The organism is Pantoea sp. RG18 (assembly GCF_025910075.1).
Taxonomy (GTDB): domain Bacteria; phylum Pseudomonadota; class Gammaproteobacteria; order Enterobacterales; family Enterobacteriaceae; genus Pantoea; species Pantoea agglomerans.
Genome location: NZ_JAPCIL010000016.1, coordinates 1 through 55,534 on the forward strand (window position 1 = coordinate 1; position 55,534 = coordinate 55,534).

Below are 55,534 nucleotides of genomic sequence, written 5' to 3' on the forward strand. Positions count from 1 at the left end.
AAAATTTTAAAGGTTATAGTAAATGTTGTGCTGAATTTGAAAGCAAAACTTGTTAGAAAAGAAATCAATGGCGATTTTTGCTATCTGCAGGTGTAAGTTATTTTTAGATTGAGGAGCGAATGAACAGTGAATGATTATGTGGGAAAAGCCATCAACATAGCTAATACCCACAAGTGAAAATTAAGTAATGGTATTTTGGTAAATATCAGGAGGTAATTATTTCCATAGCTTTCTTATTTGTCTCACCCATATCGAGGAAATGTCCCTGCATGTATAGGAAAAATAATGTAGTTATGAATCTTTTTGTATTAGGCTTTGAAAACATAGACGGAACTAAACTAACAAAAAATTTAGCCAGTTTTTCCTCAGCAGAAATCTCTGATGAAGCATATTTATGCTTCATTACTGCTCTACAACATATGTTAAAGACTCTATCAACCTTAGGTCCATATGGATTATTAAAAGCCGTTAAGTGGCTGTTATTATAGCACTCACCCGGTAATGAATTGGTAATTACTGATTTTCTAAGATAACAGTCAAAAACTTGGGCTAAAAAATCGCTTGCTCTGAGTTCATCATTGAAAGAACCCACATAATTACTAAGAAGCTTACAAAGAACATCGCCCTCAGGATCGATAGGTGAACATGCAAGATTTAAAAAGTCAGTGCTCTGGATCGGGAAAGGCAAGCCATTAACTGCATGCAGTATAATTAAATTTTCTCTTTGAGATATTGAAAGTGTTGATGCCGCATCACCGATTAGTTTATACGGGTTAATTGGAGTTATCTTAAAAAGATGTACCATAAACCAACATAATTGCGTATCTATGGAAAAAATAGGTATATCGCTATTTTTTATTGCGTATATTGATTTAACACAGCGATGACCCCAGGTTTTAATATTATCATTAAAAGTCTTATCATAGTTGTCAGGGATAATAGTTAACACATGAAGTAAAGGGAAAATATTTTTTAAGTTAGCTATAACATTGGCATTGAATTTTTTAACGAGTTCAGATGGTACACACAGGATTTTACCATTTTCATCTTTAGAGACAGATAAGGATTTAACGTTTTCAACATAGTTAACCCAGTTCTTGAGCGCATCAATATCATCCTGAGTTAAGTGCAATTTAATTCCATTTTTAACAAAATATTGAGACGTCGATGTTAAGCATAAGTACATAATAGTTATTATGTCAGTGCACGCATCAGTCTCAATATTTTTCCCTCCATTTATTAATGCTTCGAATTTAGTATCTTGATTTTGTAGAAGCATCATAGCCGACTTAACTGGATCATTCTTATTAATTAAATTCATCCTAATAGCTAGAGGAATGGCTTTGTTCGTAAATAATGTGTCATCAATCTTATTTTGAGGTAAGTACCTACTAAATTGCTCAACCATAGTTTCCGGATTTTCAGATAATGTTAAAATCTGAAAGACGTCTGAACCGTCATTTGACTCATCTCGGATTTCTGTTGCTAAATTCTTAATTGCAACAAATGGTGGTAAAAAATTCTCTATTTTTAAATGCTTTATCCCTGATATGACTTCATCTCCTACCTCTTTATCCTTAAAAGCTTTCGCTAGAATGGAACTTGGGGTAAGAGTATGCCGATTAGATAAATTATCATCACTGGATATTATTTTGATAATACTCTTATCACCATCAAAGTATTGGATTGCACGCTCTAAGCCATTGATATTATATGATGGTTTAAAATTTTGAACATGTTTGCTCATTATAATCTGTAAGCACGCTTCAGAGATATAATAGTAGTTATTTTCCAATGACTCTTTGAACCAATCAATAATGATGCTTTCAACTAATTTAAAATTCTTTCTTTCAACTAATATTTTTATTATTTCAAGTGTCACGCTTTTTGGTTTTGCAAATAAAGAGCCATCTAAATTACTAATTATTTCATCAATTTGTGCAAACATACCTAGCTTGTAAAGAGTTTTAAATTTAAGATCGATTCCGTTTAGGCTATTGTTTTCTTTGATTTTTTTTGCTTCAGTTAAAGCTTCTTTGGCTGATCCATAATATAGGTGAGTCCAAACTATCATATTATAAATTTCAATAGGTTTTTCTTTATCATTCACCTTGTCGATTAGTGATATCACATCCTTATGACGGGCGATACTGTGTAGTTTAAAAAGGGTGTAACAAATTAGTGGAGAACACCATATGTCTTTTATTTCTTTTAGGAAATACAAGAGGAGATCGCAAGCTTCGTTTTCTCTTTCGCGCTTATAAAGCAGTTCACTTAGCGCTTGAATAAATTCTGAGTTGATATGCTCATGCTCAGGCTTTGGTGTTTTGAGTAGTGACTCTATGCACGTATCTAACTCAGCATCATTGCTTGATAACAAAAGCACTCTTAATGCATTTAATTTATTTTCAAAATCACTGAATGCACCGGTTATAGTAACGCCATTATCTATCCAAGCCCTAAAGTCATCATCAGGGATTATTTCTTCTGCAATCCAGAATGTGAGGTTATCCACCTCATTAGTTTTTATTATTTCACTAATTTTTTCTTCTTTATCTTTATCGCTGCAGATAATTTTTTCTAAAATTTTAGTTGGGTGGTTATCTGATACATCACCTGCTTTAAGCGACATTCGGATTTCATCTGCATAATCTTTGGCGAAGATTTCGGCTTTATCTATATTTGATGCGCAAACTTCTATAAGTTCATCGTTTGAAAACTTAGTGAAAATTAATGAAGGAAAAAAAATACTGAATAATCTAGAGTCACTGCATTCACTGTCTTTGTAGATTTGCAGAGCTTCATTAAGTAAGTTATCAACTTCATCTTTTTCTAGCTGCGTTAAAATCCAATAATCTCTTTTTTGTATGCTCTCGTTGAACACTAACGCTTTTGTGAATACTGCTGCGTATTGGGAATTATAATTATCAAAATTTAATTTTAGATAATCTGCAACTTGCTGAGCCTCAACAAAACATTTTAGACGTGTTAACCCTTCAATTATACCGTTAAGTTCTACTTCAGATAGGTTGTCCATATCATCACGATATAATTGAATTAGTTCTTCTTTAGTAGAGAAGAAAGCTAAAGCAACTGCTTTACTATATGGCCCAACGTCTTTACTTTGTTCAAATCTTTTCTTTGCTTTTTCAATCTCCTTGGTTGTGGACTCCACAGATAAAATTAATGATAGTGCTAAATCTTTTACGATCTTATTTTCTGAATTTCGTAATGTTGCAGTTATCTCTCTAAGATCTATCTCAAAGCTTGGATTAGATGTGTGTTCACATTTTATTTTTAGGATAGTTAGAAGTTCTGTTACGGCGTTTTCTAGCCCGCCCATACTTTCAATAAGACTTATTTTTTCTCTTGCTGCATCAAAATTTCTATTATTTATTGCATCCAATATTGCTCTGACAGGTGTTTTCAAAGAATCAGGAGTCGTAGAAGTGATTGTTTCAATATAGGTGCCAATGTTAAGGATTTTAGAACCAGCTACGTTATCGCCTGGCCCTGAATGAATTAAGGTTGTATCTGACATGGGGTTACCTATTAACTATTTGTTGTTAACTATCTTGCTGCCGCCAACGTTGTCGCCTGAGCCCGAATGCTGTTGATTTATATTAACTACAGATTGAGCGGGAATTGCGTTTAATAATGCTTTAATTTCCGGGGATTCATCAAATCTTCTTTCAATAGCTTTAGGACTCATTTCATCGTTCAACGGTATTGATTTAATCTTGTCTGAAAGAGATTCAACTGCCTCATCATCCAGAATAAAGCTTTTTAACTTTTCTTTTATAGTGCTTTTTGAGAATGATAAACCAGCCTGTAACAAGTCATAAATTCCGCGTGCTAGGATTGCTGTAGTGATTGCTTCCATGTAGTTTTCCTTTTGGGTTAAACCATGTTCATTTATGTCAGATACACCTTCCCTCATAAACTAAGACTTATCCTACTCATTGGCAATCATCATTGATGCTTATGTGAAATTTTTTTTCATGACATTTGAGTATACCCAAATGTCACCCCCTAAAATCATGCGTTTTTACCTTTAAGTCATGATATAAAAGTCATGCTATCCTTAGTCATAACCTAAAAGTCATTTATGGGTAAAAAATGTACATTTTTGCTTATCTGCGTGCTTCCACGCGAGAGCAGGACGCTGAACGCGCTAAAGATCGTCTTCAGCAGTTTGTTTCAGAACGTGGACATCGGATTGCCAGCTGGTACGTAGAGAATGTATCTGGTGCGTCACTGAGGCGACCTGAGCTGATGCGATTGCTTGAGAACGCGGCTCCGGGTGATGCGATACTGATTGAACAGGTTGATCGCTTATCTCGCCTTGATGATGATGGCTGGAAAACACTTAAAGAGCTTATAAGTAGCAAAAGCCTGTCGATCATCAGCCTGGACCTGCCTACAAGTTATGTCGCGCTCGAGAACCATCGTGGAGACGAATTCACAGCTGCCATGCTGCGGGCTATAAATGCAATGATGCTGGATATGCTTGCAGCCATTGCACGCAAAGACTATCAGGACAGACGTCGCCGGCAGAGCGAAGGGATAGTTAAGGCGGTAGAGAGCGGAAAATTCAAAGGTCGTCAGCCGAATCTGCAGATGCATCAGAATGTCATTAAGCTGCGTCTGCAAAACGGGATGAGTATCAGGGAGACAGCTTCAATATGCGGCATCTCAGAGCGCCAAGTGATTAGGATTACGCAGCGCCATCTCAGTAACAGTGATCCCGAAGGGAAAGGGGTGGATGATGAAGCACACAGCATATGAGCGCGGAGCTCAGGCAGCGGGTCTGTATAAGAAATTAACAAAAACAATGAGGGTATCGAATGATGCCTGCATAAGCTGGGCCCAGAAAAATGGGCTACCAAACATTTTGGGACGATTACCCGTTCCGATAGCAATTTTCTGTTTGCTGATTACAGCTCTGCTTTGTGGGGTAGTAATAGGTAGCTTAATTGTTGTGGCAGCTATGTTCATTTATATGCTTTGCAACATAACTATCAGTAATGAAGACGGTTACAACAGTGAGCATAACCCCTCCTACGGCACGGAGTGGCGTAATGGTAGCGAGGGCACTGGAATCTATACTGGCCCGGAGCATGGCCCCGGACCTTCTTATCGTGTAGATAATGATGACGATGAAGATTAGAAGTCTCATGCATCTAATCTTGGGGGCAGTTTGGATATAGAAAATTATTGTACGGTAAGCCTGTTTTTTGTACATTTTTAGGGCTATTGCCGAAGGTCGTTCACTACTTACTTCATAGGCCGTAACCGTAGCCAGAGGCCTTATCGGCCACTAAGCGGACTAGATCAGCAAGCGATACATGCTTAACTCTTTTACGGTTTGCGCCATGCCTTGCCGTAGTAACGCTTCTAAGTATTCATCAACTGACATTGGCGGCCTCCTCAGATTGCTACGCTGCGTAGTTACTGCCGAGAGTACGAGCGCGCGATTTAAATCGAACAAATCCATCACAAAATCATCAGGATGCAATGCTTCTATACCGAAAGCATTAAGTGCCGGTGCCGGAAAATCTTTAAGATTGAACGTCACTATGATTTCAGAATTGCTACGAACAGAAGCTGCGACGACGTGGCGATCGTCAACGTCAGGTAAATCGACACTATCAATTAGCGGTTCAAAACCTGTAATCATCGCATCGGGAACAGCTTTATTCATCAGTGCGGCGGTGTGTTGAATCTGTTCCGGGGTTAAATCAGTCCTATTTGCCAAAAGATTCCGCTGCCATTCATCTTCAATAGTGGCTGACCATTTCGGCTGATACAGTCCAGTCAGCCCTAAGCGGATCAGTAAATCCCGTAGAAATGACGGGTAAAGTACGCAAGCATCTAAAACTACGGGATAAGGTGTGTGGTTCATTAGTAAAGTCCAAGCTCCTGGCTTAGATCTGCCAACTCCTGCATTGCTTTATTGCTTTCGCTATCTCGCTGATCTTTGTACTTCATCAAATCGGCGAAAAGCACGCGGCGGTGGCGACCTGTTTTATGAAAAGGCAGCTTCCCGTCTTCCAGCAGTTTCACCATGTGAGGGCGTGAAACATTCAGAATATTGGCTGCTTCCTGCGTCGTTAATTCTGCATGTACAGGAACAACTTGAACCGCGTTACCGAGGGCCAGTTCACCTAAAATCGACATAAGCAGCGTCAGTGAAGACGTTGGCAGTTCGATCTGGTGGGTTATGTTATCTGCGTCCTGAATTGCAATTTTTTGTGTTTCCATTTTTGTGGAGAGGTAGGCGGCAAGCTCCCTTTGTCCACGTACAGCTGCCTCAATCTCCCCTTTAGCCGGAAGGCTAAGGCTATCAAGAATTGAGTTTGTCATTTTAGTATTCCAGTTATCTAGTTGATTTGAATGTATAATTTTATGTGTATATGCGTATGTTTGTGATTTCAGTTTATGGCTTTAGTATGTGATTTCAGTTTATGGTCTTAGTGTGCGATTTTAGTTTTAGTGTTACAGCAGCTGTTAATAAATAGATTAGTCGAAATAAACGAAAAACGCAACAAACGAAACAAGCGAAACATACGAAATGCGCACGAAAGGCGATTATTGACGAGTGCGGCACTCTAGCCGTTTCGGTCTGGCGCGGGAGTGCACCCGATTGCTATAGGTAAACCTGTCTAAAAAACAGGCTTACCGTACAATAATTTTCTATATCTAAACTCACCCCATCTACACCGACGTTATAATTTCACGGCTCTTTTAGCGGTATCAACAGCACTACCGCCTGCTTTTTGCACATCAGAACTTCCGTTTTTAAGCGCACCATCAAGTGCTCCACCCACTCTGATACCTGCCCATGAAAGCGCACCCATCCAGAACGCCGGCAGCACCAGAAACATCGATGCCATCACGAAGTTCATGATCAGATCATCCGAGCTGTTCTGAAAGCCGGCCATGTTGAAACTGCTGTGTGTGTCCGAGCTGTAGAGCGCCGTCAGCAGCCAGCTGTCCAGCCAGCGCGCCAGCTCCCACCAAAACGTCAGGAAGTGCAGGGCGAATACAACAAACGTCAGTGTGATAACCGTCTTAATCTCATACGCAGAGAACGCCAGGATAAGCGGCAGAATGACCACTACGGCCATTAGCATCACAGCCTGGACCATTGGTAAGGCCTGTCGCATGGCGTCAAATGCCGGAAACGCCGCGAGGCTTCCAAGGGCCGTTCCTCCGATCGCCGCGACGCGTGATACTGAGTTATCTAGGGTGAAATCCGCATTGCCGCCGTAGCCGGCATAAACATGGCCGCCCTGTGAAACCGTCAGGCTCTCAGGGCTTACCAGACGGCGTACTACGGCCTCCCGGTAGTCGGTCGCATTGCCTCCGATCATGGTCATGGCTGCTGAAAGACGGGTCCATAAGCTAGGGTCAGCCTGGTCCACGACGCGAGCCTGCAGGCCGGTTTCGGCCTTGCTCCACCATTCGCTGCAGGTCGGATAGCCGCCCCGGCCGGTGTCCGGCCGCCCGCTGTCCCGGCTTTCGTTCCATGGAAACGCGGCGCGTGGTGTTTTTGACTGCAGGCTGCCGTAATAGCTGCCTAGGAACGTCTTACTGCCAATCCACTCAATGTCGCGCAGGGTGGCTTTATCCTTCGTCTGCCCCTGGTCCTCGCGCTTCCACATGTACAGCGCCAGGGAATAGCAGTCGTTGGTGAAGTCCTGCAACTCCTCGGCGAGTCCCTTGTTATTGATGCGCGTGTGTTGCACCTCAAAGCGGATCTGGCGCATATCAGGACGGCAGGGGATGGTGGCGACGGACGCCTGGGTGATGCCCTTTGCCAGCTTGTGCATCAGATACCACCACACAGGTGCGGCGGCGGTCTGGTCATTAAGGCTGGAAATCACGGGCGAATAGCCCGTGTCATCCGGTGCCTTCGGTGTCCAGGTCCCGCACGTCTGTGCGCGCGTGGCGTCATATTTGATGGTGCTCATGTCCACGTTCATCAGCGGCATACAGCAGGCAATTATGACCAGAAAGGAGGTGTAAATGGCGTGCTCCATCCGGGGAATGGACAGCGCCCCCTTGTTTCCCTCATCTTCACCTTCCTCCCGGACCTTCAGCCAGATGCCGATAAGGCGAAAGGCCACCGGGGCGGCAAAAAGGCCGGTACTGAGCAGGATATTCCACAAACCGTTATTAACGACCCAGCCGAGCAGGGTCAGGAAATACTCCAGGTAGCTGTTAGTCAGCATTATGATGCTCCCGTGCCGCTGAGCAGCACCAGTTCACACACAACGGCAAAAACCACGCTGACGGCGGCAATCCGCATTAGCGGCTGCCTGTACTGCGACCTGAAGCCGGGCGCGCGCAGGATCTTCACAAACCCCCACGTCAGGCCACCGTATACCGCCAGCCGCCACATCAGCCAGCCGTATTTTGCCTGCTCCATCCATTTGCTGAAGGCGGCCGTCTGGTCAGGATTTTTGATTGCGTTATCCGCAATAACGAGCGCGGCGAGCAACAAAATTAGCAGCGTGCCGGCAATAATCAGCGTGCGCTGCAGAAAAGGATGACGACGGAAAAACGAGGCGCGGCGCGCCTCCCTTACAGGTTTCATGGTGCGGGCCTCGCTCATTTGCTTTCAGTCTCAGGGACCGCCAGCCGGTTCATGCGGCTGTCAGTGTTGTCATCGCTTTGGGTCTGCGGGTTGCTATTTACACGGCCATTTTCGCGCTCGATAATGGTCAGCACGGAGTTACGGGACAGCTCGCGTTTGAGCTCCATTTCGTTACGCAGCGCGGTAATTTCCCTGTCGATGGCAGTTACCCGGCGGTCGCCTTCTTCAATGGCGGCTGTCTGGGAGGCAGCGTTCGGCTCTGACATGCCGGTGACGATCATACGGCGCATAATCAACGCCGTTTCTACCGTATCAGCCATTGCCAGCTCGCCCGCAAGCCGGGCTGTGAGTGCGGCATTGTCAGGATCACGCTGCAGCGCCCTGATAACGCCGGCTGTGATTGGCAGGCTGCCAGTTTTAAGCTTCGCCAAATTGGTGGCGTTGGGCGGCTCGCTGCCGTTAACCAGTTTAACCAACTGGTCCGTGTTCTCTTTTGTCGTTTCCTCAAGAATGGGGGCAAAGCCGGTGCCGGCCTGAGTGGCTCCCGGCTGCTGTTCGTCATCGCCACTGGTACACTGTGATGCATCGGCGCACGTGCGCAGCGAGCTGTCACCAACCACCTGCACCACGGCTTTAGCCGCCTCTTCTGCGCTGCCATATTTTGCGCACGCACCGCCGTTGCAGCTGCTGTTGCTGATTGGCGTGTTGCTTAGCACGGGCTGGCTGTTCATCATGTTGTAGCCGGCGGCGGCCAGATCGTGCGTAGGACGAATGGCAGGCTGATTTTGCCCGCCGCGCTTCTGTCCACCTATCCAGTTCTGTCCGGACTTGCCCTGCAGCTTTTCAGAGGCGTTGTTAACGCGTACCGCGTCGGCATCGCCACTGTTGACAAGCGATTTATACTCATCCATGACTGCGCTCTGGTTCCACTTGTTGTTGCCAGCAAAGTTCATCATGCGTTTAGACATGTTTTGACAGTTAAGTTGGGCCTTATCAAATGCTACGCTTCCCTGTAGCACACCGTTGGTCAGCATGTCGTACAGGCCCGGATTGGCGCGCTGTATCACCATGGCCGGCAGGCTGGCGACCGCGCCGGTGGCCCCCTGAATAACGTCGCTCATCAGGTTTTTATAGCCGCTGGTCACGCCGTTCAGCTGGTTACCCACTGTAGTTTTAAGATCGAAATTGCCGCACATCAGGTCACTGCTCCAGCCTAAATCCATTCCCAGTTTGCGCATGCTGCTGCGCGTGGCTGGCTGGGAAATTACGGAGCCTCCGCCGAGGGTGTAATAGAGCTTGTCAGATACCGCGCCGCTGACGTTTTTGCCGTAGCCGAACGCACTGTCGTTGACCGACGGCAGTGAAATGCCAAATGCGCCGGACCGGTTATCGTCATCAGCCTGTGCCATGCCGATCGATATGCTGACCAGGACCGCAAGAAACGCTGGCCTCAGTGTGGTTGTGTTCATGGTTGCCTCTTAAAAATTGGTTGCATACAGAAAGGTCTGGCCGCGACGTTTGCAGCAGCTGTAGGGCTGCCACAGGGCATAGGCTTCGTTGCCGTCCTGCGCCGTGGGATAGGCGCCGTCGGGGAATACGGCACAGGTAGCCGAGAGCGTGGGCGACAGACGCTGCCATTTATGATTGGCCGTGCCGGTGTTTTCTTTCACCTCGCCCGGCGGCCAGTAGCCCGGCTTACGGGTGCCCTTCAGCTGCTGATAAACGTGGATCTGCCCGGATCGGGTGATGATGTCGGCCACGCGCTGGGCGACGACGGCGGAAGCCTTGTCATCGTCCGTCTGGCTGACGAAGCCCGATCGTGGATAGAGGTTGCCCCACATGTTGGCGGCGGCCTGGCTGCCCAGCTCGCGCTGTCCGGGAATAAGCGCCTCCGGATAAAGCGATTCCGGCAGGCCCGTTCGCCACATAAGCGAATCGAGGGTGCTGAGGAAGTAGGGGTTAAATGCCCGGGCAGCGGTGTCGCAGGAGTAGCCGGCGATGCTGCCGCCAATCAGAGAGGTCGCCGGATGCCCGATGGCGTCTGCGTATTTAAATTTGATGTTTGACTGACGACGCCCTGCGTCCTTGATGTCGGCGGCATTGCCTCCGCCGGCGGCAGCGCCGCTGGTGAGTCCGCCGTCAACGGCTCCCGCAGCTCCGCTCATAAAAGCCGTTTCATGCCAGGGATTGCTGCCCGGTCCTGTGTAAGTTGATACCACCACCTCAGGAATATAATGCGTCACCTTAACCGAGGTTTTAACCGAGCAGCCAAAGGGCGTACACATCAGCCAGTAACAGACGCCACTCACGCGCCAGCTGATACAGTCCTGCGTCACCGCGCTGGCGATAATCGCGGCGGTATTGATGGCGGCAAACGTGGCGGGTGCGGCGGCCACGGCCAGAACCGAGGCCGTACCGGCGGCGGCGAGGTGCTTTTTGTATGACCCTGGCATCAGCCTGCCCCCTGCGTACGGTGCAGGCTGGCCTGCGCCACGTCAGCCGTGCCATATACTACGTCCCGATCATCAAATACTACGGCTGGGTACTTGTGCAGGCCAATTTCCCAGGCGTGGACCACCTGACGATAGGCGCCGGCAATTTGCGCCTGCTTCCGGGGCCAGTCGGGTGACTGAATGACCTGCTGAGCCTGCAGGGCGGCCTGCTGAGGATCTGACGATAGATCACCGAAAATAGCCTGCTGCAGACGATCTGGCCCATCCAGCCAGACAACTTCAGTATCGGCGGTAAGATTCAGGGGAGGGTGCTGAGCGTCGGTAAAAACGACGGTGCCTGCCATTACCTGGATCGGTATCAGCAGGGAAAAAAACAGGAGTGTCCTGATGCGCATTGCAAATCTCCGTCACGGGTATCAGGATGCCAGCGTGACAGCGCGTGCTCAGGGATTCAGCAGTAAACTCTATTTCGGATTTTGAAAATTTTCAGGTCACGCCAGAATTCGGCGTTTGAACAAAAAAGTATGCGACAGAACATTTGTAGTGACAGGTTTAACCAGGATGGAAAATTGCCTCCTGCGCTTTCAGGAGGCATTTGGACAAACAGATAAAAGCTGGACAGTGCAGATTTAATGTTAAATTTTCTTATTAATTTGAGCCATGCCAATGTCGAACTTATGATTTTTTGCTGCGTCCAGCACCTCTCCGAGCCCCTGACGTTCAGGTCCGTCCCGGCCATCAAGACCCTCGCCTTCAGAGCGATTAAATTTAACAAATTTATAAATGGTTTCAACGCAAAACTCAGCCAGTTCGGCTCGCGAGCTGGCACTATCATTTTCACGATTGTTTAAAAAATTCTCCAGTTCCTGAGCAATAGCAGTTGTGTTTTTCACTAAGTAACCCTCTTTGTGATTTATTGAAATAATATGATTGGATCATTGCTGGTTAGTGAAATTAATGTATTCCAGTATTTGGAAGCAAGATGAGACCAAGTATTAATTGAAAGCGGATGTTAATTAACGTGGATTAAAAGATTTGATTTGATGCTAAAAAACCGGCCAGATCGGCCGGCTAATTGATACGTCTGAGACGGGCATTACTCCTGAAAAATACTGCTAACCCAGAGCGTCATATAAACCATATCCGCCGCATCGGGCACGTTGACGTACCAGCGAGGCGAGTCAAATTCATTGTCCAGTGGCAGGCTGGCACGACCTTCCTGAGTCAGAAGAATGTCAGCACGCTTTCCCCGGCCATCTTCCAGATGAATGGCAACACAGCTGTTTTTCCCGATCCGATGCGGGTTACAGGTAATGGCGACCGGCGGCTGCAGGCGCTCCTTCAGCGCGCCTTTCATCGCCTCAAGTCGCTCCTGGGTGCTCTGCGTGGCGACAGGCTCACCCTGCGGATACAGGCCGAAAAGAGTCGGCGTGGGCGTCTCATCGGCCGCAGGTGTGTGTGTTACAGGGCTCGCGTATTTAAGCTTAATCATGCGGTCAGCTTCTCTCTTTTATCGTTGTATTCCGGCATCCCAGCCGACTCAGCCGTCATCAGTCCACGCAGACGATCCAGTTTTCTTGCTACGAGAATAGCAGCATCGAGCTCTGAACAGTTATGTTTACGCATCAGTGCCTTGCGCTCCGCTTTCTCTTCCTTCTCCGTCATGCCCAGCGCCAGAAACAGGCTGGGCGGCACGGCCCGGAACAGTGCCTGCATTTTTTTCGACAGCACCACGCCCTCGGTATAACACCCGGAAAGTTTGCTGGCAGACAGCAGCACGGTCTTTTCCTCCTCGGAAAGCGTGCGGAAGCGGGCGATGTCCTCAACTTCTTTCTTCGGCATGGTCAGGCAGATCCACCATTCGGCCATGTTCAGCATTTTACCTGCAGCCGCCGGGTAATCCTCCAGGTTCTGGGTGGCAAGCCAGAGCCACGCGCCGAGCTTACGCCACATCTTGACCACCTTGGTCATATACGGCGCGAGAAGCGGGTTAACGGTCACAATGTGCGCCTCATCCACGGTAAACACGATGTCGCGCTCACGATACTGGTCGCGTTCGGCAATATTGTTAACAGTATTGGTCAGGGATACCATAGTCAGCGCCATCTGCGCCTCGTAACCCTCGCGTGCAAGGTGGCCCAGGTCAATAAGCGTCACGTCCGCTTCCGGCCACAGCGCGCCCTCCTGATTGAATAGCTCGGCCTCAAAGCTGCCGGGCTGAGTGAACATGCCCAGCGACTCAGCCATTTCAGCTGCCTTTGCCCGACGCGACTCATTACGGATCTGGCCTCCTTCACTGGCCTCATCCACGGATATGCGGTTCAGTGCGTTCTGCAGATCGCCCGGCAGCATCTGGCGATTTTCATTCAGGCTCTGCCTTGCGGCCATCAGCAGCGCTTCGCGGATCATTGCCCGGTCGGCGCGTCTGAGCGCAGCGTCTTCCTTCGGGTCGCCGCCGGTGATCATCATGCGGGCTGAGATTTCCATTTCGCCCAGAATGTCGCGCTTCTCGTTGCCGTCTCCCTCTTCGTCCTCGTTGTCCTCGTCGATCTCAGGCAGGTCGCTTTCATTTACTGCCGGCGCCGGCGCGTCCACCTCAAACAGCTTGTGCGCGTCGGCGAACGGCGGCAGCGATACGCCGCTACCAGGCTTGACGCTGACCTTATTCACCGTGAGGCCAAGGCTTTCAAAGTAGTCCGCCGTCAGACCGAAGCTGTTGCCAGCCTCGGCGATAAACAGACGTGGGCGCTGTACGGCCATTAGCTGGCAGAGCATCGAGCACAGGGTGGCCGATTTACCCGCCCCGGTTGGCCCGAACAGCAGCATGTGCGCGTTCTGCGAGCGGTCGTGTTTGTTGAGCGGATCGAAGTTCAGCACGTCGCCACCCCGGTTAAAAAAACTGAAACCCGGGTTGCCGGTGCCGGTTTCACGTCCGGTGACGGGCAGCAGTCCGGCAAGGTGCTGAACCCACGTCAGGCGGGTGTACCAGTGCTTCTTGTCACTCTGGGGGTTAAAGCACATCGGCAGCGCGCGCAGCCAGGAGTTCAGCGGGCCAACTTCGTGCTCGGAGCGGACGGGCTGCAGCCCCTCGTTGAGCAGCACTGTGGAAAGCTCGATGCGCTTTCGATTCATGTCGGTCATATCCTTTGCACGCAGCAGGAACGTGATGGCGGAGCGGTACAGCTTGTGCCGGCTGCCCAGCAACTCCTTTACGGCGGCCACGTCCTGGCGCACACGTCCGGACTCGGTGTTTTCCCCGATGGCGTTCTTTGCCAGCCGGTTAAATTTCTCTTCCAGCGTGTCCTGTGGCTCCGCAATGATGGTCATACATAGCATCGTGCCTTCGGGAAACATGTCCATCAGAGCATTGACCTTTTTCTCGCCCCGGCTTTTCTCCCCGGTCAGCGTACCCGGCGTCGGCGGCTTACGCAGCCGCTCAACCGACAGCGCTGAATGCGCCAGATCGTCAAACCACCACACGCCGTTCTCTACGTCAGAACGTGGCGGCGTGAACAGCAGCGTCTCGGAGAAATCGTTTTCAACGGGGATCGTGCCGTCCGGAGTGTTGCGGCTATCCTCATAAGCCGCCGCACGGTAAAAGCTTTCCCTGTCCATGCCTTCCGGTGCCGGGTTAAACAGGCGTAGCAGCCAGGCATGGATCTGCAGGCCGTTCTGGCGCGTGCAGCCGATGTTGACGCTGGAGAGGGCGCCGCACAGCCTTTCGCATGCCTGGTTCAGCATGCTGACGGGAGGCATCAGGTCACGGCTGTTTTTATCCACCCAGCGGTATACGACCATGCGGGTCCGTCGTTGCTGGCCGCGCCAAGGCTGCCCGGTGATCAGCTTATCTTCAAAAAGCCCCTGCGGTCTGGCGATGCCGCGCAGGTGACTTTCGGTTTCCTGTAGCCACGCTTCGGTAAATTCGGTGTGCTGCGCGTGCGGCTTGACGTACCCGCGCAGCTTGTCCAGATAGGCGTCCATGTCGTTTTCGTCCTGGCAGAAAAACTGCACGATCCAGGGATTGGCCTCAATGTCATCAAAGCTGTCCTGCAGGGCGTCCTCAATCACATCACGGATTTGCTCAAGGCGTGTGTCGGGACGTCCCTCGGTGGCAACCGGGGTGATGTCGTACACCGCCCCAACCGAGACGCCATCGTCAAGCAGCAGGCACTGTTCTTCGTCCAGGAACTCCGCCCAAGGCAGGTAGTCCACGACGGACGGGTTATGCGCGTAAACACGCTTTTCATCATTCTGCGTCATATTTCCCGGACGCGTCAGCGGCTCCGGGATGCTTTTTTCAGGTGAATCTTGTCGCGTGTGCTGACTTTTTTTAAAGAGTCCGAACATTAGAGCGCCTCCGTGCGTTCGCCTGGCATCGCGTATTGCGTCTGGTCATAGAAAGGGAAAACGGTGCTGTAGCCCGGCACGGGCGTGTTGCCCTGCGCCAGGTGCGGGAAAACGTACATCACCATGTCTGGATTCGGCAGGCGCGGAAACTGCTGATTGATCTCCGACTCCTGCGTGCGGCTGTAACTGCGATCGTCGCCGGCGGCTGCCTGCTGTTCGCCGTCGGTCAGGGCGCGGCGCAGGGCGGCGCGCCCCTCCACGCCGCGCGACGGTCCGCTTTCGCCGTCCGTGCCCTTCCACAGCTCCAGCATGTTGCTGTCGCCCGCCGGAAGCATCTCATCCTTTGACGTGGAGCAGCCCGTCAGGGTGGCGGCCGCGACCAGTACAAAAACGCCAAGCGTTGCTGAAATCTGCATGTTATTTCTCCTCAGTCGAGCCCGCCGGTGCGGCCGTCTTCACCAGGCAGGGTGAAGTCGTAGCGCACCCTGCGGCCCTTGTCTTCATAGTCGATTGCCAGCTCGCGGGTGATGTGCACGGCGAGGTGCGCCCCCGGCTGAACGTAAATGGCGTCAAAGGTCTGGCCGTAGCGCTGCTTCACCCACTCGGTGATCTCGTCGGAGCTGCCGGAAAGCGCCTTGCCGAGCACGGCCTGTCCGGCGTCGCCGGTCAGCGTGGAGGTGACGCCGCCGTAGGCGTTGGTCTGGCTGGTCTGCTGGTTCTGGCCCACCGCATCGCCGGCGGCGCCGGCGGCGCCCAGCAGGCCCAGCGTCGGCAGGTACGTGGACGCGTTGGATTTACGCGTGCCGGAAATGCACGGAATGCCGTTCTCGTCGGAAATCCAGCCGATGCCGCCGTTTGTGCCGGTGTCTTTGTCGCCGTTGCGGGCGTTCTGACCGCTGCCGTTGCCCGCGCGCCCACTGCGGTCGGGCTTCGGCAGGGTGCGCACCGTACCGTCGGTAAACACGAAGGTAATGCTACTCACCTGGCCCCTGACGCAGGACAGGGTCCAGTCGCCCGAGGCCGTGCCGGACACGATCGCGCCCTCTACGTCCGGGAGCTCGATGCCATTGGCGGTCAGGTTGTCTTTACCGATAAGCACCTTGAAGGGATATGGGTCGGTCACGGTGCCGTTAACTGGCACGCGGCCCAGCAGGGCAGTCATGGCGCGGCTACCAATAAGTGTTGAGTTTTCCGGCAGGGTATAGACCGGCTCGGCCTCGTCTTCCTCACCCTTTTCACTGGTCGATCCCTTCACCTGCTGCTCGTAGTGTGCTTTCTGCTTTGTAATCGCATTGTCGCTCATGAATGAGGTCGGGAAGGCCGTTGTGCCGCTGGTGCCGGCACCGGATCCATTGCTGCCCTGGCCGGACGCGGCGCTTTTACCGTCCTGTGGCGTTACCCACATCATGCCGTCATTACCCGCCGCAGCCGGGCTGCCGTTCCCGCTTCCCATTCCGTCCAGCCCGAGGCCCAGCGGTATGTCGCCATCCTGGCCGGCGGTCTTGTCGGCCAGCCCTTTGCCGGTACTCTGCAGCTGGGAGGTCAGGTCGTTAATTTTCGACGTCAGCGTATTCTGTTGCTGACGCAGCTGCTTTTCGCGCTCGCTAAACCCTTTCTGTACGCCCTGTACCGCCTCGTTAACCTGTCCGGACACGTTCTGGTTGCGAGCGCGCAGCTTGCGGTTTTCTTCCAGCAGGTCGGCGTTCTGTTTGTTCAGTGTGGCTTGCTGCTGGCGCACGGCGTTGAGCGAGCCTACGATGGTTCGCAGTGTGTCCTGCGGCGTGTCGCCCTCAACCCCGATGGCCTTGAGCTCCTGCGGCGTCAGGTTCGCAAGCGCTGGCGAGCTCTGCGCTGAGGGCTGCGCCGGTTCGGACGGTTTGCTGTTGTGGCCTTTAACGACCACAAAGACGCCGGCAATCAGCACCGCCGGCACCAGGACCTTGACCAGGCCGTTTGACTTAATCTTCATAGCGGTTCACCTTCTGGGCGGAACGGACGGCCTTGCGGGCAGTAGAGGGCTCACGCACGAATGCCTCATCGGCGCGGCCGGCGGTGACCAGGTAAAGCGTGGTGGTATCTTCTGGCGTGCCGGCGGCTCCCAGCCAGCGATGCTGGAAGGTGGCGGTGACGAACTGGCCCTGTAGCTCCCGCGGATCGAGCACGATCTTTTGCGGGGAGTTGTTACGCACCCGCAGCGCCACCACCGTACGACCGGCCACACCCCAGCCGGCCACGGGTGACACGGTCACAGGCGCCGAGGGGTAAAGCGTGGTGATTCGCGACGGCAGCTGCGGATTAACCGGATGAATACCCGACACCCCTTCAACCGTGCGTACGGGGGCGTAAAGGTTCTGCGCGGCATAGCGCGTCAGTAGGACAGGAATGGGCGCCTTGTAGCTGACTTTTTTACGTTTAGCCTGCGGTTTATCTCCCTCCGCGCCGGACGCCGGGGAGCTGGCTTCAGCGGCGCTGCTGGCCGTGCTGACGTCGCCGCTGTAGATGATTTTGACCGGCTCGGTCGGGCCTTTACCGGTGGCGCGAACGTCCAGCAGGATTACCTCGCCCGATTCCATGTCCTGCAGCTGCAGGCGGGTTGGCGGGAAGTCGCTTTCAGCTCTGAGGTAAACCGCGCCGCCGGTGCTCTGCACACGCAGCTTGCCGTTGAGCGCGGGCGGAAAGCCGACGCGTACGTTTTTGTCAGCAAAAATAACGCGCTCGGTGCCTGTTTTCAGGGGGATCTGCAGGGGAACGCGTTCCCACTTCATCAGCTCGTCGGCGCGGGCAGATGCTGAGCTGAGTATCGCGGCGGGCAGCAGTGTGAGCGACAGCGCCACCAGGCAGGCGCGGGAGCTGAAGGTCATCTTTGAGCAAATCATCACAATGTTCCCTTATTTTCTGCCTTAGAAAGCCGTTGCGGGATACCCTCGTAGCAGTCCAGTGCCAGCCCGAAGGGATTGGTTTCGGAATCGCCGTCCCAGCGAACGACTCTCAGCGGATAGCGTACCGTTGCGCGCTTGACCGGCTCGGTGAGGTAGTATTCATCCGCAATCAGATCGAGGCTTACGACCCAGTTGTCCCGGTCGATAACCTTGACGCTTTTAGTGGTGTAACCCCTACCGGGGATTTCATAAACAACGCGCACGCGGTCAGTCAGCTCGCCTTTGGCATCCCGCTGGTTTGAATCCTCTTTAAGAAACGCCTTGCACTGAGGCGTGAGGTACGGTGAGAGCGACTCAATACGGGCGGGATAGTCCACTTTGCCGTTTTTCGGCCAGGCGTTAAGTTGCTGAAAAATATAATACGTAAAGCTGTAAACGGTCGGCGGTGGCACTTCCCACACGGGACGCGTGCTGCCCTTGCGCAGATCGGGCGGAATATGAATGGTCAGCTTCTCCGGGGCGCGCATCCAGCCACCCAGAGCGGTCATCAGCAGTATCAGCAACACGAAGCAGGCCGCCCTCAGGGTAAAAATATGCTGATCGCGGCCCTTAACCGCGTGGCGAAAACGACTCATTTGGTACTCCTGATTGGTATACTCCGGCGCACAGACCAGCGCCGGGAATCGACGATCAGTTTCGGATCACCGATCCCCATGTGGCGCTTTCTGAGCGCGAACATCTGCCAGATATAGTTCTCGGGCTTGCCGCGCTTTTTGCGGGCAAGCCACTTTCCGCCAAAGCTGATGAACACCAGCGGAAATAGCAGGCTCCCCGTGGGGATAACCAGCCAACTGAGAAAAAGTGCAAAGGGCAGTGAAATGATCAAGCCCAGAACGACTCCGATGCAGGCAGCCAGGCCTAACTCGGGGGTGGTAAACCCCCGGAATACGACTGGCTCTGAATTGAGACGATCCGGCATATCTCGGATGGTCGCCATTCACACCGCTCCTTATCAGGTAACAATTTCGGCGGATTTGCCCAGCAGCCAGATAACCAGAACCAGCAACACTACGCCCACGATCATAATTCCGCCGAATTTACCCCACGTGGCGCGCCCGTCGCGGACCTCGCTGAACGTGGTGATGCCAGCTTCCGCAACCTTCAGGAAGCACACGGCGGCGATGATGAGGCCGATGAGAATGATGCCGTCCTGAAAATAACCTTTGATAGTAGTCATCAGCCCGCCGCCGCCGCCGCCCGAGGTTGGGGCTTCAACAGCCGGCAGATCCGCCATAGCATTACCAACCGACAGAGCACTCAGGGTCACCAGCGTGGTGGCACGGGCCCAGCTTTTACGCACGCCGGAACGCGTAATGGAAACTAAAGACGCAATGTTTGACATGATATTTCCTGTTTAAGTGATTGAAAAAAATTAACTTCCGAACATCCAGATACTGATTACGACTAAAACGATGCCCCGTATAAAAAGGCTTTTTACTGCTGATTCCCTCACCCGCTGGTTGGCCCAGCCCGAGTAAAGGTCAATGGCGGCCCAGGCGACCCAGGTAAACAGCGTGGAGAACAGCAGACCAAGACATAAGAGGTGCATCGCTGCGGGGTCCAGATCGCCCGAAGCTGCCTTAAAGGCCATCACCTGCGCCTGAGTCATTGCCATCAGGGACGCTCCCGACGGTAATTGCCCGAAACGCCCGACAGATCGCGAGGCTGTGCCCGGGACGGCTCAATGTAACGATCGATGCCGGCGCTGATGGTGCGCAGATCTGCCGTGGCGCGCTGGTAGTCAAAGAAGTAGCGGCCACGTTCTGCGGTATCCTCCTGAGCGGCGGCCACCCGGGCACGCTCCAGCGACGCCTGCACCTGAACGATCATGCGCTGGGCGGACGCCAGCTCATCCTTTTCAGATGCCTGAGCTGACAGCGCCGTGAGAGATGAAAGGCCCAGCACGCCGCCATACAGAAAAAGTCGAGCTACCGGGCGATAAGATTTCATATGCACCTCCATTGGTTGTTTGGTGCGGTAAGGATGCGGAATCCGGCTGGACGGGTCAGCCGTTAACTCATTACCCGAAAATGAAAATTAATTGGGAGGGGTTGAAGCGGGGTGAAGTGGTTAGAATGTTTTAGGGTGTTGTAACTATTAACTTCTGCTGTCGCACCGCTTCGCGGCTTGCCTGCTGACGACGTTACCCGAAACGAGTTCAGGTAACGTCGTCCAGCCTGGTAAAAGCAGTGGTTACGCTATTAAGACATTAAAGTCCGCTATGAGCGAAAAGCGGATATTCACATATTAGTTCCGGTGGCCAAATTTAGTGCGCCACTACAGAGTCGATTGACACCTATCCTTTAAATCTGGTCGGCCTATGCATAACAATCTATTTTTGAAGTCAAGGTTAGGACAGCTCTTCCCGCTTAACTAATGGAACGCTGTAATCAGGTCGAATACTCTTTGAACCCGGCATAGCTCGCATCTCTTGTGGAAAATGCCAGATATTAAAATCCTTATTCGGGAATGTATCGTAATGGAATGAATCCCACCCAAGCAGAGCAGCCATACGTTCAAAGGCAAGCTCCTTAGCCACTGATAGTTCCAGCCGAGGATTAAGATACTTCAAGTACCCAGAGTTTACAGCTCCGGTCAGAATGTCGACAACCTGCAATCCAAGATGATGCTTAGAGTCGTGCATCGTGACAGACTTAACCAGCTTCTTCATCCCTGCCCTCGCCAGCATATTGTTAGCAACAATACCTGTCACTTCATCATTCTTTTTGTACTTATCGATCTTCTGGTCGATGATGACCTCAACGTCACTCTTGATCTGTTTAGCAACGTTCTTAACGAGCATTGTGTACGTCTGGTAAAAAGCCAGCTCCCTGTCCGTCTGCCAGTTGTTGTAGATGTTCTTAACTACAACAATCGAGTGGAAGCAGCACGAGTTCTTAAGCACTATAGCAAGCAGCTCAATGCAGATGTTTGCCTGCCCTGCACTATTCTTAATCTTGGACCACTTCAACTCACCGACAATCCCGTACTTATCTTTTAACTTCTGGACGCGCTCATTGAAGATGTGCAACGTATCTTTACGCACACATAGCAAACCAATGCCGTAACAGCGGTCACTTCCTGTCGTACCACTTTCATCGCCAAAAGCCACGTATTCCATACAAATACCCACTCAAAATTGAATGGGTATTTTATGCTCAACCCAAGCGACAGACAATGTTTGTAGGTCTACTCAGGATCACTCAGGTATTTAATGTATCAATACGTTCGCACAATTTACTCATGGTACTTGACGAGCAGGACGAAGGTCTTCTATGAGCGAAAAGCGGACGTCATCATATACCGGAGTTTGCATGTAACTCGCGTAAAACAATCCCCAGTGTTAATTTGTAAGTGAACCTGTTAAGCAAAACCAATGTTTGAATGGTTAGTGGAGAGATCATGGGCGTAGAGTTATATATAACACGGGCTGATTTTTGGGCTGAAAATGAAGAAGCACAAATAACTCCTGAGGAGTGGCTTTCTCTCATTGATAGTGACAACGAATTAACGATAGACCTTAAAAATGGCGATTATCATGCTTTGTGGTTGGGTGCTTCATCGCATGATGAGGCATGGCTTGACTGGAACGATGGCAATATTTACACCAAATGGCCAGACACGCAGCTATATAGAAAAATGTTAGACATTGCCGGGTTCCTCGGCGCTCGGGTAATGGACGACGATGGTAATATTTACAGCGATCCATCTGCCTGGGAATATGACTCTCCTTCTACTCCTTAACGTCCGCTTCTGGCACAAAGCGGACATCTGCGCATGGTAAGGTATGCTATTAGCTAAAAGCGGAGAGTGGCCTTAACTCTGACACAGAGTTGATTTGCTTTTAATGAGTGATAACCCCTCATACAGGCCAGTGTGCTATCAGGCTCTCACTGCCTTCAAAATTCAAGAAATTAATGAATATTATTCATAGCTCTAATCCCTCTGCATACCATTATCCGGCAGGATAAACACGTTAGCATACGTCTGATTATTCATATCAAAGCGGACTGCCATGCTTAACCCTCAGGCTCCAACACAGCCAGCGACAACCAGTAAAATCGGTTTTTCTTTTTTGCTAATTCTCAGTGCCTTAATGGCCGTTACTTCCTTATCAACCGACATTTATCTTCCTGCCATGCCTGTCATGGCCACTGATTTACAGGGCGATGCAGAACTGACGATCACGGGTTTTCTGATTGGGTTTTGCCTTGCCCAGCTCATTTGGGGGCCTCTTAGCGATCGCTTCGGTCGACGCCGGCCGATGTTTTTCGGGATGGGATTATTCGTTATAGGCTCGGTAGGTTGTGCGTTATCAACGGATATTACACAGATTGTCTTCTGGCGCGTTTTTCAGGCATTGGGGGCCTGTACCGGTCCGATGCTGGCGCGAGCAATGATTCGCGACCTGTTCAGTCGTACCCGTGCAGCACACATGCTGTCTACCCTGATGATAATCATGGCAATAGCGCCGATCGCCGGGCCACTGGTTGGCGGGCAAATGATTAAAGTCACCTCGTGGCACACCATTTTCTGGCTGTTGGCGATTATCGGGACATTATTGCTGATATCGTTATTCTGGTTACCGGAAACGCTTCCCGCGGAAAAACGTATACAAGCTTCCGTACCCGGCGCTTTTCGGAACTACAAATCATTACTTACCAACACCAGTTATATGCGTTTTACGTTATGCCTGACGTTCTATTATGTCGCGGCCTATGCATTTATCACCGGCTCGCCGTTTGTGTACATCACCTGGTTCGGTGTTGATCCGCAACATTACGGCTGGTTATTTGCCGTAAACGTTGTTGGATTGATGGCAGTGAGCATGGTTAACCGACGCCTGGTTCACCGCTATCCGCTGGAAACGTTGCTCCGGATTGCTGTATTCATCGCTGCTATTGCAGCATTAGCGCTGGCAGTTACAACTGGCTTGGGAGTTGGCGGTATCAGCGTGATTGTGGCAACTGTCTTCGTGTTCTTCTCCATGAATGGCATTATCGCCGCAACGTCTACGGCCTGTGCACTGGACGCTGTACCTGAAGTTGCAGGCTCAGCATCAGCCTTAATGGGCGCGCTGCAATACGGTAGCGGTATCGTCTCATCGCTGCTTCTGGCACTATTTAGCGATGGCACACCATGGACAATGGGCTGGATTATCGCGTTGTTCACGGCAGCCAGCGCCCTGATGGCACTGACAGTGAAGGTAAAAAATCACGCTTAGTTATCGATGCCAGGTAACACTTTCCTGAACAGGAATTCGTCCTTCCCTGTAATGCAGGGAAGGATGAGTTTTATCTGGCGTACCAAACGAAATGCCGTAAAGCAGCCTGAAATTCTCAGGGACATGTAAGATCCGGCGCACCGTTTGCGCGAAGTAACTCAGTACTGCCTGCGGGACTCCCGCATAACCGCGAGCCGTGAGCGATAGCAGGAACGTCTGAGCGTACATGCCGGCGTCTGAGGCAACGCGAACGTTATCGCCTACAACAGGAATGAACAAAAATGCCACATGGGGTGCCCCGAAAAATCTGACATTGCGTTCGACCACTTCTGAACGACTCAGCGTATCGCCGCGCGCAACACCCAGAGCCTGGTAATAGGAGCGTCCCTGTTCTGAAGCCCTTTCCCTGAATGGCTCAGGATAGGCTTCTTTATCAAAGGTGAAATCGGAACTGTCGTTTCCGGCCCTGAGATCCGCAGTCAATGCCTGGCTTAACTCTTCAAGCTTATCTCCCATGACGATGTGCAGGGACCAGGGTTGCGTGTTGCAGTTGGATGGCGAGCATTGTGCTTCATACAGAATGTCTTCGAGGACATCATCGGGAATAGGAGATGGAAGAAAGGCTCTTGCTGAATGCCTGCTTTTAACAACGTCACTGAATGTTGGCTCTTGCGAACTCATTTGCTCCTCCGCCTGAAAGTGATCTTAAGAGAATGTATCGCTCTCTCCGGGCCCATCCTGTCACAACCGGCTTTTAATGATCATTCCTTGTTTCTGATTAAGCCTATGAATTTTATTCATAGCACCTATTTTCGTAGCGCAATTATCTTTAGCCACAACTTCGTTAGTCTGGATATATCACTTAAATGAAAAGAGTGAAGTGAAGCGGGAAGTAACGGCAGGCAGGCGATATCCCCCAGCCGGACAGACCGGGGTGTCCTCGGAGGCTGACTAAATATTCTTATCGAAGAATACGTCTAATTTTTGCATTGCCTGATCAACATATCCGGGAACCCAGTAAGTCTCTATATGGGTTGCACCGTCGATAAGGAACAGCTCTTTGTTCTTCGTACCGGTCGCTTTAGCAAAGGCAGCTTCGGTCATATACAAGGTATCTGCCTTTGTACCGGCAATCATTAACAGCGGTTTATTGATGAGGTTGATATGGTCTGTCACGTCAAAGTTCATCAAATCCAGCAGGCTACTTGTCGTGTATTTAAAGGTAGAGTTCGGGTGCGCGTGGGTTTTCCAGTAGTACTCATAGCCTTGTCGGTATAAGGCAAAAGGTAATTTAGCGATCTGTTCATCAGTCAGATTTGCATCGCCGGAATAAAGAACCTTCCCTCCGGCAGCTTCCTGAGCCCGCGCGTCAGAAGCCTGCTGCAGCCGCTGCTGGACAGTATCCAGCTGTGAATCCTGTAAACCATTACGGCGTACAAGCCCTGAATTAAACATGCTGACTGTTGCGATCGATTTGAACCGTTTGTCCGTTTCGGCTGCAACAAGTGAATACCCACCGCCGCCACAGATGCCAAGCAGGCCGAGGCGGGACGTATCCACCCCCGGATACTGGCTGATGTAGTCAGCCATACCGTGAACATCCTCAATGCGGTTTGCAGGCTTATCCACACTACGAGGTCTGCCACCGCTGCCGCCCTGCCAGGCTGCATCGGCAGTAATAGTAATGTAACCATGCTCAGCGAGGCGTTGCGCATACAACCCGGCGACCTGTTCTTTCACACCACCATTGGGGTGTGCGACCACCACTGCAGGGTATTTTTTTGCAGGGTCGTAATTGGCCGGGGTGTAAACATTCGCGGCAATCTGGATGCCATGCAGATCGTATTTTACCGGATGGATGTTGACCTTGCCTTTGACGTTCTCAGTGATGGCACCGTCATAAGCGAGCGTAAAGGGGTTTTTTTTGTAGTCAGCCGCATTGACTGAAGTCGCTCCGGCTATTGCCGTGAGCAGTATTGCGCTTATAAGCGTGAATTTCATGATCTCTCCCGATGCGTGTCAGCCCGGCTCTGCAGGCTGCGGTATCAAATATGCAGTCCCAGATTAGGAGCGGGGGGCTGTCAGCATCGTGACAGAGACATAACATTTTTGTCAGGAAGCGTTATCTGGCAGGCAACCTTTTCTGACAGGGCTGTCAGCCAGCCGTCAGCATTATGTTGGCAATCAGGGAGCAGAATGTTCTCTGGTTAAATGGGATTCATATTCAATTTGCTTCGAAAAGGAATGGTCCATGAAAAGTCAAAACAACCCTGCAATGCCCACACGACGTAAGCTGTTATTCGCCGGGGCCGGTATTGCCGCCGCATCAATTGTTCCTCAGGCAACGGCGGCGGGGAAATCCTTTCAGGTCGATTCAACGGGACACAGTAGCCAGCGCGTTGCGGCAATGAGCAGACGCAAACTCGGTAATCTCGACGTTTCTGCCCTTGGCCTGGGCGTGCAGAACATGAGCCGTAAATATGATACCTCTGTCCCGTGGCGTCCTGAGATGGTGAAGGTTATCCGCCGGGCATTTGATGAGGGTGTAACGTTCTTTGACGCAGCAGAAGCGTACGGACCCTTTGAAGTAGAGAAAATCCTCGGGGAAGGCGTTGGCCCTTTCCGGGATAAAATCGTTATCGCCACCAAGTTTGGCTGGAATATTGATCAGCAGACAGGTAAACGCCTGCCTGGCCTCAATAGCCGACCGGAGCATATCAGGCTGGTAGTAGAAAACATGCTTAAGCGCCTGCGTACCGATCGCATCGATTTACTCTATCAGCACCGGGTCGATCCTCAGGTTCCGATCGAAGACGTCGCCGGTGTCATAAAGGATTTAATGGAGCAGGGGAAAGTCCTGCACTGGGGTCTGTCCGAAATGGGCATCAATACGCTGAAGCGGGCGCATGCGGCATTACCTGTCACTGCCGTACAAAGTGAATATTCCATGCTCTGGCGAGGACCAGAAAAACATGTGCTTCCGCTCTGTGAGGAGCTGGGGATTGGATTTGTGCCTTGGAGCCCACTAGGCGTACAGTTTTTAACAGGCTGGATTGATGAAAAAACCCGATTTGCTGCAGGTGATATACGCGCCATAGAAACCCGCTTCTCCCCCGACAACCTCCCGCATAACTTACAGCTGGTTGAGTTACTGAAAACCTGGGCGATAAGAAAAGACGCCGCACCGGGTCAGATTGCGCTGGCATGGCTGATGGCACGTAAACCCTGGATAGTCCCGATCCCGGGAACCACAAATAAAGACCATATGCTGCAGAACACGGCTTCTGCTGCCGTCTCGCTGACACATGCTGAGATGACCGAGCTGACCGGTTCACTGGACGCTATCACCGTCCGGGGGCAACGGCTGCCGGATGCCGTTCAGGTTTATTCAGATGTTGAAGCTCCGCTGAAAAGTTAAGAGGAAGTCCCCGTCATGCGCCTGTTGTTAGTCGAAGATGAAGAAAAAACGTCAACCTATCTCAGTCGTGCGCTGGGTGAATCGGGTTTTACGGTGGATGTTTCTGCAGAGGGTGCAGAAGGTCTTCATTACGCGCTGGAGTTCGACTACGACGCGATAATTCTTGATGTGATGCTGCCGGGGATGGATGGCTACCGGGTACTTGAAGGCATACGCGCCAGTAAACAGACCCCCGTACTGATGTTATCTGCACGGGGCTCGGTCGATGAGCGCGTCAAAGGACTCAGGCTTGGCGCAGATGACTATCTCCCCAAACCGTTCTCGCTTATCGAACTGGTAGCTCGTATTCAGGCTCTGGTACGTCGCCGGTCAACAGATGGTGCCGACATCACGCAATTACAGATTCACGATCTGCAACTCGACCTGCTGGCTCGCAGGGTGTTTCGTGCCGGAACGCGACTTGAACTGACCGCGAAGGAATTTGCTCTGCTGAGCTTTCTGGCCCGTCATCAGGGCGAGATTCTGTCAAAGATGATGATCGCTGAACAGATATGGGACATGAATTTTGACAGTGATGCCAACGTAGTTGAGGTTGCCATTAAACGTCTGAGGGCAAAAATTGATGCCCCGTTCGACATTAAGTTACTCCATACCGTGCGCGGGATGGGGTACGTTCTGGAAGTAAGGCCAGTATAAATGAAGGGGATAAGCATGATAAAGCGCGCCATCTCAGTCCATCTGGCATTGATGTTTGCATTATCGGCACTTCTGATTGTTTCTGTTATCGGCATCCTGCTAAGAAGCTCATTACATGAATCCCTGCAAAAGCAAATGCACAACGAGCTGCTGTTTCGGGAATCATTAATGAGCCCGTGGATCACCGCCCGAACCTCAGCTGACGGCTGGTCAGTGCTTGCCAGTAAGTTCACCGTTCTGACCAATTCCGAAGGTGAGCGCGTTCGCTACTGGATTGTCAGTGATGATCCACGGTTCAGTATCGGTGGTACACCGCCAGTGGGAGTCGGGTGGTCTTCTTTACAGGAAGGCTTCAATAAAATGCCCGGCGCATCCGACGGAGCTTGTTCACTTTTCCTGTTAGTGAAAACTATCCCCCAAAATGGTGAAAGACCTGAGTTGCGCTATGTCGTTGCCATCGACTCCACACCGTATATGGGCACACTCAATGCGTTCACCCGCACTCTGCTGATTATTACCGCACTGGGTGTCTTTGTTGTCGCTTTACTGGGTTATATGGTCTCAAAAATCGGCCTGCGTCCGGTAGGCGCCCTTAGCAAACAGGCGCAACAACTCGCCCCTGGAGACCACGGCCAACGCCTTGATACCACGAGATTACCCGAAGAGTTGCAGCAACTCGCCTCGTCATTTAACGGCGTGCTGGAGCGTCAGGAGATAGCGTGGAGACAACTCGAAAGTTTTAATGCGGATGTGGCCCATGAACTCCGAACGCCGCTGACAAATCTTATTGGCCAGACGCAACTGGGGCTGTCACGCCGGCGGTCGCATGATGAACTGGAAGAGTTACTCGGTTCTAATCTCGAGGAGCTTGAACGTATGACATCGATCGTTAACGACATGCTTTTTCTGTCACATGCTCACGCAGGTGAACATGCTTCTCAGCTTGCCCGGGTCTCCCTGCGGGAAGAAACCCTCAAAACAGCGGAATATGTCGAACCCTCGTTTGCTGAAAAACAGCTTTCACTGGACGTTGAGGGCGATGTCATTGCGCATATTGACCGGCGGTTATTTCACCGCTCCCTGGCTAATTTACTGGAAAACAGTGCAAGGCATTCACCTCCGGCAAGCACGGTGACCGTCAGGCTGAGCGAAAAAAAGAATTACGCCTGTGTTGAGGTATCAAATCCGGGAGAGCCCATTGCAGCAGAGCATTTACGTCGACTTTTCGAACGGTTCTATCGGGTCGACATCTCCAGAGCCAACAGTGATACCCATCATGGGTTGGGTCTTTCTATCGTACGAGCCGTCGCCATTATGCACCGGGGAGATGTCTTTGCGCGCAGTGAAAGTGGCGTCAACACGTTTGGACTGAACTTTGCAATGCAACCCGGAAAAGCGTTCTGTGATGTTCTTCCTGAGGTGGAATCCGGAATACATTTAACTGACACAATTGTCAGGAGATCGTCAGCCTGACGACATGCCACTCTCGCTAGAATCATCGCAGGCTTTCCACCTCATGACTGATAAGGACGCTTTGCATGATCAGACATTTACGCTACATCGGGCTGTTACTGCCTCTTTTTACTGTCCCATCCTGGGCTGCGGAGCAAAATACCTCAGCTCAGATTGCTCCAGCTGGAAGTCAGGCCGCAGTATATGGACCTGCGGAGAATTTTACCGGGCGCGTCCGGGTTGATCCTCTCTTCAGACCTGATAACAACATGAGAGTATCAGGCGCTTACGTCACCTTCGAGCCGGGTGCCCGCTCCGCCTGGCATACGCATCCGGCAGGTCAGCGACTCATTGTCACTGCCGGCGTCGGGCTCACGCAGCAGGAAGGTCAGCCTGTGCAGGTAATCCGCCCTGGTGATGTCGTCTCCTGCCCTCCTGGCGTCAGGCACTGGCATGGTGCTTCGCCTGACAGCGCCATGACGCATCTGGCGATTACGGGGATCGTCGATGGCAAAAGCGCTAACTGGATGGAGACGGTGACAGATGAACAATACCATGCCCATTAAAGCATTGATGGCAGCGGTACTTCTCACCGCTGGTTTTGGTCTCCTGACAAACGTTGCGTCAGCGGCGAAAGGAACCTCAGAAATGAACCAGGAAAAAACCGTTTCAGAAGCGCTGACGACCCGTCAGCAGGCTATCCCTTTGATTGCAGCATCAATGGCCAGCAGTCAGATGGATAAGCTGGACCGTGCACTGAATCAGGGACTGGATGCAGGACTCACAATAAACGAGGCCAAAGAAATTCTCGTGCAGCTCTATGCTTATACGGGTTTTCCTCGCAGCCTTAATGCCCTCAGTGCACTGATGAAGGTTGTTGAAGCGCGAAAGCAACGCGGTATTAAAGATGTTGAGGGTGCAGAACCTGCTTCTCCCATCCCTGTCGGTGATGAACTTCGTCAGATCGGCACCGCTAATCAGACCAGAATCTCAGGGGCACCCGTCCAGGGGCCACTTTTTGATTTTGCCCCGGCCATTAATCAGTTCCTGCAAACCCACCTGTTCGGCGACATTTTTGCCCGCGATAACCTCGACTGGCAAAGCCGCGAGCTGGCAACGGTCGGCGCACTGGCGGCCACACCAGGCGTTGAAGCCCAGCTGTTATCGCATACGCGAGCCAGCATGCGGGTCGGCCTGACGGCAGCGCAGCTGCGCCAGCTGGTACAGGTTCTGCGTGAACATGACGAAAATGATGCCGCCATGCGTGCTGAAAAGGCGCTGCAACAGGCGCTCGCAAACAATTAGGAGTGGGTTATGGAGCATGATCCTAACCGCAGAATGTTAATCACCGCACTTGCCGGGCTCACGCTGGCGAACGTTTCACTGGCATCGGCGGCGCCCGGAACTGCTAATGTTCAGGGCAACAGCCGTATTCTGGTGGCGTATTTTTCCCGTAGCGGCAATACACGGGTCATTGCGGGTGTCATTCACCGAAGCCTGAAAACCGATCTGTTTGAAATCGAACCGGCTGCACCTTATCCGGAAGACTATTTTAAGACCGTTGAGCAGGCGAAAAATGAGCGAGCCCGGGGAATAAAACCGGCTTTAAAGAATAGCGTGCCCGATATGGGACGCTACGAAACTGTCTATTTAGGTTTCCCCGTCTGGGGAACCAGCGTGCCGCCCGCAGTGCAGACCTTTCTGAGCGGCCATAACCTGGCGGAGAAGTTGCTTATACCTTTCATTACCCATGGCGGTTACGGCAAAGGTGACAGCGACGATATTCTTGCAAGCCTTGCCCCGGATGCGCATCGGGAAAAACCTCTGGTCATTGAATGTGATCAGGAACGAAGAACCACGGAAACGGTAACGAGCTGGTTAGAGACGATACGCAGCTGATTATGCGTACTCATAAAACTCTCAGATAAGGGTAATCACAGGGGGCCAAATAATCCTCTCTGACAACTCAGATATGATTGAACGCCAAACGTAACAGAGGACGTAATCTTGAAAACAATCTTAAAAACGCTGGTCATTTGCGTGATGGCAGGTGGTCTGGTGACTCAGTCCATTTATGCCGCGCCTCTGGTCATTAAGGACCAGGGAAGCTTTTCTGCCGGTGGTACTGTCATCACCGCTCCCGGGAAGTTTGACGCAACGAAGCCGCTGGATTCCGCCGGTCAGACTTATCATGGCGATCATGCATCAGTGTTCTACCAGATCCCGGAGAATCCTCATAAATATCCCCTGGTCATGTTGCATGGCGCAGGCCAGTTTTCGCGTACCTGGGAAAGTACGCCGGACGGTCGTGAAGGATTCCAGAACATATTCCTGCGTCGTGGATTCTCAACGTATCTGGTTGACCAACCGCGTCGGGGCAGTGCGGGACGCACAACGGCAGAAGGCACTGTAACGCCGAAGCCGGATGAGCAGATGTGGTTCAATCAGTTCCGTGTAGGTGTCTGGCCAGACTATTTTAAAGGCGTCCAGTTCTCTCACGATAAAGAAGCCCTGAATCAGTATTTCCGCCAGATGACCCCGAATACCGGGCCATTTGATATCAATGTAATATCTGATGCCATGTCCGCCGTAGTGGATAAATCTGGTCCGGCTATTCTCTTCACTCACTCTCAGGGCGGTGGTCCCGGCTGGTACACTGCAATGAAAAACAGCAAGGTCAAAGCCATTGTCGCCTTCGAACCGGGTAGCAGTTTTGTTTTCCCGGAGAAAGAATTACCTGCACCAATGCCAAGCGCATTTGACACGCTGAAAGGTGAACCTGTTCCGATGGAACAGTTTATGGCGCTGACTAAAATCCCCATCCTGATTATTTATGGCGATAACATACCGGATAAGCCTGTAGCTATGCCGGCTCAGGACAGCTGGCGAGTACGTCTGGCTATGGCCCGCGAGTGGCGCGATGTGGTGAACAAACATGGCGGAGATGTGACAGTGACGCATCTGCCTGAAGCGGGAATCAAAGGTAATACCCACTTCCCGTTCTCTGACCTGAATAATGTGCAAATCGCTGATTTAGTCAGCCAGTTTCTGAAAGAAAAAAATTTGCAGTAGGCAGTGAGCGAGCGAAGCCTGAGTTCAGTCACGATTAATGAATTAAATTAATTAACCCTAGCTCATTGCCCTATCTAATCGGATAAATCACTTTGCGTTATGCTTTTCTCATACAACAGCTGAAGGATAACGTCATGCAAACTGTAAAACTGAACAACGGTATGGAAATGCCCCTGCTGGGTTTTGGTGTGTTTCAGATGTCAGATGCCGCTGAATGCGAGAGAGCTGTCATTGATGCTATCGATACGGGGTATCGACTGATAGATACTGCGGCCTCCTACCAGAACGAAACTCAGGTAGGGAACGCACTGAAACAGATCGGCATCGCACGTGAAGAACTCTTTGTGACAACCAAGCTCTGGTTGCAGGATACCAGCTACGAAGGTGCGAAAGCGCAGTTTGAACGTTCACTGAATCGGCTGCAGCTGGACTACGTTGACCTGTATCTGATTCACCAGCCTTACGGCGATGTCCATGGCGCATGGCGTGCCATGGAAGAAATGCAACAGGCCGGCAAAATTCGCGCCATTGGCGTAAGCAACTTTCATCCTGACAGGCTTGCCGACCTTATGGCCTTCAATAAGGTTGCCCCTGCGGTAAACCAGATTGAAGTTAACCCCTTCAATCAGCAACTGCATGCTGTGCCATGGATGCAAAGTCGTGGTGTTCAGCCTGAAGCATGGGCCCCTTTTGCAGAAGGGAGAAATGGCCTGTTTCAGCATCCTGTTCTGACTGCAATTGGTGAAAAGTACGGCAAAAGCGTGGGTCAGGTTGTCCTGCGCTGGATCTTCCAGCGTGGCATTGTTTCACTGGCAAAATCTGTACGAAAAGAACGTATGGAAGAAAATATCAATATCCTTGATTTTGAACTCAGTTCAGAAGATATGCTGCAGATTGCCGCCCTTGATACCGCCACCAGTGCCTTCTTCTCGCATCGTGACCCTGCGATGGTGGAATGGCTGACTGGCCGCAAACTTGACGTTTAAATCACGCAAAAGAGAGATTAATTCAATGCAGAAACGTTACCTGGGTAAATCCGGGCTGGAAGTGTCAGCTCTGGGACTCGGTTGCATGGGGCTCAGCCACGCCTATGGTCCGGCAACAGATACCCGTCAGGCTATCGAACTCATTCGTGCTGCGGTCGAACATGGCGTTACCTTCTTCGATACGGCTGAATTGTATGGCCCGTTTGTAAATGAAGAAGTTGTCGGCGAAGCCTTAAAGCCCTTCCGCGATCGCGTCGTTATTGCGACCAAATTTGGCTTTACCTTCGGCGATGACAATAAGCAGCAAATCTTAAACAGCCGTCCTGAGCATATCCGCGAAGCTGTTGAAGGGTCTTTACGTCGTCTCAAAACAGATGTTATTGATCTGCTGTATCAACACCGTGTCGATCCGGATGTGCCTATTGAAGATGTCGCGGGAACGGTGAAAGACCTGATTGCTGAAGGCAAGGTCAAACATTTCGGCCTTTCCGAAGCTGGCGCTCAAACTATTCGTCGAGCGCATGCGGTACAACCTGTTACTGCCCTGCAAAGTGAATATTCCATGTGGTGGCGTGAGCCTGAACAGGAGATCCTGCCATTGCTTGAGGAGCTGGGCATTGGTTTTGTACCATTCAGCCCACTGGGCAAAGGCTTCCTTACGGGAGCAATTAAGCCTGGTGCGACTTTTGGTCAGGATGATTACCGCAGCACCGTGCCGCGTTTCGCCGCGCAGGCGCTTGAAGCCAATGAAAAACTGGTCGCTTTACTGGGTGAACTGGCTGCAGAAAAAGGGGCAACATCGGCGCAAATCGCACTGGCATGGTTGCTGGCACAAAAACCCTGGATAGTGCCTATCCCGGGCACCACCAAACTGCACCGTCTGGAGGAGAACCTGGGAGCAGCTGAGATTATCCTTTCAAAGGATGATTCGCTTCAGATCACACAGGCGCTTGAAACGATACAAATCGTCGGTGAGCGTTACTCGCCAGAGCATCTGGCTCGTGTAGGTCGTTAAGACTCAAGCGGGTCTGCATCAAACTGCGGACCCGTTACTCTGAGTAACGAAGCGCGTCTATCATCAGCGCAAAAGCGGGCGGATGCTGTCTTCGGCTTGGGTAATAAAGGTAATATCCGGGGAAGGTGGGACACCATTCCTGCAGAATCTGAATAAGTTTCCCTGACTTTACGTGATCCTGAATCATATTCTCAGGCACGCAGGCCAGACCAAAGCCAGATAAAACAGCGTCGATCCTTTCTGCCAGCAGGTTAAACGTGACTTGTCCTTCAACCCTCACACGCAGCGGCTTTCCATCCTTCTCGAACTCCCAGTGATAAAGACCACCGGTCGTCGGTAAGCGCATATTGATGCATCTATGATTCTGGAGTTGATGCGGGGTTTCAGGCACAGGGTTAGCTGCAAAATAGGAGGGTGCACCAACAACTGCCATTCTCATATCCGGACCAATCCTTACGGCAATCATGTCTTTAGCAACGCTTTCACCAAGGCGAACCCCGGCATCAAAACGCCCATCGACAATATCGACAAAACCATTATCAACAACCAGATCGACATGGATTTCGGGATATTTCTGGAGGAAAGGTTTTAACTTTGGCCATACCAGACTGCGTGCAGCATGCTCTCCTGCAGATAAACGGATATTGCCTGAAGCCGTGCCATTCAGCTGAATAAGCGACTCCAACTCCTGCTCAAGATCGGCAATACGGGGTTCAAGGCAGGCGATAATTCTCTCACCAGCTTCTGTAGGGGCAACGCTTCTGGTTGTTCGGGTCAAAAGACGGATGTTTAAGCGCTCTTCCAGTGATTTTATCGCGTGGCTAAGTGCTGACTGGGACACGCCGAGTTTGCCGGCAGCTTTAGTAAAACTTCGCTCCCTTGCCACAACAAGAAAGATCTGGAGTTCATTGAAGTTTTCTTTGAGCATTGGCGATTTCCTTAATCAGGTATTCCCTCCACAGAGCACTCATGAAAGGTGGTCATAGACACAATCATTTTAACCCCATTACTGAAAAATATGATAATTGATATTCTGAGCATGTCGAAATAAGCCTTTAATATATTGAGGTTTATTATGAAAATACTCGTTACTGGAGCGACAGGAAGTATGGGTCTTCATGTCATAAAACAGCCATTGAATTGGGACATCAACCTGTGGCTTTAGTCAGGAAACGGCGCAAAGTGAAATAGCTTCCTCATGGCGCTGATATTTTTTATGGTGATTTTTCTCTGCCTGAAACGTTAACTGATGTGACGAAAAACATTGATGTCGTTATTTTTACACTTGGTTCCGATGGTCAGGAGCGGATTGGCACCAGAGCGTATTGTTTGAGGATTCTCACCTGGCTCCCAGCGGGACAGCCATGTTTGTGGGCTGCAGTGTTCAGGTCTGGCTCACTGGAAAATGTGCAGAAACAGTAAATTCAGGCGGCAACTGAGCACAGTCGTTACCCTTTAGGAGCTACTTTTAATTCAACCAATGTTTGCTTCTGGCACAAAGCAGACATTCAACGCAGGCATAAAATGAACCAAGCTAGTACGCAGCGAGCAGTCAGCCCCTGAATGCCGCTTTAGCGGCATGGAAGCACCAGATTTCACTAAGGATAAAAATTAATGAAAGAAGGTAAGTGACCTGAACAAGTGAAAGGCCCGCTTTTGCGGGCCAGGGGAGATCAGAGGTACTTTTTAAAGGACGCTGTGGTTACCGTAATGGCAAGCCCCAGCATGATGGCCGCGGGTAGCAGCAACAGGTTGGGATAGACCGCCGACGGCCATGACAGGTACGCCATTGCCGGTATGTATACCGCCGGCTTAATCAGCCTTTTTGCGCGGTGGTATAAAAACGACGATTCATACCCCGCCCCGTAGCGACGCAGGTCGCGGCGTCCCAGCCCCTCTACCACGGCCACGGCAATGACCAGCACAAACAGCGGGATGGAGAGCGTCAGTATCGTAACCCGAATGAGCGTCACCACGGCCACCCAGACGCTGGCAAGCAGATACTGCTGCAGGTAGCCAGCGAGCCAGCCGCTGGCCGATTTCAGCTGGCGGGAAATTTCGTTGCCGCTGTTCATTTCCGATTCATACATCGACTGCACCCAGCCAACGAAACCGCTGTCAACAAAGGCCCACTGATAGGCAAAAGTGATCCAGTGCGTGACGGTAACTGAAGGTTCCGAGAGCAGAAGGCTGCGGGTGAAATCCGACGACAGGTAGCCCATTTCCGTGGTCATCACCTGCTGGCTATGTGCGGCGCCCATTTCCGGCCAGAAGAACGCGATACCGATGTATTCCACAATCAGGCTCAGGAACAGAGAAGCCAGGATCATGCCGACCAGCTTCCACGGCCAGCCCCAGACCAGGTTGTAAATCAGCCCGTGCTCGCGCGGCGGAATCGGCTGCTGTTGTGGGTTCTGTGGCGTGACGTTACGACGGGGTTCAGCCATTGTCTTCTCCTTTCAGGGCACCGTGACCGGCCGCGCCGCCGTTCCACCACCCTTCGCTGCTGTGGTAGTTCCGGCGCATCTCTTCGGCCAGGCGGGTAATATCGTCCGGCATGTGCTCGTCGGCGGCGTCACCGGCCGGCAGCGGCATGCGGATTTTCCAGAGCTGCCCACCCTCAAGCAGGGCAAACGCCTGGCCCTTCGGCAGCGATACAATATCCGACGGCTCCAGCAGCGGCACCTTGATCGTGCCGACGCGGTCCTGCGTGCTGGAGGTAAAGTCGTGATTAACGGTGACGTCTGCTGAATCCTGGTGCCCGGAGACCAGCGTTTTGCTGTAGATTTCCACCTGCGGCAGCTGGGTGGTCAGCAGCTCTGCCGTCCGGTTCTCGCGCACGCGCAGCATGATGAGGTTGTTAAAGTTACCCTGCACCTGGGAGGTTTTGGCCGCACTGCCGATACGCGCCTCAATATCAGAGGACGTCTGTGTGTAGGCTGTGACCTGCATCCCTGCGCCGCCGCCCTTGTTAATCAGGGGAATAAACTCATCGCCCATAAGCTCGTTGAACTCATCACAGTGAAGGTTAATCGGATTTTTGCGATCGTCCGCCCCTGGCAGGCCCGCGTTGATACCGTGCTTGTAAATGTGGCCGGCCACACTCACCAGATCGGCAAACATGCTGTTACCCACGGCGCTGCCTATCTCGCTGTCGCTCAGCGCGTCCAGGCCGATGTACACAACGCCTTTTTTACGGATCACCTGCTCCCAGTCAAAGATCGGACGCGGGTCGCCCATGTTGAGGTAGTCGGGCGACAGCAGCTCGGCGGTTTTGCCCGTGGTCAGCTTCTCCAGCAGTGGCAGCAGGGATGCCACTATCTTGTCAAAGTAGGTCCGATCGTAGCGCACGGCAGAGCGCAGGCCGTCCAGTATCGGGTCGTACAGCTGCTGTCCCAGTTCGGAGCTCAACGCCACCTCATACGCCCAGATGCGCACGGCATCCGGCTGTCCCTGCATGTTGCGGGGCACGTCATCATCACCAAAAAGTTTGAGGTTGTTTTCGATCTGCTTGCTCAGGTCGGGAAGCTTGTCTGTAATGACTTTCACCGCGTAGCGCAGGTACAGGTCGGCGATGTTATTCACGTAGCGCGTGATCAGCGTGTAGTCCGGCCGTTCTCCTAGTGCAACGAGCGCCCGCGCCACGATGTTCACGAACCGCCAGGCGAACTCCCGGAATGCGGCGCTGTTGCCTTCGCCGCTTAGCTGACCGGCCACACGCGACGCCACCTCGGAAACGCGCCCGAAGCGCCCCACGGCGTTATAGCGGGCCGATATGTCGGGCCACCCGAGGTGGAAGATGGTCAGCTCGTCGCCACGACCGGCGCGGTGCGCCTCTGCCCACACGCGCTTGAGCAGGTCAGCGTCCCCTTTCGGATCAAACACGATCGTGGTGTCGCCGCGCCGGATGTCCTGAGTGATCAGCAGCTCGGCCAGCCGGGTTTTACCCACGCGTGTCGTGCCGTAGACCACCGTGTGCCCCACGCGCTCGCGTAGATCCAGCGTGACGTCGATTTCGTTAGGTTCGATGCCGTGTATGGCCGGGTTACCGCCGACCGGTGGCAGCGGGCGGACCGGATTCAGAACAGAGTCGGCATTCAGCAATTTGCTCAGCGCGGGCAGCCGCTTTTCCGTGGCCTCCTCGGCGCGGCGTGCCAGCTGGTACAGCCTGGACGGCTGCAGATAGTGGGCGACCTCGGGGCGCAGCGTGTCGCGCAGGCGCTGGGTATGCGTCTGCGTCCACCGAAATCCCCTGCCTATAAAGAGCCGTCGCTTACTCAGTGGGATCTGCCGGGAGGTCATCACGTAACGCGGCAGCCGGCGCAGGTTGCGCCGGTAGCGGATCACCTGCATGCCCTGACGGGCCCGCACGATGGACAGCACGGCAAAGCCGCCTGCCGTAACGTAGCTGACGGAGGGGGCAAGGGCGACCGCCCAGGGCGCGGTGACGCACACCACGGCGGCGGTGCCCGCCACGGCGGCCGTGTTCAGCTCAACGGCCGGGCGCAGCAGCGCTTCTATAACGTAGCGGTTACTCATAGGACCATTCCTTCAGTGAAATGCCGGACAGCAGCCTCAGCAGGTTTTGCCCACTGATGATCTTAAGCCGGGAAGAGGTACGGCAGACGGCTTGGCTCATCTGCCCGGTTCTGCCGGTATGGATAAAAAAGCCGCGCTGGCCGGCGCGGGAGAGCAGCGCATCAAAATCTCGGACATGCCCGGGAGAAATGGCCCGGCTATAGCGTTTGGCCTGTATCAGCCAGCACTCGCCGTTGATAAACACTTTGCCGTCCAGGCCGCCGTCACCGCTGTAGGACGCATTGCGCTCGACCTTGAGCCCCTGCCGCTCAAAGGCAAGCAGCAGCAGCTCCTCAAAAACGTAGGGATTTATTTTGCGCAGATAGCTCATCCGCTGGCCGTCGCCGTTCAGTTCGCGCAGGCGCTGATGCACGCGCGCTGCGGTGGCGCGATAACGACGGTGCCGACGGGCGGTGGCCGTCTCCCGGCGAAACAGCCACGCGACGACGATAAGCAGGACGACAAGCCCGGCGGCCAGCAGAGGATTGACCGACAGCAGCAGGGCAACGGTTTGGGGCGTGCCCATCATGGCGCGGGCTCTTGGGTAAGCCCGCCATCGGTGATAAGCACTGGGTAATGCGTCAGCTGCAGGCGGCGCGCCAGATCCGAACCGGAGGCCGGGGCAAGGGTCATGCCGGGCGCCAGGCCGCGCAGCCCGTCTAGGGCGTCCTGGCTATCCACGTTCACGACAAGCCCCACAGCGCCTCTGGCCGACAGGCGTTGCGCGTTATGCTGCAGCCAGGACCGGGATACGTGATCGTCTCCGATGATGAACAGCGCGCCGATGCCGGGCAGCTGCAGGTCGCGCGGGCTGACCGCGCCCGGCGACATTTCCGGCGTGGTAACAGGCAGCATTGCGGCTTCGCCCTGAACGGGCGGCGCGGAGACGGGTGCCGGCGAGTCCTGCCGGTTAACCGCGTCAAAGATGGCCTGCGTGCTCTGTCCGCCAAGGTCGGCCAGCACGTTCAGCTCCGCTTGGGACGATAGCGACAGCAGGATAAAGGGCATAGCAAGAAAGCGGACGTTTTTCATGGTCTCGGGCTCCTGGGTTCAATCCAGACGAATCCGGTGTTGGAAGTAGATGCTGGCACAGGGGCGTTGTCCGCCAGCTGCACCGGAGCCGGGGCCGGCTGTGAAGGCGGCGACTGCAGCGTGGCAAGCTTTGTTCTGATAAAGGAACGGTAGCGCGCGGCGGCCTGTCCGCCGGCGGGATGGTGATAGCAGCCGGCGGCGTCCAGCCAGCTGCCGGGCTTGCGGTCCCAGCATGCGCGCAGGATAACGGCGGCGGCGTTGAGGTTGGTGTACGGATCCAGCGCTTCCCAGGTGGACGTGAAGTAATCGCCGTTCCAGCCCAGGTTGACCTGCGCAATGCCCACGTCAATGCGCTTCAGGGAATGGGTCTTCATGAACACCTGCAGCGACTGCCAGGCCTCAAGCCGGGTTTTGTAGCGATACCCCTTTCCCGCCACGTTCAGCGTCCAGGGCCAGGGACGTACGCCCTGAGCCAGCGTGCGGGAGGATTCCTGCAGGGCAACCGAATACAGCGCCTCCGGTGGCACGCCGTGCTGGCGCGCCACCTTTGTATAGCCGTCGGGCACGGTCTGCATACCAGATGACCAGCAGTTTGCCGACGCCAGCAGCAGCAGGGCAGCGCCGGTCAGTATGCCGCGAGTTGCCATCCGTTTTCCCCCTGCTGCAGCACCACGGGCATCATGCCGTTGCCGAACCGCATCCAGCGGCCACCGTCGTGATTGAGCGTGATCTCACGGCTGCGTACTCTGTCCAGAGGGATGTGATGCGCTTTGGCCCAGCTGCGCAGCGCGTCGTCGTTGCCCTGACTATCAACCAGATAGATATCGACCGGACGCTTGTCGGCCAGCACGGCGGACAGTCTCGCGTCGCACTGCGCGCATCCGGCAGACTTCACGAACAGCGCCAGTCGCCCGCCGGTGTCGTGAGCAATGCCCGCGGCGTTGCCCATGTTAACGGCCAGCGTGTTGGGGTACAGCCGCTGCCAGGCGCTGTTTACCTCGCGCTGAAATTCCATTTCTTTCTGCGTGCGGGCAAACTCCTGCTTCACCCACTTCTCGGCGTACTGACGGCGCTCTTCGGCGCTGCGCGCCTCGATGCCGAGCGTGGAGAGTGGATCGAGGCCGGGCGACTGCGTGCCCCGGGGGCCGTTCATCAGCTGCTGATAGCGCTGATAGTCCTGCTGGTTCAGCCCCCACTGCCCCGCCTGCTGCTGCAGATTCTGAACCGCGCTTTGCCCGGTGTGCTGCGCGTCCGTAGCCTGGCCCTGGCTGTCAGTGGTCTGGATACTCGCATACGCGGTGCCGCCGCAGGTAAGTAGCAACAGAATCAGTGCTTTTATCTTCATTTCGACTCCGTTAGTGAACGTTAACGGTGGTTGCGTGCCCGTTTACCCGAAACTGCGCCTGTCCGTATCCGGCGCCGATTAGCGTCCAGCCCTGCACGGACTGGCCTTCGCCGATAAGGCGGATCTGCGACAGGTCGCTGAAGCCCTGCGGGGCTACAGCGGCAAAGGACGTGGTGCCCCGCTTTTCCACGCCGGTCAACACAAACGGCGCCCGGCGTGCCACTTTATGGGCGGCACGATGTGGCTTAGCGGGTGCCTGCTTTTTTACGGCGGGCGGGGTATTGGCGTGAGGCGTCTCTTTCGTCTTGTCCTGGAGCGCGTTCAGCTGCGCGTCGAGCCCGGACAGCTGCGCCAGCATGCTCTGCCGGGCGGCGCTGAGATCGCCGACGGCCTGCTGCAGGGCGACAAGCGCCGGGCCGCTCCGGTCCTGCTTCAGCGCGGCCTGCAGGGCGGCGATCTGCTGCTGCTGCCGTTTCAGATCTCCACCGTACGCCTTCAGGCTGTCCTGCAGGGGCGTAAGATCGGACTGGGTCAGCGCCTGCGAATACACCACGTTTTGCTGTTTTTCGACGTGGGCGAGACGCTGATCGAGCGCGCTCACGCTTTTAAGGGAAACAAACGTCAGGCCGGCCACGGCCAGCGCCACCGCGAGGCCGCCATAAAGCGGCAGTCGGCGCAGAATCGCCGCGCCTTTGCGTGGCTTCTGCTGCACTTCACCGGCGAAATCGTCTTCATCAAGGGCGGGATTGCTCATTTTGTCAGAAACCCTCCGCGTACGGGCTGGCCCTGAATCACCGGCGGGGAAATGGTGTTGCCGGACGCCTCAGGCAGTGTGGCGGTGCGCGGCGACAGCTGGGTGGCCGGAAGCTGATAACCGGCGCGAAGGCTGTGGCACACCACGCGCTGCACGTCGTCCACCTCAAGCTGCCAGGCCGCGCCGGCCATTACCTGTAGCGCGGTGCGCAGACGCATCGGGCCGAGCTGAAACTGCACCGCCGGCAGCGGCTGCCGGTATAGCACGCCGTTGGCCGGGCCGGTCTGACAGAGCGAGTAACCGGACTGCTTCAGGGCATAGCGCATGGCGTCGGCGACCGTGGGCTGTACGGACGGGGGAATGCGGATGTCGATAATCTGGGAAAGCGGATCCTGCTGGGCTGCCTGCGGGTCGGTGCTGACCAGAAGGTAACGGTCGTAGCGCACCACCTCCGGCGCGCGCCCGTAGGGATCGTCGGCCGGAGTCTGGACGTTGCGGGAGACGCTGACCGACGGTGTCGGCTGGACGGGCGCCCGCTCCTGCAGCTTCTGGGGCGGCGTGGCGCATCCCGTCAGCAGCACCAAGGGCAGAACGGCGGCGAGGGCGTGTAGTTTCATCTGAAGATTCCTGTAGGTGACAGAACAGGCATCACTGTGCGGAACTCTTCAGCGGGCTTCCACGAACAACTCTTTTTCCGGATCCAAAAAAAAACGCCGACCGGGGTCAGCGTTCAGGCAGGGCGCGTCAGGCGACCTGATGAGGAGGGTGCGTGATGTCACCGCGCCCCTGTATCAGCCCCTCAACGGAGATGTCTTCGTCAAGGGCGTCCCAGTGTATGCCACGGGGAGATAGTTCGTAGTCGTTGCGCTGCTCGGGCGTGGCGTCAAGCAGCCGCGGAAACCAGGACAGCGGTACGCCAAGCGTGCGATCGTCCGTGAGTTCAACCCACATGGTGGAGTCATCGAACCGGACGTCTCTAGCTGAAATAGTCATTCCAGGCCTCCAGTAGTGTCGTTTTGTGTAGCTTCACCAGTACAAACAGCTCTTTAAGGGTCCGTGAGTCAAATCCGTCATTTCTTGCCAGCGCCACCACGGGTTCAAGCCAGAACTTAGCTTCAGCGCCAGATTTGGAAACGTGGATATGCGCGGGTTCACGCGGATTGCCTTCGTTGGAGTAGAAAAAGAACCGAAAACCGTTCAGCCGAAGTATGACAGGCATCGTCAGTAACCTTTAGGGAATTATGGTGGAGATTACAGCGGCAGTCAAAACCCTGCAAACGCCGTAAAACTGCCCGTGAAAGGGCAGATTTGGGAGGGTAAAATCAGAACGAATTGTCAGCGTAGGACGGTGCCTGCTCTGAGCCACTCTGTGCCGGCGGCGCATCGCTGCGTTCCGGTTTGTAGACCATGTCCTGACCGATTTTAATCCAGTCTACCTTGATCAGTCGGGCCTTCAGGCTGACGCGGCTTTCGCCGGCGTGCTCACCGTTTTTCAGCTGAAAAATGTCGGTTGACGGGTTGCTCAGAGAAAACCCGATCAGCACCTTCTTGTCCTCATCAACCGCCTTCTGGCAGCGGTTAATCAGGCTACTGGCTTCTTTGCCAGCAACCGTTACGTCAAAACGAACGTAGGAAGGACTGTCACTCGGGCCGGACAGCGCGTTGATCACGCAGCTGATGAAGGTGCCGGACTGCGCGTTAACCTGCCGGACGTTACTCAGGTAACCCAGGCCTTTTATGGTCAGGTTAAAGTAATCGTTGCGGCTGGCGGCGGAAGTGGTGGTGGCGGACTGCGCGTTGTTTACAGACATGATGTTATCTCCGGGGGTCAAAAAAAATCGACGGAGAAAACTTCGGCCCGGACGGGAGAAGTCTTCCCGTCGGGGAGTCAGATTCAGGTGAGTCTGACTGTCTGGTTAGTTGAATAAACCCTGATCGTCAGGCAGTAGGTGCCATATGTTGACGATATCTGCTTCCAAAGGTGCGCAGATGTACCACACAGTGTGCGCTCTCTTTCAGGCTACAGGAGCTTTCTGTTCAGCCACCCGAAGGCGATTCTCTCAGGCTGATGAATCATTGGTGGTCGTCAGAGACGACGGATAAGCCCTTTTATTTTTAGGCCGCGCGTTCGCAATGTCAACCGTCCACCTGTAAAACGCCCGGGGCTTTTGGCCCGCTGCTCCTGCGCTTCCCGGCGGCCCGGCGTTTTGTTTTGCGGTTGGCCTCACCAACGATCCCCTTGCATTCCGGGTACTGAACGCAGCCCCAGAACGTGCCCTCTTTACCCGTTCGCTGACGCATCGCCTTGCCGCAGAGTGGACAGTCTGGACCGACCGGCACTGTGACGTGAAACGGCTGCGCGCGCCCCTTTTCAATCAGGTGACGCGTCCACTGCGCCTGTTTTTGCATAAAGCCGTGCAGACCCGATTTCCCCTGCGCGATATCGTCCAGCGCCTGCTCCCAGAGAGCTGTCATGCCGGGGCTGGTCAGCGTCTCCGGTAGCGCGGCGATCAGCTCGCGGGCCATCTGAGTGGAGTGAATGTGTTTCCCTTTTTTCTCCAGGTATCGACGCTTGAAAAGCGTTTCCAGCACGCCGCTGCGCGTGGCCTCCGTACCCAGCCCGGCGTTTTCCCGCAGCACCTTTTTGAGCTGGGGATCGCTGACCAGGCTGGCCGCGTTTTTCATGGCCGCAATCAGCGTGCCCTCGGTCATGGGCGCGGGCGCTTTCGTCACGTTGTCTTTTACAGTCCCGCCCTTCACGCGGCATACATCGCCTTTGTCGAGCGGCGGCAGGCTGGCCGGTGCGTCCTCTTCGCCTTCCGCCTCGTCGTCGTCCTGCAGGCCGCTGAACAGCGTTTTCCAGCCGGGCACCACGGTAACGCGTCCGCGCGTCCGGAACAGCTGGTTTCCCAGGTTAAACGTCGCGCCGGTGACGTCAGATTCCTGCAGCGGCATAAACTGCGCCAGATAGTGCTGACGAATAAGCTGATAAACCTTCAGCTCGTCTGAGCTGAGGCGCGCCAGGTCAAATGCCTGGCGCGTGGGAATGATCGCATGGTGAGCGGTGATTTTTTTATCGTTCCATACCCGGGACATAAAGCTTTTGTCCAGGCCCGACAGCGCCGGACCGACCGAAGGGTCGGATGCCAGAACAGCCCGGAGAACGTCCGCCACCTCGTCCCGCATGGACAGCGGCAGGTAGCCGCAGTCGGTACGCGGATAGGTTGTCGCCTTGTGGGTTTCATAAAGCGCCTGTGCGATGGTCAGTACCTGGCTGGCCCCCATACCCCACTTTCGGGAGCACACCTGCTGAAGCGTGCCGAGATCGAAGCACAGCGGGGCGGGCGTTTTTTCCCGCTTCTTCTCCGCGGTCAGAACGATAGCCGATCCGGTTTTCTGGCAGAGCTGCAGAACGGCATTGGCAATCGGCTGATTGATGCAGCGCTTTTCCTCGTCGCAGTATTGTTCTGCGCCGACCCACTCGGCGTGAAAAGTCACGCCGTCTTTTTCCAGCTGTGCCCTGACCTGCCACCAGGGTTTGGGGGTGAAGTTCGCGATCTCATTGTCGCGGTTAACCACTATAGCGAGTGTCGGCGTCTGTACCCGCCCCACAGAAAACATCTCCGCATGGCCGACCTCGCCGGCCTTCAGGGTGTACAGGCGCGTCAGATTCATCCCGATAAGCCAGTCGGCCTGCGAACGGCCGACGCCCGCCTGATAGAGTTTTTCGGTTTTCTCGCCGGGCAGCATGTTCTGTAGCGCCTGCCGAATGCTGCCCTCGTCCAGCGCAGACAGCCACAGGCGGCGAATAGCGCCACGGTAGCCGCAGTACGTCATCAGTTCCCGGGCAATCACTTCGCCTTCGCGATCTGCGTCGGTGGCGATCACTACCTCGCGGGCTTTTTTCAGCAGCTTTTTAATCACGGCAAACTGATCTGCCGTTTCTTTCTTAACCACCATCTGCCAGGTTTCGGGGATCACCGGCAGCACGTTTGCCCGCCATGGCCGCCCGAACTGTTCACCGTAAGCCTCGGGCGTGGCAGTTTCCAGCAGATGCCCCACCGCCCAGGTGACGGTGACGTTCTCGCCTGAGATATATCCCTGCCCGCGCTGGCTGACGCCCAGCACTCTGGCGATATCCTTTGCCTGTGACGGTTTTTCACAAAGATAAAGCTGCACAGCTGACCTCCCGGATTAACGGACCTTGCCTGATGCGACTTGCTTAACTTCCGTCATCAGCTTTTCAAATGCGTTGCCGGTCAGGTGCGATGCCGACGGCGACCGGTATGTGACATAAGCGCGCGTGCCGGCCCCGTTTTTTTCCAGCTCAATCTCCATATGATCGTTGTCACCTACATCACTGCCCATTCGGTAAGAACTGCCCTGTACAGCTTCCCAGACCGGATGGCTGTCTTCTATCGCGGCAGCGGCCCAGCGGCTGTTACGGTCTTTATTGCGAATATGGGCGATCTCATCAGGGGTGACATAGCCGTAGTGTCGCTTGAGACGGGCGGCTGCGGTATCGATGTCAACCGGCAGGCTGAATTCGCGGTTGACACTTTCGGTTACCCCAGTTGACGCTTTTGTCATTACAGGCATGCCATTGCCTGGATCTTCGCCACCGCCACGTAGGGTTTTACTGACGCTGAAAGCGGTATCGCTGATGTTCTTGTTTATGGCGGCCAGGTCGGTGCCGGCACAGCCGGTAAGAAGTGCGCAGACGGCGCCGGTAATTAGTATTTTTTTCATGTCAGACATTCTCAGCAGGGGTTGTCAGAAGCGGGGAAAAAGAGGATCGCTTTTCACCGGAAAGGATGGCCGGATCAATTTTGCCAAGCTTTTCAGCAGCGGCGATGCTCCGGGCGGTGTTATTGCGGATATCGTCATAGGTCACCGGCACGGTTTTGTATCCCTGAATGACGCCATAGACCTGACGCACGGCGTGACCACCAACGTTAAGGTACTGATCACGTTCCGACAGCGAAATCAGACCGTAATGGAATGCCTGGAAAACCTTGAGGGCTAGCTGGTCAAAGTGCACCAGAAGCCACACGCAGCGGTAGCCAAGAGGCGATCGGCTGAAGACATCCAGATTCAGGGGCTCAACGGATGAGACGTCAGACAGATTGATACCTGCCGGGATAGCCGAAAGGACGCGTTCAACCTTTTCAATGGTTTCATGTACCCGGTCGGTAGCGGCTTTCAGCGCATCCTCAAGACGTACGAGAACCTGATCGGCATAAGGGTTGCCGGCGGCAGAATCACGCCCGGCCAACCCTGCACGCGAGATAGCCTGCGGCATACCGATAATTTCTGGTCTTTTTTTACCCTGATTCGGTATTTCATCCCGGCGCCGGCCTTCCCACAGGCGAATGGCGTAGTGTGAATGCAGGTCGATGGAAAGTGATGACTGCAGGGCTCCCGAGCGGCGTGGTGCGGCCTGAGGGGGGGTTTGTTCGGCCATAGCTGTCTCCTGTTAGGCAAAGGCATCGATTATGCTGAAGGGGCATCCTCATTCCTGAGGAGCGAATGAACAATTCAAAATCAGTATTTGGAAACAGAAAATTTCCGCAGAAAAAGGTGTCGCGCAGCGGAGTGCTGCTTACGTTTCGTACTTTGTTGCAGGCTGCAACACTGCTCACTTTTCGTACTTTGTTGCAGACTGCAACACTGCTTACTTTTTGTACTTTGCTGCAGCGTGCAACACTGAGCGCCTCACACTCTCATCCGGAAGCTGACTTAGTCATTGTCAGAGCGGTCAGAATGAATGTGAGATCGCACACGCTGAATGATGTCCCGCACGCGGGCGTCATTAGTGACCTGCCGGCGCAAAGGCCGTTCGGACTGGACTGGCCGGTACTCAGGCCGGGCGGGTACAGGTTTAGCGATGGATTCCCTCTGCGGCTGGTAAAGCTCGCCCTTTCGCGCTTTCTTGAGCACGGTCAGCATCCATCCCACCGGATTTTGCAGAGTGCCTTCTTTCATGGCCCTGGCGAGGTTTTGCAAAACCAGCTGTGCCTGTTCTGGCTGAAGCGCCTGAAGCTGTGCGCTCAGCATTTTACGGTCTTGCTCACTGAGCAGGCTGGCAAATTTCTCCGGCAGAGCAGATGCCTGCTGTACGTATGTATTTTTAGTATTGTTATTAACAATACGTACGTAACTGTTCGGTTCCCGAACTCTGTTGTTTCCAGGGGCTTTTTCACCGGGTTCGGAATCCGAATCCGGTAATATTTTATAGCCTTTGTCACCGGGTTCGGATTCCGAACCGGGATGCATTAGCTGCATACGATTTTTCATGTCAGAGGGGTTTTGCGCTGCCCCCAGCCGCCCTTCTATAACCGCCAGGTGACTTCGGTGATGACGCATGGCGGGATCAAGGCAAACATCGTTGATAATGGTTTTTGCCGTCTGGCTTATTGTCTTATTGCTGCTAAAGCACGCCTCCGCTACCGTCTGAAGCCAGCGAGGATCAAGTAACTCGGCATCTGCAAATGCCAGAGGTTCGTCATGCTGCGCATAAATATTTCCCCTTATTCGTCCTTTATCATCTCGAACACGCTTACACAGGCTCAGCCAGCCGGTAATGCGCAGCATAAGCAATACCCGGCTGATGGTTTCTCTGGAGGCTTTACCTTTGCCCGGCGTTGCCAGCTGAAGCTGCAGATCATCATAAGAAGGAAATACCGCGCCATCGTTATGCTGGGCGTGCAGGCGAATAATTATCCAGGCCATTTTATCGAGAGGAGATAACCGGGTATCCAGCAACAATCGTCGGGGAAGTGCATCATGCACGTTACCCATAAACAGCAGCCCGCCGCGCGCAAAGTTGTTTTGCTCTCCCGACTCACGCGCCTGCAGGCGGTCATTCATTTTTTTGACAGCGTGGCTAATCAGGCTGTCATCCGGAAGCTTCATTACTCTCCCTTATGCGGATCGTGGCTATAAAAAACACTTAGCGCTACGCCTGGAAGCGTACCGCTAAGCAGTCTCTCTCGCGTTCAGTTACGAATCGCAGTGTTGTATCTTTCATGATTCATCATTATCCAGGTCTGGCCTTCATCTCTGCTGAGTAAGCGCCAGAAGGGGCCAATATCTATTTTGTAATAACCAGTCTGATTTTCATGGAGCCGCTTAAAGTTACGCTCCCCCTTATAAAAACCGCGTACCGCTCTGGCGGCCTTGTTGCAAATGGCAGATGGAGCCGTAGCCGGCGCTTTCAGACCCGGGATAATTTCATTTAGCTTCACGATGAGTCCCTTAGCTTACTTATTACAGTGAATGTTCATGCCCGCTCTGTCTCAAGCCGCGGGCAGGCTCTTATGCCATTCTTCGACTCGCAGCGGTCAGCTTTTCACTTTCCCATTTACGGATCGTATTCCAGACGGCGGTAAGCGGAATGTTCATTTCCTCAGCCGCAAGCAACATGATTTCAAGACCTTCTTCCGTGTCGCAGGAGACCGTCTTGCCGCTATTATCCCAAATCGACCAGAGCCGGGCGCTCTCATCGTCAGATATGACCGTTCCACGACCGGCACGAACTTTTATGCCGGCAATGCGGCGGCGGGTAGCAACTTCGCTGCTTGGTAGGCCAAAGAAGTGGGACAGCAGCGCAATTGAGCCACCCAAGGCCAGGGCACGATCGAGCCTTTTAAGCCGTGTCTGCTCTGTCCGCGCCTGATTCAGCAGCCGGCTGAGGTTTTCATGGTTTATCTGGAACGACAGCACAGAAACCTCACTGTTACAGATGTAGTGAATATCCTCGATCGTCATATCCTTGAGTGCGGCGATTTCCTCCCCAGTCAACCCCATTTTGTCACAGCGACGAATGAAACCATTTTTAAGCTCCATAACGAGATCGAGCAGAAAACCGTTAGCAGCGCGGGATAAATTAGTGTTCATTGTGCAACCCTTCAGTTGTTAAGGCATAAGTCGGAGCAGCGGCCTGTCGCTGCAGTTCGCGGAGGCGACGAAGCACCCTGACCAGGCGAAATAACGTCAGGGTCATATCGTCATTGAGTAAAGGAGGATGAGATTCAGATGTACCGATCAGCAGATTTACAACGAGCTCCATATTCACGGTGTCAGCACCGGTGCCAGTGAGCGAAGCCAGAAGTAGTGCAGCCGGATGTGAAGTTTCTGCAGATGCCATACGATAACCTGGGGCGTTTTCGTCTTCGCTCGCCGGCTCGAAACCTTCAGCACAGCCTAACGCTTCGCTGATATCCCAGCACAGTCGATAGGCCATGCTTTGCAGATGTTCGATATCGTCCTGAAGGGCATTTATTTGCCAGAAAGAAACATCTGATTGGTTGTTTGCAGTGAAGTCAGCAGACTGAGGTGATTGTCCATCAGTTGCAGTATGTGTTTCAAACGCTGATGAAGCGACTTCTGCATGTACAACCGGAGATGACTCGCTTTGAATATCATCAAGCAAATCAGAGGTTTTAGAGGGAGTCTTCTCTTCTGTAATGTGGAGTTCGTTATTTCGCGGTATATCAGCAGCGATTGGTTCAATCTCTGTTTCTGCCATATGAGCAACTGCCTCATCATTGGCCCCAACAATTGGCACGACTGACGCTTGAGGTTGATGCAAGACCTCCTGCTCAAGATCCCCAGCGTGCAACATTGGTTTTCTGGCGTCTCGAAGTTCCAGCAGCCAACGGTCATAGTCCATTTCATCATCAGGCAGCGCATCAGTCAGATCACCAATAAGCTCGTCAAGGAACATGTCCTGAGACCAGCTTTCAGGATCGTCGAATTTTTGGCAACACCCGCCGTACACCTCTGCGAAGGTTTTAACAGGCTCAATGCCTTTATTAAGGCAGCAGTTGTCCCATACTTTTTCGGCACTTTGCCTGAGCGACAGAAGCTGGTTGATACTTTCTCGTTTAAAACCGGATGTCAGCAGGGTCGGCATCCAGGGAAAAAGATGCTTTAGAGTGTCTTCCATCCGACTTATTGTGGAATAGTGAACGGGCAGACCTTCCTTCGCCAGAATAGCTGACAGCTCACGTAAGGTTGCCTTTCGACCAACCGTTTCCTCGTGAATTTTTCGGACATTCTGCACGCCAAACGCTTTATCGATAAACGTCAGTGACCCGCGCCCTTCATTTTCGGCCAGATGACCAACCAGGCAATTTAATCTGCCAGGCCAGGGTTTAATGGCGCATAAAATCTCATTGAACCGGCTTTCACCCGTTTCTTCCCAAAGCTCTTTAAGAATTGCATACCGGGTGTTACCCCCGTCACTGAACGTCCATATCCCATCGGGAAGGCGTGGGTCACGAGTAACAATCGGCACGGAGGCAAGTCCGCGAGCCCTGATTGACTCTTTTATATAATCGAAGCGAGGATTACGCGTTTTGCGCGGATCGTCAGGATTAGGACGTAACTGATCAAGCGTAAACACCCGCGTAAGCGTGCTTTCTACTCCAGCAATTGAACCTTCAGGCAGGATTTTTTTCATCGGGACTGCTTCCTGTCATCGTATCCGAGGTCATAACTGCCTTCAGGGTACTCAGAAAACAGCGTATATTTTCCATCAAACTGCACTTTCAGGGTTCCGGTTGGCCCCTGGCGCTGTTTACTGATGATGATCTCTGCCTGCCCTGCACAGTTAGTGTCGGCGTTATAAACCTCATCTCTGTAGATAAAGCTAATCAGGTCAGCATCCTGCTCAAGCGCGCCGGAATCACGAAGATCGCCATTATTAGGGCGTTTATCAGCGCGTTGTTCTACCTGACGATTAAGCTGGGAGAGCGCAAGCACCGGGCAGCCGAGTTCTTTGCCCAATGCCTTAAGAGAACGTGAAATCTCGGCGATTTCCTGCGTGCGGTTCTCCATGCCAGGACAACGTACCAGCTGCAGATAATCGACCATGATGAGTGAAGGCTGCCCGTACTTACGGATATAACGGCGCGCACGGGTACGAAGCGTTGCCGGGGTTTGGGCGCTGTTATCATCGATGATAAGTCGATTGCGCCATTCGGCCAGTTCGTGAGCCCCTTTACTAATGAGATTCCATTCAGTGTCACCAAGATCACCGCTGCGCAGACGACTAAGCTCTACCTTGCTACGCATGGAAAGCAGCCGCATCATCAGCTGTTCGGTAGGCATTTCAATACTGAAAATGAAAACACTTTGTTTCGGTCGTCCCAGCAATGCGCCAATGCACCAGCTCAGCGCCATAGAGGTTTTACCCATTGATGGCCTGGCGGCCAGCAAAATCAGATCCCCTGGCTGAAGTCCGCAGGACATGTAATCCAGCGCTGCCATACCTGTTGGAGTGCCGGTTATAAAATTGTCTGATCCTGTAGCTGATTCAAGTTTGCTAAGCAGTAAGTCCAGCGCTTCCGTTACTTCGAGCTCTTTTGCATTCTGAAAAACGCCCTGCTCACTTAGTTTGAAAAGGGCATTTTCAGCATGCTCAGCAACCTCCGGCGCGCTAAGGCGATGGTGATGCACGTCGGCAAGAATGGCATTGCCAACCACAAGCAGCTCCCGTAAACGACTTTTCTCCACCATGACGGCGGCATAGCCCATAATGTTGGCAGCTGAAGGGGTATTTTTAGAGAGTTCCGCCAGATAAGCGAAACCGCCACAGCGCTCAAGATCATTACTGCGTTCCAGCTTCTCGCTAAGCGTGATCAGATCAAAAGGCTGGGACGCGGCAGACAATGTAGACATAGCCATATAAATGGCGCGATGCCCGGAAATGAAAAAATCTTCCTTCTTCAGCAGTAGATTGACGTCATCCCATCGATCATTTTCCAGCATCAGCGCACCAAGCACGCACTGTTCCGCCTCAGTCGAAAAAGGTATATCAGTAGCTTTTTCAGGCATGAAATTCCCCTCTACCGTCAAGTAGATATAAAGAAGTAAACAATCAGATTATTTAGTTTTGCGGGCCGTTATTTCATTCACGTAAGTATCTAAATAACGGTCGATCAGGCCTTGTACGAGCTTTGATGACGTCATAACTCTTCCGAACGCGGAGCCGACTGACATAGCAGCCTGCTCGGTTTTGACTCGTCTTGCGGGACCTATGTAAACCAGAGGGGCTAATTTTTTATCGTTTTCGAGCGAGGGCATAGCTACTGACTCCTTGTTAAGTTTTGTTGTGGAATTAGCCATAAATAAAATTCCATATGAAAACGAACTGAGCCCCTGAAATTTTAATGCGCTGCCATGTAAACCGCGCTAACCCTCGCTCAAACAGGTTTGTGTTAAGAAAGAGCAATATTATGATAATGTTAAACACTAAATAACTTTAGAGTTTACATATTAACATTACTAATGAAAAAAACGCAATTATTTTGCGTTCGATTGTTTTTTATTTACCTTTAATGCTTATAAATTTCCTTTAAAATCATAAAATTAATTAGCCTCATGGTGTGTGCATGTTAGATACGATTGGGAAGCGGCTTAAATGCTGTAGAGCTGCAACCGGCACTTCTCCTCAAGAGTTAGTTGCCTATGTTCATGAAAAAAAACTGGACCTGTCTTACACTTCTTACACACGCTGGGAAGCCGGCAGTGCTTTTCCTGTCAAAAAAATCCAGGCACTCAATGTGATTGTTGAATTTTTCAACAAGCATGGGCTTCATGTTGAAACGGAATGGATCTTAACTGGCGAAGGATTTCCTCCTCAGTTTGCTGAATACACCACGCTAGACGAAGACACTCTTTTTATTCTTGCAAGCCGGCAGCTGGCTGATGTTGAGCTGATACAAATTGGCGGCGTCTATGGTGAGCCGTATGTAAATTTCGGAGAGTTCTGCATTGTATCTAATGAGATAAATATCGACCCTAATAATGGTAAGTTGTGTTACATCAGGCATGTTGATGGCATAAAGATAGGGGTTATCTTAGTTTTGGATGAAGATACAATTCAGATTCAAGGCAAAGAAATTATAAATGTAAAAAAAGAGAACGTAATAGAGTGTCGGAGAATAAAGTGGATTCAAAAGAAATAAAAATTAACTTCCATCGTTGTAGTAACGAGGTAATTAATTTTTTAGATAAATTTGAGCGAACCACATACGTATCTACCTTACTTGTAGAGAATAATCTGATCTGTGCTCATCAGAGCAATGGTTACGCAGACTGGGATAACAAGTTTTATTATGAAGGTAAATACAAAGACAGTCTTCTGATAAAAATAGGTATCGAATTAACCAAGATTCGGAAGGGTGATGTTAGCACAGTTATATGGGATGAAGCCCTTAAGATTGACAAAGATAACATTATCGACAAACAGCGTCGCGAGCATAATATTTATCATGGCATAAGCTTTATTTACGGCATTGAGGACAATGTAAGTATGGCCCTCAATGTCTGCACTGGAGAAGACACATCGCAAAAGGAGTTCGAAAATTTGATGCTCCCAATGCGCTTTGCGCTTCTGAATTATTTTAAGGATTTATAATGTTTACTAAAGATTTTACTGTTGACGAAAAACATGTTGATTTTCAAGGTGTTGTTGACGGACTTTACTATCCATTCTATATGGAATGGACGCGCCATGCGTTTATGAAAGATGAGCTTGGTCTGGATCTGGAGCAGGAATTCACTGAAGGTAGAATTCACATGATTCTTGAGTACACGATGAAATTCAAGAAAAGCCTGCAAAAAGCTGATGAAATGCAGGTCACATGCTCCGTTGCGGAAAATGAAAAAAAGAACCGTATCAATTTCGTTCAGCAGATATTAGTAAATGGTTCAGTGTATGCAGAGGCTGTATTTGTAGCAACCTGCCTTGTTAAAGGGCGCCCGTCTGTCCCTGATGTCGTAAAAAACGCTCTCGCTAATTGATATTAAGGGAATCCTTTCGGATTCCCTATTAACTAAACATCTATAAATATATATTTTCCATCCCCGCTGGTAAATTCACTCTTCCCTAATACCTTTGAAGACTTCAACATATAACCGCTATTTTTCTTAAACTTCCCCTGAAATTCAACCTCTTCATATATACGAGCCCTAAAAAAACGATTGTCATTTTTAGAATGTAAAATATTCATTTTCTCTATTGCTGATTGTACTTTCCTTTTATCTACTTCAAGAGAGTTAGAATTGATAAATTTGAATATGGTGTCAGGTAACGATACGAATAAGAATCCACTTACTGTATGCACTAAGCTTTCATTCTCATTAATACTCAGGTCTCCCCTTTCAATCCCCTCTGATAGCCATGAAATAAACTGGGGACCTAAATCATTAATGTCAGTTATATTATTTTTTGGTTCTTCAATGACTGATATAAGATTTTCATCATTTAATTTTTCCTTAACGCAAATTTCCAGTTCTTCCCCCTGGGTAACAGTATCTTCCAAGTCTAAATTATTGCTTTTTACTGTAGGATCAACGGCTAGGTATGCCTCCTTTACGAGAGGTACTGGCTCCAGTTTTGACTCCTGCGAATTTTCCGAAAAAGCGGATGCGTGAATAGGCATTTCAGCATGGTGGTCTGTGTCTAATCCTTTGTCATCCTTGTCTTTATCAACAGCAAACATGCTAAGTAAAAGAGCGGTGTCGTCCTCCTGAACCTGAGCAGTGTCCTCCGACACCTTTTGCTCTGGCTCTGTATTTTCTATGCCTTGTTGCAGTTTATCTGGGACCA

At 52.4% G+C, this 55,534-nt stretch carries 61 protein-coding genes and 1 pseudogene (1 of these 62 cut by a window edge); 17 read left to right on the forward strand and 45 right to left on the reverse strand.

What is annotated here, in order from left to right:
* Window positions 1–205: 205 nt before the first annotated feature.
* Entirely contained in the window at window positions 206–3,541 is a 3,336-nt protein-coding gene (locus OK409_RS18480) for a hypothetical protein (protein WP_140034365.1), read from the reverse strand.
* A 15-nt stretch (window positions 3,542–3,556) separates the two neighbouring features.
* Window positions 3,557–3,883, reverse strand: a complete 327-nt coding sequence (locus OK409_RS18485) for a hypothetical protein (RefSeq protein ID WP_140034364.1) — start codon at window positions 3,881–3,883, stop codon at window positions 3,557–3,559.
* A gap of 236 nt (window positions 3,884–4,119) precedes the next feature.
* On the opposite strand from OK409_RS18485, the gene OK409_RS18490 reads away from it, so the two are divergent.
* On the forward strand, window positions 4,120–4,788 hold the full coding sequence (locus OK409_RS18490; RefSeq protein ID WP_140034363.1) for a recombinase family protein: 669 nt from the start codon (window positions 4,120–4,122) through the stop codon (window positions 4,786–4,788).
* Window positions 4,766–5,170, forward strand: a complete 405-nt coding sequence (locus OK409_RS18495) for a hypothetical protein (protein ID WP_140034362.1) — start codon at window positions 4,766–4,768, stop codon at window positions 5,168–5,170. The genes OK409_RS18490 and OK409_RS18495 overlap by 23 nt, the downstream gene beginning before the upstream one ends.
* A 159-nt stretch (window positions 5,171–5,329) precedes the next feature.
* Here the strand turns inward: OK409_RS18495 and OK409_RS18500 are convergent, their stop codons facing one another.
* The 19 genes from OK409_RS18500 to OK409_RS18590 all read right to left on the reverse strand — a co-directional run bounded on the left by OK409_RS18500 (window position 5,330) and on the right by OK409_RS18590 (window position 21,462).
* Window positions 5,330–5,905: a PIN domain-containing protein gene (locus OK409_RS18500; protein ID WP_140034361.1), complete on the reverse strand. Its 576-nt coding sequence runs from the start codon at window positions 5,903–5,905 to the stop codon at window positions 5,330–5,332.
* Window positions 5,905–6,366: a helix-turn-helix domain-containing protein gene (locus OK409_RS18505; protein WP_064691087.1), complete on the reverse strand. Its 462-nt coding sequence runs from the start codon at window positions 6,364–6,366 to the stop codon at window positions 5,905–5,907. The genes OK409_RS18500 and OK409_RS18505 overlap by 1 nt, the downstream gene beginning before the upstream one ends.
* A 362-nt stretch (window positions 6,367–6,728) precedes the next feature.
* Entirely contained in the window at window positions 6,729–8,237 is a 1,509-nt protein-coding gene (locus tag OK409_RS18510) for a conjugal transfer protein TraG N-terminal domain-containing protein (RefSeq protein WP_140034360.1), read from the reverse strand.
* A complete protein-coding gene (locus tag OK409_RS18515) occupies window positions 8,237–8,620 on the reverse strand; it encodes a hypothetical protein (protein ID WP_263055014.1) in 384 nt (127 codons plus the stop codon). Before OK409_RS18515 ends, OK409_RS18510 begins: the two co-directional genes overlap by 1 nt.
* Window positions 8,617–10,071, reverse strand: coding sequence for an integrating conjugative element protein (locus OK409_RS18520; protein WP_140034358.1), 1,455 nt, complete (start codon window positions 10,069–10,071; stop codon window positions 8,617–8,619). The genes OK409_RS18515 and OK409_RS18520 overlap by 4 nt, the downstream gene beginning before the upstream one ends.
* A 9-nt stretch (window positions 10,072–10,080) precedes the next feature.
* Window positions 10,081–11,055: a TIGR03756 family integrating conjugative element protein gene (locus OK409_RS18525; protein WP_140034357.1), complete on the reverse strand. Its 975-nt coding sequence runs from the start codon at window positions 11,053–11,055 to the stop codon at window positions 10,081–10,083.
* Window positions 11,055–11,450 (reverse strand): TIGR03757 family integrating conjugative element protein, encoded by a 396-nt coding sequence (locus OK409_RS18530; protein ID WP_140034356.1) that lies wholly within the window; start codon window positions 11,448–11,450, stop codon window positions 11,055–11,057. Before OK409_RS18530 ends, OK409_RS18525 begins: the two co-directional genes overlap by 1 nt.
* Before the next feature lie 240 nt (window positions 11,451–11,690).
* Window positions 11,691–11,948: a hypothetical protein gene (locus OK409_RS18535; RefSeq protein ID WP_258195921.1), complete on the reverse strand. Its 258-nt coding sequence runs from the start codon at window positions 11,946–11,948 to the stop codon at window positions 11,691–11,693.
* A gap of 203 nt (window positions 11,949–12,151) precedes the next feature.
* Window positions 12,152–12,547, reverse strand: coding sequence for a hypothetical protein (locus OK409_RS18540; protein WP_140034355.1), 396 nt, complete (start codon window positions 12,545–12,547; stop codon window positions 12,152–12,154).
* Window positions 12,544–15,402: a conjugative transfer ATPase gene (locus tag OK409_RS18545; RefSeq protein ID WP_140034354.1), complete on the reverse strand. Its 2,859-nt coding sequence runs from the start codon at window positions 15,400–15,402 to the stop codon at window positions 12,544–12,546. Before OK409_RS18545 ends, OK409_RS18540 begins: the two co-directional genes overlap by 4 nt.
* Complete coding sequence (locus OK409_RS18550; protein WP_140034353.1) at window positions 15,402–15,818, reverse strand: TIGR03751 family conjugal transfer lipoprotein; 417 nt, start codon at window positions 15,816–15,818, stop codon at window positions 15,402–15,404. The genes OK409_RS18545 and OK409_RS18550 overlap by 1 nt, the downstream gene beginning before the upstream one ends.
* 11 nt (window positions 15,819–15,829) lie before the next feature.
* Window positions 15,830–17,371: a TIGR03752 family integrating conjugative element protein gene (locus OK409_RS18555; RefSeq protein ID WP_140034352.1), complete on the reverse strand. Its 1,542-nt coding sequence runs from the start codon at window positions 17,369–17,371 to the stop codon at window positions 15,830–15,832.
* The gene (locus OK409_RS18560; protein ID WP_258195920.1) at window positions 17,361–18,278 is read right to left on the reverse strand and encodes a TIGR03749 family integrating conjugative element protein; all 918 of its coding nucleotides are present in this window, start codon (window positions 18,276–18,278) and stop codon (window positions 17,361–17,363) included. Before OK409_RS18560 ends, OK409_RS18555 begins: the two co-directional genes overlap by 11 nt.
* On the reverse strand, window positions 18,278–18,916 hold the full coding sequence (locus OK409_RS18565; RefSeq protein WP_140034351.1) for a PFL_4703 family integrating conjugative element protein: 639 nt from the start codon (window positions 18,914–18,916) through the stop codon (window positions 18,278–18,280). Before OK409_RS18565 ends, OK409_RS18560 begins: the two co-directional genes overlap by 1 nt.
* The gene (locus tag OK409_RS18570; protein WP_064691080.1) at window positions 18,913–19,278 is read right to left on the reverse strand and encodes a TIGR03750 family conjugal transfer protein; all 366 of its coding nucleotides are present in this window, start codon (window positions 19,276–19,278) and stop codon (window positions 18,913–18,915) included. The genes OK409_RS18565 and OK409_RS18570 overlap by 4 nt, the downstream gene beginning before the upstream one ends.
* A gap of 15 nt (window positions 19,279–19,293) precedes the next feature.
* Window positions 19,294–19,683 carry a TIGR03745 family integrating conjugative element membrane protein gene (locus OK409_RS18575; RefSeq protein ID WP_140034349.1) on the reverse strand — a complete coding sequence of 130 codons (390 nt, stop codon included), beginning with the start codon at window positions 19,681–19,683 and terminating at the stop codon, window positions 19,294–19,296.
* Window positions 19,684–19,713: 30 nt separating this feature from the next.
* Window positions 19,714–19,956: a TIGR03758 family integrating conjugative element protein gene (locus OK409_RS18580; RefSeq protein ID WP_140034348.1), complete on the reverse strand. Its 243-nt coding sequence runs from the start codon at window positions 19,954–19,956 to the stop codon at window positions 19,714–19,716.
* Complete coding sequence (locus OK409_RS18585; RefSeq protein ID WP_140034347.1) at window positions 19,956–20,291, reverse strand: RAQPRD family integrative conjugative element protein; 336 nt, start codon at window positions 20,289–20,291, stop codon at window positions 19,956–19,958. Before OK409_RS18585 ends, OK409_RS18580 begins: the two co-directional genes overlap by 1 nt.
* A 400-nt stretch (window positions 20,292–20,691) precedes the next feature.
* Complete coding sequence (locus OK409_RS18590) at window positions 20,692–21,462, reverse strand: DUF3800 domain-containing protein (protein WP_140034346.1); 771 nt, start codon at window positions 21,460–21,462, stop codon at window positions 20,692–20,694.
* A gap of 281 nt (window positions 21,463–21,743) precedes the next feature.
* Between OK409_RS18590 and OK409_RS18595 the strand changes: the two genes are divergently transcribed.
* Together OK409_RS18595 and OK409_RS18600 are read left to right on the forward strand one after the other, a co-directional pair.
* Window positions 21,744–22,085, forward strand: coding sequence for a hypothetical protein (locus OK409_RS18595; RefSeq protein WP_140034345.1), 342 nt, complete (start codon window positions 21,744–21,746; stop codon window positions 22,083–22,085).
* Window positions 22,086–22,356: 271 nt separating this feature from the next.
* Window positions 22,357–23,565 (forward strand): multidrug effflux MFS transporter, encoded by a 1,209-nt coding sequence (locus OK409_RS18600; protein ID WP_140034344.1) that lies wholly within the window; start codon window positions 22,357–22,359, stop codon window positions 23,563–23,565.
* On the opposite strand, the gene OK409_RS18605 is transcribed toward OK409_RS18600, so the two are convergent.
* Both OK409_RS18605 and OK409_RS18610 read right to left on the reverse strand, forming a co-directional pair.
* A complete protein-coding gene (locus OK409_RS18605) occupies window positions 23,566–24,246 on the reverse strand; it encodes a nitroreductase (RefSeq protein ID WP_031594680.1) in 681 nt (226 codons plus the stop codon).
* Window positions 24,247–24,516: 270 nt separating this feature from the next.
* Window positions 24,517–25,566: an alpha/beta hydrolase gene (locus OK409_RS18610; protein ID WP_140034343.1), complete on the reverse strand. Its 1,050-nt coding sequence runs from the start codon at window positions 25,564–25,566 to the stop codon at window positions 24,517–24,519.
* Between the two features lie 250 nt (window positions 25,567–25,816).
* Between OK409_RS18610 and OK409_RS18615 the strand changes: the two genes are divergently transcribed.
* The 9 genes from OK409_RS18615 to OK409_RS18655 all read left to right on the forward strand — a co-directional run bounded on the left by OK409_RS18615 (window position 25,817) and on the right by OK409_RS18655 (window position 34,204).
* Complete coding sequence (locus OK409_RS18615; RefSeq protein ID WP_031594266.1) at window positions 25,817–26,983, forward strand: aldo/keto reductase; 1,167 nt, start codon at window positions 25,817–25,819, stop codon at window positions 26,981–26,983.
* A gap of 15 nt (window positions 26,984–26,998) precedes the next feature.
* Window positions 26,999–27,679, forward strand: a complete 681-nt coding sequence (locus OK409_RS18620; RefSeq protein WP_031594267.1) for a heavy metal response regulator transcription factor — start codon at window positions 26,999–27,001, stop codon at window positions 27,677–27,679.
* Between the two features lie 15 nt (window positions 27,680–27,694).
* Entirely contained in the window at window positions 27,695–29,152 is a 1,458-nt protein-coding gene (locus tag OK409_RS18625; protein ID WP_140034342.1) for a heavy metal sensor histidine kinase, read from the forward strand.
* Between the two features lie 65 nt (window positions 29,153–29,217).
* On the forward strand, window positions 29,218–29,697 hold the full coding sequence (locus OK409_RS18630) for a cupin domain-containing protein (protein WP_140034341.1): 480 nt from the start codon (window positions 29,218–29,220) through the stop codon (window positions 29,695–29,697).
* Window positions 29,675–30,436, forward strand: a complete 762-nt coding sequence (locus OK409_RS18635) for a carboxymuconolactone decarboxylase family protein (RefSeq protein ID WP_031594270.1) — start codon at window positions 29,675–29,677, stop codon at window positions 30,434–30,436. Before OK409_RS18630 ends, OK409_RS18635 begins: the two co-directional genes overlap by 23 nt.
* A 9-nt stretch (window positions 30,437–30,445) precedes the next feature.
* A complete protein-coding gene (locus OK409_RS18640) occupies window positions 30,446–31,030 on the forward strand; it encodes a flavodoxin (protein WP_140034340.1) in 585 nt (194 codons plus the stop codon).
* Between the two features lie 108 nt (window positions 31,031–31,138).
* Window positions 31,139–32,203 carry an alpha/beta hydrolase gene (locus OK409_RS18645; protein ID WP_140034339.1) on the forward strand — a complete coding sequence of 355 codons (1,065 nt, stop codon included), beginning with the start codon at window positions 31,139–31,141 and terminating at the stop codon, window positions 32,201–32,203.
* Window positions 32,204–32,337: 134 nt separating this feature from the next.
* Window positions 32,338–33,189: an aldo/keto reductase gene (locus OK409_RS18650; protein ID WP_095708126.1), complete on the forward strand. Its 852-nt coding sequence runs from the start codon at window positions 32,338–32,340 to the stop codon at window positions 33,187–33,189.
* Between the two features lie 25 nt (window positions 33,190–33,214).
* Window positions 33,215–34,204, forward strand: a complete 990-nt coding sequence (locus OK409_RS18655; protein ID WP_140034338.1) for an aldo/keto reductase — start codon at window positions 33,215–33,217, stop codon at window positions 34,202–34,204.
* A gap of 34 nt (window positions 34,205–34,238) precedes the next feature.
* Here the strand turns inward: OK409_RS18655 and OK409_RS18660 are convergent, their stop codons facing one another.
* On the reverse strand, window positions 34,239–35,132 hold the full coding sequence (locus OK409_RS18660; RefSeq protein WP_031594275.1) for a LysR family transcriptional regulator: 894 nt from the start codon (window positions 35,130–35,132) through the stop codon (window positions 34,239–34,241).
* Between the two features lie 147 nt (window positions 35,133–35,279).
* Between OK409_RS18660 and OK409_RS18665 the strand changes: the two are divergent.
* Window positions 35,280–35,527: pseudogene (locus OK409_RS18665) on the forward strand (NAD(P)H-binding protein); the annotation flags it as partial.
* A 350-nt stretch (window positions 35,528–35,877) separates the two neighbouring features.
* Here OK409_RS18665 and OK409_RS18670 read toward each other — a convergent pair.
* The 20 genes from OK409_RS18670 to OK409_RS18765 form a co-directional block, all read right to left on the reverse strand.
* Window positions 35,878–36,651: a TIGR03747 family integrating conjugative element membrane protein gene (locus OK409_RS18670; protein WP_140034337.1), complete on the reverse strand. Its 774-nt coding sequence runs from the start codon at window positions 36,649–36,651 to the stop codon at window positions 35,878–35,880.
* Window positions 36,644–38,743: a type IV conjugative transfer system coupling protein TraD gene (traD, locus tag OK409_RS18675; RefSeq protein WP_140034336.1), complete on the reverse strand. Its 2,100-nt coding sequence runs from the start codon at window positions 38,741–38,743 to the stop codon at window positions 36,644–36,646. The genes OK409_RS18670 and traD overlap by 8 nt, the downstream gene beginning before the upstream one ends.
* Complete coding sequence (locus tag OK409_RS18680) at window positions 38,736–39,308, reverse strand: restriction endonuclease (protein ID WP_181162252.1); 573 nt, start codon at window positions 39,306–39,308, stop codon at window positions 38,736–38,738. The genes traD and OK409_RS18680 overlap by 8 nt, the downstream gene beginning before the upstream one ends.
* Entirely contained in the window at window positions 39,308–39,814 is a 507-nt protein-coding gene (locus OK409_RS18685; protein ID WP_140034334.1) for an integrating conjugative element protein, read from the reverse strand. The genes OK409_RS18680 and OK409_RS18685 overlap by 1 nt, the downstream gene beginning before the upstream one ends.
* Window positions 39,811–40,461: a transglycosylase SLT domain-containing protein gene (locus OK409_RS18690; protein ID WP_140034333.1), complete on the reverse strand. Its 651-nt coding sequence runs from the start codon at window positions 40,459–40,461 to the stop codon at window positions 39,811–39,813. The genes OK409_RS18685 and OK409_RS18690 overlap by 4 nt, the downstream gene beginning before the upstream one ends.
* Window positions 40,440–41,159, reverse strand: coding sequence for a TIGR03759 family integrating conjugative element protein (locus tag OK409_RS18695; RefSeq protein ID WP_140034332.1), 720 nt, complete (start codon window positions 41,157–41,159; stop codon window positions 40,440–40,442). Before OK409_RS18695 ends, OK409_RS18690 begins: the two co-directional genes overlap by 22 nt.
* Before the next feature lie 10 nt (window positions 41,160–41,169).
* Window positions 41,170–41,913, reverse strand: coding sequence for a DUF2275 domain-containing protein (locus OK409_RS18700; protein WP_140034331.1), 744 nt, complete (start codon window positions 41,911–41,913; stop codon window positions 41,170–41,172).
* On the reverse strand, window positions 41,910–42,530 hold the full coding sequence (locus OK409_RS18705; protein WP_140034330.1) for a PilL N-terminal domain-containing protein: 621 nt from the start codon (window positions 42,528–42,530) through the stop codon (window positions 41,910–41,912). The genes OK409_RS18700 and OK409_RS18705 overlap by 4 nt, the downstream gene beginning before the upstream one ends.
* A 127-nt stretch (window positions 42,531–42,657) precedes the next feature.
* Window positions 42,658–42,906, reverse strand: a complete 249-nt coding sequence (locus tag OK409_RS18710) for a DUF2442 domain-containing protein (RefSeq protein WP_064703432.1) — start codon at window positions 42,904–42,906, stop codon at window positions 42,658–42,660.
* The gene (locus OK409_RS18715) at window positions 42,890–43,132 is read right to left on the reverse strand and encodes a DUF4160 domain-containing protein (protein WP_064703431.1); all 243 of its coding nucleotides are present in this window, start codon (window positions 43,130–43,132) and stop codon (window positions 42,890–42,892) included. The genes OK409_RS18710 and OK409_RS18715 overlap by 17 nt, the downstream gene beginning before the upstream one ends.
* A 103-nt stretch (window positions 43,133–43,235) precedes the next feature.
* A complete protein-coding gene (locus OK409_RS18720) occupies window positions 43,236–43,724 on the reverse strand; it encodes an STY4534 family ICE replication protein (protein ID WP_110412182.1) in 489 nt (162 codons plus the stop codon).
* A 325-nt stretch (window positions 43,725–44,049) separates the two neighbouring features.
* The gene (locus tag OK409_RS18725; RefSeq protein WP_140034329.1) at window positions 44,050–46,092 is read right to left on the reverse strand and encodes a DNA topoisomerase III; all 2,043 of its coding nucleotides are present in this window, start codon (window positions 46,090–46,092) and stop codon (window positions 44,050–44,052) included.
* Between the two features lie 15 nt (window positions 46,093–46,107).
* Entirely contained in the window at window positions 46,108–46,671 is a 564-nt protein-coding gene (locus OK409_RS18730; RefSeq protein WP_263121622.1) for a hypothetical protein, read from the reverse strand.
* Entirely contained in the window at window positions 46,664–47,377 is a 714-nt protein-coding gene (locus tag OK409_RS18735; protein ID WP_140034327.1) for a PFL_4669 family integrating conjugative element protein, read from the reverse strand. Before OK409_RS18735 ends, OK409_RS18730 begins: the two co-directional genes overlap by 8 nt.
* Before the next feature lie 275 nt (window positions 47,378–47,652).
* Window positions 47,653–48,828, reverse strand: coding sequence for an STY4528 family pathogenicity island replication protein (locus tag OK409_RS18740; protein ID WP_140034326.1), 1,176 nt, complete (start codon window positions 48,826–48,828; stop codon window positions 47,653–47,655).
* 83 nt (window positions 48,829–48,911) lie between these two features.
* Window positions 48,912–49,160 carry a hypothetical protein gene (locus tag OK409_RS18745; protein ID WP_140034325.1) on the reverse strand — a complete coding sequence of 83 codons (249 nt, stop codon included), beginning with the start codon at window positions 49,158–49,160 and terminating at the stop codon, window positions 48,912–48,914.
* 70 nt (window positions 49,161–49,230) lie between these two features.
* Window positions 49,231–49,812, reverse strand: coding sequence for a DUF2857 domain-containing protein (locus OK409_RS18750; protein WP_140034324.1), 582 nt, complete (start codon window positions 49,810–49,812; stop codon window positions 49,231–49,233).
* Window positions 49,802–51,379, reverse strand: a complete 1,578-nt coding sequence (locus tag OK409_RS18755; protein WP_140034323.1) for a ParB family protein — start codon at window positions 51,377–51,379, stop codon at window positions 49,802–49,804. Before OK409_RS18755 ends, OK409_RS18750 begins: the two co-directional genes overlap by 11 nt.
* Window positions 51,376–52,755: an SPI-7-type island replicative DNA helicase gene (gene dnaB-PI, locus OK409_RS18760; protein ID WP_140034322.1), complete on the reverse strand. Its 1,380-nt coding sequence runs from the start codon at window positions 52,753–52,755 to the stop codon at window positions 51,376–51,378. The genes OK409_RS18755 and dnaB-PI overlap by 4 nt, the downstream gene beginning before the upstream one ends.
* 48 nt (window positions 52,756–52,803) lie before the next feature.
* Window positions 52,804–53,046 (reverse strand): hypothetical protein, encoded by a 243-nt coding sequence (locus OK409_RS18765; RefSeq protein ID WP_140034321.1) that lies wholly within the window; start codon window positions 53,044–53,046, stop codon window positions 52,804–52,806.
* 266 nt (window positions 53,047–53,312) lie between these two features.
* On the opposite strand from OK409_RS18765, the gene OK409_RS18770 reads away from it, so the two are divergent.
* The 3 genes from OK409_RS18770 to OK409_RS18780 are packed head-to-tail and all read left to right on the forward strand — an operon-like array spanning window position 53,313 to window position 54,726.
* Window positions 53,313–53,888, forward strand: a complete 576-nt coding sequence (locus OK409_RS18770; protein WP_263055015.1) for a hypothetical protein — start codon at window positions 53,313–53,315, stop codon at window positions 53,886–53,888.
* Window positions 53,870–54,340, forward strand: a complete 471-nt coding sequence (locus OK409_RS18775; protein ID WP_115388365.1) for a hypothetical protein — start codon at window positions 53,870–53,872, stop codon at window positions 54,338–54,340. Before OK409_RS18770 ends, OK409_RS18775 begins: the two co-directional genes overlap by 19 nt.
* Complete coding sequence (locus tag OK409_RS18780) at window positions 54,340–54,726, forward strand: acyl-CoA thioesterase (protein WP_140034319.1); 387 nt, start codon at window positions 54,340–54,342, stop codon at window positions 54,724–54,726. Before OK409_RS18775 ends, OK409_RS18780 begins: the two co-directional genes overlap by 1 nt.
* 32 nt (window positions 54,727–54,758) lie before the next feature.
* Here the strand turns inward: OK409_RS18780 and OK409_RS18785 are convergent, their stop codons facing one another.
* Window positions 54,759–55,534, reverse strand: the 3' portion of a protein-coding gene (locus tag OK409_RS18785) for a helicase/relaxase domain-containing protein (protein WP_264367308.1). It continues 997 nt past the right edge of the window; 776 of the gene's 1,773 nt are visible here — the last part of the coding sequence; the start codon falls outside the window, past its right edge; its stop codon occupies window positions 54,759–54,761.

Excerpts from the sequence above, each read along its gene's own strand:
- OK409_RS18610 (WP_140034343.1), bottom strand. The coding sequence starts at position 25,566 with ATGAAATTCACGCTTATAAGCGCAATACTGCTCACGGCAATAGCCGGA.
- OK409_RS18585 (WP_140034347.1), bottom strand. The coding sequence starts at position 20,291 with ATGAAATCTTATCGCCCGGTAGCTCGACTTTTTCTGTATGGCGGCGTG.
- OK409_RS18690 (WP_140034333.1), bottom strand. The coding sequence starts at position 40,461 with ATGGCAACTCGCGGCATACTGACCGGCGCTGCCCTGCTGCTGCTGGCG.
- OK409_RS18780 (WP_140034319.1), top strand. The coding sequence starts at position 54,340 with ATGTTTACTAAAGATTTTACTGTTGACGAAAAACATGTTGATTTTCAA.
- OK409_RS18600 (WP_140034344.1), top strand. The coding sequence starts at position 22,357 with ATGCTTAACCCTCAGGCTCCAACACAGCCAGCGACAACCAGTAAAATC.
- OK409_RS18525 (WP_140034357.1), bottom strand. The coding sequence starts at position 11,055 with ATGCCAGGGTCATACAAAAAGCACCTCGCCGCCGCCGGTACGGCCTCG.
- OK409_RS18555 (WP_140034352.1), bottom strand. The coding sequence starts at position 17,371 with ATGAAGATTAAGTCAAACGGCCTGGTCAAGGTCCTGGTGCCGGCGGTG.
- OK409_RS18635 (WP_031594270.1), top strand. The coding sequence starts at position 29,675 with ATGAACAATACCATGCCCATTAAAGCATTGATGGCAGCGGTACTTCTC.
- OK409_RS18660 (WP_031594275.1), bottom strand. The coding sequence starts at position 35,132 with ATGCTCAAAGAAAACTTCAATGAACTCCAGATCTTTCTTGTTGTGGCA.
- OK409_RS18695 (WP_140034332.1), bottom strand. The coding sequence starts at position 41,159 with ATGAAGATAAAAGCACTGATTCTGTTGCTACTTACCTGCGGCGGCACC.
- OK409_RS18580 (WP_140034348.1), bottom strand. The coding sequence starts at position 19,956 with ATGGCAATGACTCAGGCGCAGGTGATGGCCTTTAAGGCAGCTTCGGGC.
- OK409_RS18565 (WP_140034351.1), bottom strand. The coding sequence starts at position 18,916 with ATGAGTCGTTTTCGCCACGCGGTTAAGGGCCGCGATCAGCATATTTTT.
- OK409_RS18545 (WP_140034354.1), bottom strand. The coding sequence starts at position 15,402 with ATGTTCGGACTCTTTAAAAAAAGTCAGCACACGCGACAAGATTCACCT.
- OK409_RS18630 (WP_140034341.1), top strand. The coding sequence starts at position 29,218 with ATGATCAGACATTTACGCTACATCGGGCTGTTACTGCCTCTTTTTACT.
- OK409_RS18655 (WP_140034338.1), top strand. The coding sequence starts at position 33,215 with ATGCAGAAACGTTACCTGGGTAAATCCGGGCTGGAAGTGTCAGCTCTG.
- OK409_RS18490 (WP_140034363.1), top strand. The coding sequence starts at position 4,120 with ATGTACATTTTTGCTTATCTGCGTGCTTCCACGCGAGAGCAGGACGCT.
- OK409_RS18605 (WP_031594680.1), bottom strand. The coding sequence starts at position 24,246 with ATGAGTTCGCAAGAGCCAACATTCAGTGACGTTGTTAAAAGCAGGCAT.
- OK409_RS18755 (WP_140034323.1), bottom strand. The coding sequence starts at position 51,379 with ATGAAAAAAATCCTGCCTGAAGGTTCAATTGCTGGAGTAGAAAGCACG.
- OK409_RS18495 (WP_140034362.1), top strand. The coding sequence starts at position 4,766 with ATGATGAAGCACACAGCATATGAGCGCGGAGCTCAGGCAGCGGGTCTG.
- OK409_RS18720 (WP_110412182.1), bottom strand. The coding sequence starts at position 43,724 with ATGTCTGTAAACAACGCGCAGTCCGCCACCACCACTTCCGCCGCCAGC.
- OK409_RS18520 (WP_140034358.1), bottom strand. The coding sequence starts at position 10,071 with ATGAACACAACCACACTGAGGCCAGCGTTTCTTGCGGTCCTGGTCAGC.
- dnaB-PI (WP_140034322.1), bottom strand. The coding sequence starts at position 52,755 with ATGCCTGAAAAAGCTACTGATATACCTTTTTCGACTGAGGCGGAACAG.
- OK409_RS18740 (WP_140034326.1), bottom strand. The coding sequence starts at position 48,828 with ATGAAGCTTCCGGATGACAGCCTGATTAGCCACGCTGTCAAAAAAATG.
- OK409_RS18550 (WP_140034353.1), bottom strand. The coding sequence starts at position 15,818 with ATGCAGATTTCAGCAACGCTTGGCGTTTTTGTACTGGTCGCGGCCGCC.
- OK409_RS18620 (WP_031594267.1), top strand. The coding sequence starts at position 26,999 with ATGCGCCTGTTGTTAGTCGAAGATGAAGAAAAAACGTCAACCTATCTC.
- OK409_RS18770 (WP_263055015.1), top strand. The coding sequence starts at position 53,313 with ATGTTAGATACGATTGGGAAGCGGCTTAAATGCTGTAGAGCTGCAACC.
- OK409_RS18765 (WP_140034321.1), bottom strand. The coding sequence starts at position 53,046 with ATGGCTAATTCCACAACAAAACTTAACAAGGAGTCAGTAGCTATGCCC.
- OK409_RS18480 (WP_140034365.1), bottom strand. The coding sequence starts at position 3,541 with ATGTCAGATACAACCTTAATTCATTCAGGGCCAGGCGATAACGTAGCT.
- OK409_RS18750 (WP_140034324.1), bottom strand. The coding sequence starts at position 49,812 with ATGAACACTAATTTATCCCGCGCTGCTAACGGTTTTCTGCTCGATCTC.
- OK409_RS18515 (WP_263055014.1), bottom strand. The coding sequence starts at position 8,620 with ATGAGCGAGGCCCGCACCATGAAACCTGTAAGGGAGGCGCGCCGCGCC.
- OK409_RS18590 (WP_140034346.1), bottom strand. The coding sequence starts at position 21,462 with ATGGAATACGTGGCTTTTGGCGATGAAAGTGGTACGACAGGAAGTGAC.
- OK409_RS18570 (WP_064691080.1), bottom strand. The coding sequence starts at position 19,278 with ATGGCGACCATCCGAGATATGCCGGATCGTCTCAATTCAGAGCCAGTC.
- OK409_RS18500 (WP_140034361.1), bottom strand. The coding sequence starts at position 5,905 with ATGAACCACACACCTTATCCCGTAGTTTTAGATGCTTGCGTACTTTAC.
- OK409_RS18670 (WP_140034337.1), bottom strand. The coding sequence starts at position 36,651 with ATGGCTGAACCCCGTCGTAACGTCACGCCACAGAACCCACAACAGCAG.
- OK409_RS18595 (WP_140034345.1), top strand. The coding sequence starts at position 21,744 with ATGGGCGTAGAGTTATATATAACACGGGCTGATTTTTGGGCTGAAAAT.
- OK409_RS18575 (WP_140034349.1), bottom strand. The coding sequence starts at position 19,683 with ATGTCAAACATTGCGTCTTTAGTTTCCATTACGCGTTCCGGCGTGCGT.
- OK409_RS18705 (WP_140034330.1), bottom strand. The coding sequence starts at position 42,530 with ATGAAACTACACGCCCTCGCCGCCGTTCTGCCCTTGGTGCTGCTGACG.
- OK409_RS18700 (WP_140034331.1), bottom strand. The coding sequence starts at position 41,913 with ATGAGCAATCCCGCCCTTGATGAAGACGATTTCGCCGGTGAAGTGCAG.
- OK409_RS18530 (WP_140034356.1), bottom strand. The coding sequence starts at position 11,450 with ATGCGCATCAGGACACTCCTGTTTTTTTCCCTGCTGATACCGATCCAG.
- OK409_RS18615 (WP_031594266.1), top strand. The coding sequence starts at position 25,817 with ATGAAAAGTCAAAACAACCCTGCAATGCCCACACGACGTAAGCTGTTA.
- OK409_RS18505 (WP_064691087.1), bottom strand. The coding sequence starts at position 6,366 with ATGACAAACTCAATTCTTGATAGCCTTAGCCTTCCGGCTAAAGGGGAG.
- OK409_RS18485 (WP_140034364.1), bottom strand. The coding sequence starts at position 3,883 with ATGGAAGCAATCACTACAGCAATCCTAGCACGCGGAATTTATGACTTG.
- OK409_RS18730 (WP_263121622.1), bottom strand. The coding sequence starts at position 46,671 with ATGTCTGACATGAAAAAAATACTAATTACCGGCGCCGTCTGCGCACTT.
- OK409_RS18510 (WP_140034360.1), bottom strand. The coding sequence starts at position 8,237 with ATGCTGACTAACAGCTACCTGGAGTATTTCCTGACCCTGCTCGGCTGG.
- OK409_RS18560 (WP_258195920.1), bottom strand. The coding sequence starts at position 18,278 with ATGATTTGCTCAAAGATGACCTTCAGCTCCCGCGCCTGCCTGGTGGCG.
- OK409_RS18540 (WP_140034355.1), bottom strand. The coding sequence starts at position 12,547 with ATGATTAAGCTTAAATACGCGAGCCCTGTAACACACACACCTGCGGCC.
- OK409_RS18735 (WP_140034327.1), bottom strand. The coding sequence starts at position 47,377 with ATGGCCGAACAAACCCCCCCTCAGGCCGCACCACGCCGCTCGGGAGCC.
- OK409_RS18625 (WP_140034342.1), top strand. The coding sequence starts at position 27,695 with ATGATAAAGCGCGCCATCTCAGTCCATCTGGCATTGATGTTTGCATTA.
- OK409_RS18710 (WP_064703432.1), bottom strand. The coding sequence starts at position 42,906 with ATGACTATTTCAGCTAGAGACGTCCGGTTCGATGACTCCACCATGTGG.
- OK409_RS18650 (WP_095708126.1), top strand. The coding sequence starts at position 32,338 with ATGCAAACTGTAAAACTGAACAACGGTATGGAAATGCCCCTGCTGGGT.
- OK409_RS18680 (WP_181162252.1), bottom strand. The coding sequence starts at position 39,308 with ATGGGCACGCCCCAAACCGTTGCCCTGCTGCTGTCGGTCAATCCTCTG.
- OK409_RS18715 (WP_064703431.1), bottom strand. The coding sequence starts at position 43,132 with ATGCCTGTCATACTTCGGCTGAACGGTTTTCGGTTCTTTTTCTACTCC.
- OK409_RS18640 (WP_140034340.1), top strand. The coding sequence starts at position 30,446 with ATGGAGCATGATCCTAACCGCAGAATGTTAATCACCGCACTTGCCGGG.
- traD (WP_140034336.1), bottom strand. The coding sequence starts at position 38,743 with ATGAGTAACCGCTACGTTATAGAAGCGCTGCTGCGCCCGGCCGTTGAG.
- OK409_RS18685 (WP_140034334.1), bottom strand. The coding sequence starts at position 39,814 with ATGAAAAACGTCCGCTTTCTTGCTATGCCCTTTATCCTGCTGTCGCTA.